Below are 57,671 nucleotides of genomic sequence, written 5' to 3' on the forward strand. Positions count from 1 at the left end.
TAATAATCTTTATAACAGCGCTTGACTATCCCTTCAACTTGTTTGTATACGTCCTCAAACTTCATTGACTAGTCCTTTCTTTTGGTTTTAGAGGATTTCTCCTCACCTATTAATCTATCAAAGATCCTGGTTTTCTTGCACATTGTTCGGTATTTGTCACTAATTTATTTTTATAATGAATTTAAAATTGCTTTTCACATACTCTTTGGTGAATTTTTTTGCAAAAAAACAAATCATCCTCAAGAATGATTTGTTTTTTAGATATTAGAGTTCTTTTTTATAGTTCTCTACTTCAGTTTTGTTAGCCCAAACAAAGTGGCCAGGTTTAATTTCAACCATTTCAGGTTTTTCAACTGAATAGTCATGTTGATCCGGATCGTAGACTTTAAGTACTTTTTTACGTTCTAAGATTGGATCTGGAATTGGAACAGCTGATAATAACGATTTGGTATAAGGATGAATTGGATTGTTAAAGAGCTCTTCTGTTTCAGCAACTTCAACAATAACACCTTTATAGATAACTGCGATACGATCCGAAATGAAGCGTACCACTGACAAATCGTGAGCGATGAATAGATAGGTTAACCCCAACTCTTTTTGGAATTTCTTTAGAAGGTTTAGGACTTGAGCACGAACGGATACATCCAAAGCAGAAATTGGTTCATCAGCAATAACGAAATCTGGTTGCATGACTAAAGCGCGCGCTATCCCAATACGTTGACGTTGTCCTCCTGAGAATTCATGCGGATAACGCGTCAAATGTTCGGAAAGCAATCCAACTTCATGAATAATATTTTTAACCTTTTGTATTCTTTCTTCTTCATTTTCAAACAAGTGATAGTTGTACAAGCCCTCAGAAATGATATAGTCAACTGTTGCACGCTCGTTTAAGCTCGCAGCAGGATCCTGGAATATCATTTGAATCTTACGAATAATTTCCGAAGATTCTTTTCTAGACTTCTTCCCATTAATCTGCTTTCCATCAAAGAAGATTTCACCTTTACTCGTCTCATTCAAACCAATGATTGCGCGACCGATTGTAGTTTTCCCTGAGCCGGATTCACCTACGAGTGAGAAAGTTTCTCCTCTATTAATAAAGAAATTTGCATTTTTAACAGCTACAAATTTCTTCTTCCCTTCACCAAAGGAAATCTCCAAATCTTTAACTTCTACTAATTTTTCAGACATTTCCTTCCTCCTAGCCTTCTAAATGAGCAAAGCCCATATTCAAGCGAATTTTATCATGTAAATTTTCAATAATTTCAGGCTTGTGAACCTTTGGTGCATCTTCATGAAGCAACCAAGTTTTAGCCCAATGAGTTTCTGTAACTTGGAATTGTGGTGCTTTTTCTTCGAAATCAATTTGCATAGCGTAATCCGAACGAAGAGCAAAGGCATCACCTTTCAACTCGGTATAAAGAGACGGAGGAGTTCCTGGGATAGAGAAGAGTTCACCATGATCATTGGCCAACTGTGGCAAGCTAGATAACAAGCTCCATGTATAAGGATGGCGTGGATCGTAAAAAATTTCTTCAACCGTCCCGTATTCAACAATCTCACCAGCATACATAACCGCTACTTTATCGGCAATACTAGCAACAACACCCAAGTCATGAGTGATAAATATAGTTGTAAAGCGGTATTCGTTCTGCAATGATTTCAAAAGTTCGATAATTTGTGCTTGAATTGTCACATCCAAAGCTGTTGTTGGCTCATCACAAATTAGAATATCTGGACGACAGGCAAGAGCAATCGCGATAACAATACGTTGGCGCATTCCTCCAGAATATTGGAAAGGATACTCTTCAAACCGACGTTCTGCATCAGGTATTCCAACTTTTTTCATATAGTCGATTGCCATTTCTTTGGCTTCTTTTGCATCTTTGCCTTGGTGTTTGATAATAACTTCAGTAATTTGGCTTCCTATTGTATTGATTGGATCCAAACTAGTCATAGGATCTTGGAAAATCGTAGCGATCTTAGCACCACGAATTTTTTCCCAATCTTTATTTGATTTTAAAGTTGTCAAATCTTGACCACGATAGTTAATAACACCTTGCGCAACGCGCCCATTATCTTCCAACATCCCAGTGAATGTTTTAGTCAACACAGACTTACCTGATCCAGATTCTCCTACCAAAGCTAATACTTCCCCTTCAACCAAATCAAGGGAAACACCACGAATAGCTGTCAGGACTTTATCACGAACGTCAAATTCCACGACAATATCGCGAGCAGTCAATATTACATTTTTATTTTGTATCATATTTACTCCTATCTATGTGTACGTGGATCACTAGCATCCGCTAAATTTTGTCCGACGATGAAAAGGGACAAGGATACCAAAATCAAGGTTGTCAATGGAATCCAGAAAAGGTAAGCATTAGTTGTAACGTTTTGTGAATAGTCAGAAATCAAACGCCCTAAACTTGGCACAGTGACTGGAAGCCCCAAACCAAAGAAAGAAAGGAAGGCTTCATAAGAGATAAAGCTTGGCAGCATTTGAGAGCTAGTCGTCATGATAACAGATACCAATTGTGGCATAATGTTTCGAGCAACAATTTTAAAAGTAGACGTTCCCAAAGTACGGCTGGCAAGGTTGTACTCTAAATCACGGTACCGCATGATTTGTACACGAATTAAGTAAGCAATCGAAATCCATGAAGTAATTGTCATGGCAAAGATTAGATTCCAGAATCCGGCCCCGATTGAATAAGTCAAAACAATAACGATCAACAATTGCGGAATATTTGAGATAACGTTATAGACTTCCATCATAACACGGTCAACTGATTTGGAAATCCCCCAAATACCACCAACAACAATCCCAATGATCAAGTTAATGGCTGTCGCAATAACGGAAATCAAGATAGAATTACGAGCACCAAACCACACTCCATCAAAGAGAGATTTACCATTGCTATCTGTACCAAACCAATATTTTCCATTTGGCGCAATATAACGAGCACTAAAATCATTAACTTTACTTACATCGTTATAATCAAAATCAGACAACATCGGGTAAATAAAACTCATTAAAATAATGGTTAGCAAAATCGCCAACATAATAATGGTAGATTTCTTCTTCAGAAATTGGCGAATAACAGATCTCCAATACGAATAAGCTGGAGCATCAATTGCTTCAGAGGCAAAATCATCGCGTTTGACAAATTGGAATTTATTTTTATCAATAGAAGCCATTATTTACCTCCTTTTGTTGTTAATTTAATACGTGGGTCAAGCATTGTCATCAAAATATCACCTAAGAGTAAGGCAAAGACTGATAAACCAGTGAAAATGAAGACCAAGCCGACTACCATAGAATTATTTGAAGCTTTAACTGAGTCGATCAACATTTTACCCATACCAGGGAAAGCGAAGACAGTCTCTGTCAAGGTTGCCCCTTGAATAACTCCAATAACAGCCCCTGGAATTCCTGATACCAATGGAACCATGGCATTTTTAAAAATGTGTTTATTTGAAATTTCTTTTTCAGATAATCCTTTAGCACGAGCAAAACGTACAAAGTCTTGGGATTGCAAGTCAATCATATAACGGCGAATCCAGATAGCTGTGCTTGGCGCACCCAAAAGTCCCAGAATTACTGCCGGAAGAACATATGAACGCCAGTCTCCTGCACCAAGAACTGGGAAAGAATCTGGAAGACCAACCGAAGAACCACCTAAGCGAATAATATAAACCAAGGCAATTGTTGGCAGGGCCAAAAGGAAGGTCAAGAGACCCGTTAATGAACTATCAATCCAAGTGTTTTTGAAGCGAGCCATGTAAGACCCTAATGGGACAGCAATCAGATAAGAGATCGCAATACCAATCAAACCAATAATCGCTGAGCTAACAAGCATGGATGGATATTGATAGTTGCTCTCTGTAGCTGTATATGGATCGTCTTTTCCATAGTTTGCAATATCTCGCGAATCAGCTTTACTTGGTGACTTGTAAGTTCGTGAATAGATATTAACTGATGAAATTTTCTTTCCTGTAGGGAATTGAACTTCAGATGATTTAGTTTGTCCTTGTCCTTGTGAAATAACCTGTAACACAGGAATATTTGCATAAGTTGGGTAAGAATTTCCTAAGTTCAAGGTCACAAAATTTTGATGAACAAACGGGAATTGAGCATTAAAGTATAGTAAATATTTATGCTTAGTCCCTGATCCAACTACAGACCAACCAATAGCAGGGTCGTTTTCAATACGAATATAACGTTTAAGTTTTGGATTTGTTTCATCTTTGACAAAACCAGTATGGTCAAATTGAATCAAATTCCCGTAGAAGCCAAGAACACGTTCTAGAACTGGCACCTCACGAACAGCATAAAATTGCTTGCTTTCTTCAAATTGGTGAAGCTTCCAGCCATTACCTAATTTTTTGATATAAGCTTCGTAGATTTTTTTGTTTGCATCAGTTCCTTCAACAGTTACAGAGCTATCTTCCTTGCTAGCTTTCTCCTGTAACTCTTTCGTATCATAATAATCCACATAGCCCATACGTTCATAGATTGTGTTCTCGTAATTAGCTTTTTTATCTTTTGTGGTTGCTATCTTGTTATAGTTAGGATCCTGTTTAAAAATCAATTTTCTTGGCACCATTGTATAAATAATGGTATAGGTCAAAGCCGTTACTAAGAAAATCGACACCAGGGAGCGTAAGATACGCATAAATATATATTTCTTCATTTATCGTTTCCTTTAAAATCCCAAAAGAACTTTCTCTCCTTTTAGAGAAAGTTCTAATGATTGGTTATTTCACGTGTTTTTCTAACTCTTCTTGTGCTTTTTTATTAGATTCTGCACGTTCTTTATTCCATTTTTCTTGAGCTTTCTGATATTCTTTGGCTGTGACAGCTTTATCTTGTAATTTCAGATATTTGTAACTTGCCATGTCACGACCTTTAGCACCAGACCAAGCAAAAGGAGCTGTAAATGGTACAATCTTAGTTAAAACTGGACGTCCAGTTCTACTTGTTGTTGGTATCAACAAGGCGCTATCTGTTAGCCATGCTTGAGCAGCTGCATATTTTTCATAGCGTTTATTTACATCTGTCTTTTCAGCGGCAGCTTCATCAACTAGCTTAGCATACTCCTTCAAACCAACTTGGTCTGCAGCTGCATTTTCTTTACCATCAAAGCCTAAGAATGTCTTGGTATTTTCACCGCCAGGCTTGATAATTTCAAGATAAGTTGATGGATCTTGATAGTCAGGAGACCAACCAACATTATCAGAAATATCCCAGTCTTCTTCAGCAGCTGAAGCAGCATAATATGTGATGTTCAAAACATCATCAGTCTTCATTTGATGAATGTCAACAACCACATTGTCTGTCCCAAGCGAGCTCTCAATTGATTGTTTCAAAGATTGAACACGCTGAACTTTAGCACTAGCAGTTTGGTCTACTGGCATATCCAAATGAATAGGGAATTCTACACCTTCTTCTTGGAGAGCTTTTTTAGCTTTCGCAAATTCAGCTTTAGCTTTTTCTTTATTGTAAAGACCATCTTGAGCATCGTCGAAGTTTACATCTTTCCACTCATCTCCATAGCTAGCCACTTTTTCTTTCACAAGTTCACCGAAGCTCTTACCATCTGCCTGAACAAAAGTAGGTGGAATGTAGAGATTGCGGAGCATTTTCGTAGCCCCTTCTTTACCATTAACTTGTGAAGCATAAGCAGTTCTGTCGAATGCAAAACTCAAGGCTTGACGGAAATCTTTGTTCATCAAAGCTTTCTTTGTTGATGCTTTTTGTGCATCACTTGACTTAGCTGTGTGATTGTATGTTTGACGATCAATGTTCACCCCAACTAAAAAGCTTGAAGAATCTTGAGGAGTATAAACGATATTATCTTTGAATTCTTTTTCTACTTTGGAGAAGGTAGCACTTGTAGGAGCCAGTCTAGCCGCACTGAGAGCACCTTTAGCAAATTGCTCAGCTGGTTTACCTTGATCTTGCCCGTCAAAGTACGTTAATTTAACATCGCTCACATGGACATTATCTTTATCCCAATAATTTGGATTTTTAGCAAATTCAATAGATGATTTAGATGTGATAGATTTAAGTAGGAATGGCCCGTTGTATAGAAGACTAGTTGGGTCAGCAGCTTGAGCAAACTTGTCACCTTTAGACTTCAAGAACTCTTCATTGACTGGATAAAGGATACCCATCGTTGTTTTAGAGTTCCAAAAACTTTCTGGCTCATTTAAAGTATATTGAACTGTGCGGTCATCAACTGCTTTAACACCAACTGATGAGAAATCCTTTGTTTTACCATTAACGTAGTCATCCAAGCCCTTGATAGAACTTTGAACAAGATAAAGAGTTTCAGACTTGTTGTCAGCAGCGTACTTTAGACCTGCCACAAAGTCTTGGGCCTTGACATCAGCATATTCTTCACCATCAGAAGTATACCATTTAGCATCCTTACGAAGTTTATAAGTATAAGTCAAGCCATCCTTAGACACTGTCCAATCTTCAGCCATCGATGGAACCAAGTTTCCATAGTTGTCATTTTCCAAAAGACCATCAATCAAGTTAGCTGTAAGGTCAGTTGTTGCTGCTTTACTAGAGATCAAATAATTCAAGTTTTCTGGATCAACTTCGTAGATATAGTTAAAAGCTTGATCTGCGCCAGAGCTTGATGAGTTTGATGTAGAATTTGAGCACGCTGCAAGAACGCCAGTAGCCAAGAGAGCAACTCCCGCAAGTGTAAGGATTTTACCTTTCTTCATCTATGTTCTCCATTTCAATTTCAAATTTAGTTTTGTCTAAGATTATATCACATAATAATTTAAATGTAAACCAGAATTGTCAGAATATTTTGTGATATTGACCTAGACAGCCCACAAATACAATGGCTCCTATAGGATATTCAACTTGTGAAATATTGGCGATTTCAAAAAAACGGGTCTTATTATCCTTTTTTCGTTCTTAAAAAACAACTATCCTTCTTCTAACTTAATTACTAAAACACCCCTATCTCTCATTGAGATAGGGGGAATTATGAATTATTTTATATGCTTCTCAAGTTCTTCTTGAGCTTTTTTGTTAGATTCTTCTTTTTCTTTAATCCATTTCTTCTCAGCTTCTTGATACTCTTTCTTCGTTACTGGTTTATCTTGAAGCTTAATGTATTTGTAGAGGAAGGCACCATCTGATTTGTTACCTGTCCAACCAAAAGCAGCAGTGAATGGCACAACCCTAGTTACACCAGCTCCTCCACCATTTGAAGTGCTTGGAATCAAGATCGAACTATCTGTCAACCAAGCTTGAGCAGCTGCATATTTTTCATAGCGTTTTGTTGTATCTGTCTTTTCAGCAGCAGCTTCATCCAACAATTTTCCAAATTCATCCATGCCGATTTGTTTAGCAGCAGCATTTCCACTACCAGCTTCAAATCCAAGGAAAGACTTCGTGTTATCACCTGTTTCTGGGTGTAGAATCTCTAAGTAGGATGACGGATCTTGGAAGTCAGGAGTCCAGCCAAGTTGGTCTGTGATATCCCAATCCAAAGCAGCTGCATTTGGAGCGTAGTAAGTTATATTATTAACATCTTCTTGGGATAACATTTGAATATCAACCACAACATTGTCTGTTCCTAAACTCTTTTCAATAGACTGTTTCAAAGATTGAGCCCGTTTTACAATAAGAGTATTGGTCTGGATTGTTGGTATGTCCAGATGAATTGGGAATTCCACGCCTTCTGCTTGAAGGGCTTCTTTTGCTTTGGCGAATTCCGCTTTGGCTTTCTCTGGATTGTAGAGACCGTTAGTCGCATCTGAGAAATCAACATCTTTCCACTCATCGCCGTATTTGACAACATCTTCTTTTACGACATCTCCAAAATTCTTGTCACCAACTTGAACAAATGTTGGTGGGACATAGAGGTTACGAATAGATTTAAGGGCTCCTTCTTCACCGTTCACTTGGTCAGAATAGGCCTTACGGTCATAAGCAAAGTTCAAAGCCTGACGGAAGTCTTTGTTTAAGATAGCTTTTTTGGTAGATGTTTTTTGTGCATCTGTCGTTTTAGAAGTATGATTATAACTTTGGCGATCAATGTTTGTGAAAACAGTGAAAGTAGATGAACCTTGAGGACTAAAGATGATATTGTCTTTATATTCTTTCTCTACAGACGCATAGTTTGAACTACGAGGATAAACACGTGCCTTACTATAAGAGCCGTCTTTAAAGCCACGAATTAAGGATTCTTGGTCTTGCCCATCATAGAAAGCTAATTTAACATTGTCTACATGAACATTGTCTTTATCCCAATAGTTCTGATTTTTCGCAAACTCGATAGAGGACTTCGAAGTTATACCTTTCAACAAGAAAGGACCATTATAAAGGATACTTGTCGGGTCAGTAGCTTGACCGAATTTGTCTCCTTTAGATTTCAAGAACTCTTCATTAACAGGGAATAGGACACCCATTGTTAATTTAGAATTCCAGAAGCTTTCTGGGTGTTCCAAAGTGAACTGCAAGGTATGATCATCGACAGCTTTAATCCCTACTGTTGAGAAGTCCTTTGTTTCCCCTTTGATATAGGCATCCAATCCTTTGATGGAATTTTCCACCATATAAAGAGCTTCTGATTTTTTATCTACAGCATGTTTCAAACCTGTCACAAAATCCTTAGCAGTTACATCTGCATATTCTTCGCCATCGGATGTATACCATTTAACTCCCTTACGCAATTTGTAAGTGTAAGTCAGGCCGTCCTTAGATACACTCCAGTCTTCTGCAAGTGATGGAACAAGATTACCATATTGGTCATTTTCAAGCAAACCATCAATGACATTAGATGTGATTTCATGGGTAGAGGTCTTACTTGATAAGGTATAGTCCAAAGTTTCTGGGTCTGTTTGATAAACATAAGTAAAATTAGTATTTGTGTTTGATGATCCAGACTTAGAACTAGAGCAGGCAGCTAAGACACCAGCAGCAAGTATGGTTACACCAGCCATGGCTAAAACATTGCGTTTCTTCATAATTTTCTCCTATTTAGGTTAGATTTATCTTAGATTATAACACTTCTCAAATAGAAATGAAAACCTTTTTATCAAAAAAAAATCTATATTGTTATAATTATTTTTTATAGATGGTTATAGCATATTGGAGGTTGTCTGTAAAATCAGCCAAAAGAGCTGATCAAACTAAGCAAAGCCAACACTTAAGACCTGATAATCTCAAGCTTACAAAAAACGAGAAAGCTATTTCGCCTCCTCGTTAGAGTTGTTTTTATTTTACATGTTTTTCTAACTCTTTTTGAGCTTTTTCATTAGATGATTCTTTTTCTTTCATCCAAGTTTTAAATGCCTTCTCATAATCCTTAGAAGTCAAGACATCGTCTTGAAGTTGCATGTATTTATAATTTGTAGCTGTCCCCTTACTTCCAATCCAAGAGTAGGCTCTAGTAAATGGAACTGATTTTTGAACCAGCGGATTAGCACCGTTTGAGATACTTGGAAGGGTCAAACCACTATCTGTCAACCATGCTTGAGAATTTGCATATTTTTCATAACGCACACTCGTATCAGACGTTTCCTTATTTGCATCATCATTCAGAGCTTTATAATCATTTAATCCTAGAGCTGACACAACATCTTGATTTTGACCCGGTTCAATTCCAATCGCTTGCAATAATCCACCATTTGTAGGATCAAAAACATCTAAATATGTAGAAGGATCTTGATAATCAGGAGTCCAACCACTGGTTGAAAGATCATAATCTTTTTGAGCAGCCGAGTTGGCGAAATAACCCGTATTATTAAAGTCATCTTCAGACATTTGCTGAAGATCAACTACTACATTATCTTTTCCTAGAGCTGACTCAACAGACTGTTTAAAGGAACTAGCTTGTTGAATTCCAGCCTTATCAGACTGACTCACTGGCAAATCTAGATGAATTGGGAAATTCACACCTTGAGCCTGCAGCGCTTCTTTAGCTTTTGCAAACTCTGTTTTAGCTTTTTCAGCATTATATAGACCGTCTTGGGCATCCTCTAACTTGACATCAGACCACTCTTGGCCGTAGCTCGCTAGTTTTTCTTTCACGACATCTCCAAAATTCCGATCCTTGATCTGTACAAATGTCGGCGGCACTGCAAGATTGCGCAAGATCATTGATGCTCCGTCTTCGCCATTCGTTTGAGCTGCGTAAGCTTTTCTATCAAAGGCAAAACCGATTGCCTGACGGAAGTCTTTGTTTAAAATAGCAGCCTTGGTATCTGATTTTTGCTTGTCATCTTTCTTAGAAGTATGATTATAAGACTGACGATTTACATTAAAGACATAGAAAAATGAAGTTCCACCTTGTTGAGAATAAGTAATATTATCCGCATATTTCTTTTTAACAGAAGCATAGTTCGAACTATTTGGGAATACACGAGCCAGGGTATAGGCACCATCGCTAAAATTACGAACTAAGGATTCTTGATCAGATCCATCATAATAAGATAGTTTTACATCTTCAATCGGAACATTTTCTTTATCCCAATATTTTTCGTTTTTCTTATATTCAATAGAAGATTTTGCCGTTAAAGACTTCAAAATATAAGGACCATTGTACAAAATACTAGACGGTTTAGCTGAGCCAAAACTATTTCCTTGGGAAGCTAAGAAATCAGCATTTATCGGGAATAAGATACCACTAGTCGTCTTCGAATTCCAGTAACTTTCTGGCTTATTCAAAGTATACTGCACTGTATAATCATCCAGTGCTTTTACACCTACAGTAGAAAAGTCTTTAGTTTCCCCTTTGATATAGGCATCCAATCCTTTGATAGAATTTTGAACAAGGTAAAGAGCTTCAGATTTGCCATCGGCTGCGTGCTTCAATCCTGTCACAAAATCTTGAGCTTTTACCTCAGCATACTCTTCGCCATCTGAGGTATACCACTTAGCATCTTTTCGAAGCTTGTAAGTATAGGTCAAACCATCCTTAGATACGGTCCAATCTTCAGCAAGAGACGGAATCAAATTCCCATACTTATCATTTTCAAGCAAACCATCAATCAGATTTCCAGTCACATCTGAAGTGGTAGCACGATTAGCAACTACATAGTCCAAAGAATCTGGATCATTACTATATACATAAGAATACACCTTTGTATTAGATGCTGTTGAACTACAAGCAGCTAAAATCACAGAAGATAAAACTGCAAGTCCAACTCCAACAAATCTTTTTTTCTTATTCATGAAATACTCCTTTCAAAATAAGAGATATTCAAATCATCCATGAGAGGTTTTCTCTGAAATATCACTCTAGTTTTTTACCATTTTGTCCATTATACCCTATTTCCCTGAAAAAATAAATCGTTTTAAGTAAAAATTGACCATTTTTTCATTTTTTATGTCAGAAAACATTACATATGAGCAAAAAAACTCTACATCACAAAGATGTAGAGCCTTAGGTCTATTTAACATGATCAGCCAATTCTTCTTGAGCTTTGGCATTTGATTTTTCTTTTTCTTTCTTCCATTTTTTCTCAGCGGCTTTGTAGTCTTTCGCCGTTACAATGTCATTTTGAACTTCTCTGTACTTAAAGACGTAAACATCACCTTTGATACCAACCAGAGAGTAAGGTTTTGTGAACGGAACTGCCTTCATAACAAGCGGACTACCACCGTTTGATTGAATCGGAATGACCAAAGAGCTATCTGTTAACCAAGCTTGAGCTGCTGCATATTTTGTATAGCGAGCAGTTGTATCTTGTTTTTCAGAATCTGCATCTTCATTTAATTTCTTAAATTCGTTCAAGCCCAGTTTGTCTGCTAAATCAGCATTTTGTCCTTTTTCCAAACCGATATTTTGGAGCATATCTCCTTTATCTGGATCAAAAATATTCAAATAAGTTGATGGATCTTGGAAGTCAGGACCCCAACCAGCAATGTTGATATCGTAGTCTTTTTGAGCCGCAGTCTCCGCAAAGTACGTTACATTATTTTTATTTTCTGTAGACATTTGCTGTACATCAATAACAACATTATCTTTACCAAGGGCTTCTTCAACTGATTGTTTAAATGAATTAGCCTGCTGTACCAAGAGGTTGTTTGTTTGTTCAACAGGAAGATCTAAGTGAATTGGGAATTCAACACCTTGTGCTTGGAGAGCTTCTTTTGCTTTGGCAAATTCTGCCTTAGCTTTCTCAACATTAAAGAGTCCATCCTGAGCATCGTCCAACTTAACACCCTTCCACTCATCACCATAGCTCACCAAATCTTTTTCAACTATGTCTCCGAAGTTCTTTTCACCAATCTGAACGAATGTTGGCGGTACTAAGCTATTTCTAAGTGAGCTAGTTGCTCCCTCTTGACCGTTTTGCTGTGCTCCATAAACTGTCCGATTGAAAGCAAAGTTGATAGCCTGACGGAAATCTTTATTTAAGAGAGCAGCTGTTGTAGATGTCTTTTGAGCATCTGTTGTCTTGGCTGTAAAATTGTAGGCTTTACGGTTGTAGTTAAAGGCATAGAAGAATGTCGTTGCATCTTGAGGAGAGTATACAATATTATCTTTGTATTGTTTTTGTACTGAAGCATAACTTGAACTATTTGGATACAAACGAGCTTGTGTGTATGTACCATCTTTAAAGTTACGAACAAGCGCTTCTTGATCAGAACCATCAAAGTAAGTCAACTTGACGTCTGAAATCTTCACATTGTTCTTATCCCAATAGTTGTCATTTTTTGTATATTCAATAGATGATTTAGATGTGAAGGACTTCAGGAAATATGGACCGTTATAGAGAATTCCTGAAGGTTTTACAGTACCGAAATCTTTACCAGATGATTTTAAAAATTCTTCGTTAATTGGGAAAAGAATACCCATTGTGGTTTTAGAATTCCAATAACTCTCTGGCTGATTGAGCGTATATTGTACTGTATAATCGTCAATCGCCTTAACTCCAACTGTTGAGAAATCCTTACTTTCACCTTTTACATAAGCATCCAAACCTTTGATAGAGTTTTGAACAATTGGAAGCGCATCTGAATTGCTGTCTGCTGCGTGCTTCAAACCAGTAACAAAGTCTTGCGCTTTGACTTCTGCATATTCTTCACCCTCAGAAGTATACCATTTAGCACCCTTCCGAAGCTTATATGTATAAGTCAAACCATCTTTCGATACTGTCCAATCTTCTGCCAGAGATGGCACAAGATTTCCGTATTTATCATTTTCTAATAGTCCATCCACTAAGTTTGCAATAACATCAGACGTAGTTGAACGATTAGTATTTGTATAATCCAAGGTATCTGGGTCTGTTAAATAGACATAAGAATAAGTCTTTGAAGCCCCTGAGTTAGAATTTCCACATGCTGCTAAGGTAAAAACAGAAGCAAGCGTAAGCCCTAAAACAGCTAATTTTTTCACTGGTTTCATTGTCGCATCTCCTTTTAATGTTATTTGTATTATTATACTCTATTATTTTATAAAAACAAGTATTTTTTAAAAAAATTTTAAGCATTATATTGTTTTTTGTTCTACGAACGCCTACACATTCACTTTTGTTCGTCTTTTTGTTTAAAATAAAAATAATGTAAAATGATCATTAAAAAAACGTTCATATTCACAAAGTATATTTATTCATAATACTTTTTTCAAAGAAGGCAAACCTCTACAACAGCCATTTTTATGGTACAATAAGATTAACCCTACTCAAAGGAAGAGATATGAAAAAATTTATAGTACTTTTATTTACTTGTTTATTTTGCAGCTTCTGTACTCTTGTTTCCGCAGATGACTTTGATGTTGCCGCCAAAAATGCTATCGCTTTTGACGTAAATACTGGAAAAATTCTCTATGAAAAAGAGGCTACTACCCCTGTACCAATAGGGAGTCTGACCAAACTGCTATCAGCCTATCTGGTCTATGATGCCATAAAAGCTGAGAAAATTACTATGGACAGCCAGGTTGAAATTTCCGAATATGCTCTAAAGCTGACAACTAATTACGACATCAGCAACCTCCCTCTAGACAAAGGAAGCTACTCTGTCGAAGAATTATTAGAAGCGTCTCTTATCGCCAATGCTAACAGCGCTACTATCGCCCTAGCTGAAAAAATTGCTGGAAGCGAAAAAAAGTTTGTCGATCTTATGAAAGCCAAACTAAAAGAATGGGGAATTTCTGACGCAAAAATTGTCAATTCAACTGGTTTAAACAACTCTCATCTTGGAGATAATATCTATCCCAATTCCAAAAAAGATGAAGAAAATCAGCTAAGCGCCTATGATATGGCCCTTATATCTTATCATCTCATTAAAGATTATCCGCAAGTTTTAAATATTACCGAAATGACTAGCTTCAACTTTGACGGATTAGAAGTCAATAGTTCGAATTATATGTTAAAAGACATGCCTTCTTATCGTAAGGGAGTGGATGGATTAAAGACAGGAATCTCCGACCAAGGTGGCCTCTCCTTCATCGCTTCTGCCAACGAAAGAGATATGAGACTCATTACAGTCGTCTTAAATGTCGAAAATGCTGAAGAAGATTTAAAAGCTCTTTTCCTAGCCACTGCCAGCATCATGGACTATATCGCTAACAACTTCGTAGTGACTACACTAGCCGAAAAGGGAACCCCTTATGAAGACAGTCACATTTCAATCATTAACGGAAGCGAAGATCAAATCAAGGTTGTTGCATCAAATGATTTGAATATTATCCAGAGAATCGGGAGTGACTCAGAACCAAAAGTCACTTTCAAAAAAAATAAACAGGAGTTCAAAGCTCCTCTCGCTGCTCATACACCAATAGGAACTTTAAGCTACAAAGACACTGATTTAATTGGAAAGGGCTACTTAAAAGAACAACCCAGCATTACAATGGAAACGGAAAAGGAAGTTGCGCAAGGCTTTTTCTTGAAAGTCTGGTGGAATAACTTTGTAGAATATGTTAATAAAAAATTATAGAAACATCAGGAAGGAAAACTTCCTGATGTTTTTTTGAATAAAAAAATCAATTGAAGCGATGTTTTCACTTCTTATTTTATTCTAAACTGCAACTTAAACATCACCAAATCTTAAAGGAAACAAAGTATCTACTAGAACTTCTTCTGGCTCAATCCACCTCAAGACAGAGCCCGCAGAAATACATGAACAACTTCTATTAGCTTAATTGTTCATTCCCACCCTGCTGATTTTTTGAAGCACACACTTCATCCACACTAAAAAAGACTGAGATAGTTTTATCTCAGTCTAGCTTTGTCTTATCTAAAAGATTCTTTTACAAAAGGACCTTAATAGTCTTCTAAACCTAAGTTTGGAAACAAAGGAAATCATCTTTATTTTTAAAATAATTTACTTTTGTTCCACAGCTTTTATCCAACTGATCCTTCCATTTCGTAGCTGATCAAGCGATTCAGCTCAACAGCATATTCCATAGGCAGTTCTTTAGTGAATGGCTCAACAAAGCCCATGACAATCATTTCGGTGGCTTCAGATTCGGACAAGCCACGGCTCATGAGATAGTAGAGCTGCTCTTCTGAAATCTTAGAAACCTTGGCCTCATGCTCCAGAGCCACCTGAGAATTGTGAATTTCATTAAAGGGAATAGTATCTGATGCCGAAAGGTCATCCATGATAATCGTATCACACTCGATATGACTGACAGATTTCTTGGAATTTTTAGCAAAGGTTACTTGACCACGATAATCCACTTTACCTCCGCCTTTAGCAATAGACTTAGACACGATAGAGGAGCTGGTATGCGGAGCATTGTGAATCATCTTAGCCCCTGTATCTTGGTGCTGATTGGTATTGGCAAAGGCAATAGACAACATTGTTCCGCGCGCTCCAGGTCCGTCCAGATAGACAGACGGATATTTCATAGTTGTTTTCGCACCGAGGTTCCCATCAATCCACTCAACCGTCGCATCTTTCATAGCCCGCGCCCGCTTGGTCACGAGGTTGTAGACATTATCCGACCAGTTTTGAATAGTTGTGTAGCGCATGTAGGCACCATCAAGGGCAAAAATTTCAACAATAGCCGCATGGAGACTATTACTAGAGTATGTCGGAGCTGTACACCCTTCAACATAATGAACACTAGCACCCTCATCGACGATGATCAAAGTTCGCTCAAACTGACCAGAATTTTCATTGTTAATTCGGAAGTAGGTTTGTAGCGGAATATCCACTTTGACACCTTTTGGAACATAGATGAAGGTACCACCAGACCAGACAGCAGAATTGAGGGCTGCCAACTTATTGTCTGTCGGAGGGACCAGCTTAGCAAAATATTGCTTGAAGAGTTCTGGATATTCCTTGAGAGCTGAGTCGGTATCTGTAAAGACTATTCCTAACTTTTGGAACTCTTCCTTCATATTATGGTAAACCACTTCAGACTCATACTGGGCTGCCGCACCAGCCAGGTAGGCTCTCTCCGCTTCTGGGATCCCAATCTTCTCAAAGGTTTCCTTGATCTTCTCAGGCACTTCATCCCAGCTTCTAGCTGGCTTATCAGATGCCTTTTGGTAATAAATCAAGTCATCAAAATTAATTTCTGACAAATCCGGACCCCAAGTCTGCATCGGCATCTTCTTGAAAGCCTCGTAGGATTTGAGGCGGAAATCCAGCATCCATTCTGGTTCATCCTTGGCTGCAGAAAGCTCACGAATGACCGCTTCATTCAGCCCTTTTCCTGTTGAGAGGACAGGTTCGACATCATCATGGAAACCAAACTTGTACTCACCAAGATCAATCGGTTTTGGTTCTACTCTTTCTTCTGACATATTTTCCTTTCACATTCTTACTTTTTATCTTCTTCAATTGCTCGCTTGAGGGCATTCCAACCCAAGGTCGCACACTTAATCCGCTGCGGGAATTTGGCAACACCAGCTAAAAAGGCTCCATCACCCAATTCTTTCTGGCGACTGTCTTCCTGGCCCTGAACCATATGCGAGAAAACCTCTGCTAATTCCAGCGCCTGCTCTTTTGTCTTGCCCAGCACCGCATCCGTCATCATGCTGGCCGAAGCCGTTGAGATGGTACAGCCAGAATTCACAAAGGCAATATCTTCAATCTGATTTTCAGCATTAAACTTCACAGACAAGCTGATAACATCACCACAGGTTGGATTATTGAGGACTACCTGCTCTGCATCTTCCAGCTTACCATGATGATGGGGGTGAGCCGAGTGGTCCGTCACAACCGCCTTGTAAAGACTGTCTAACTTAGAAAGCGCCATTGAAAAACTCCTTTGTCTTTTCTAAAGCATCTACCAGCTTGTCACAATCTGCATAGGTATTGTAGATATAAAAGCTAGCCCGCACAGTCGCTGGCACCTGCAGATAGGTGAGTAGGGGCTGGGCACAATGGTGACCCGCCCGAACAGCCACTCCCTCATAGTCCAGAGCCGTTGCGACATCATGCGGATGGAGACCATCCAGGTTAAAGGCAATCACGCCTGAGCGCTGGGCCAAATCTTGAGAACCATAAATGGTCAAACCTTCCACTGCCTGCAGCTTAGGAAATACGTAGGCAATCAGGTCCTGCTCATGCTGGGCAATGGCATCCATACCCAAGTCTTCCAAATAATCAATAGCCGCCGCAAGACCGATTGCTCCTGCCATATTTGGAGTGCCGGCCTCAAACTTCCAAGGAAGCTCCTTCCATGTTGCTTCTTGCTCATAGACGAAATCAATCATTTCGCCGCCGAACTCAACTGGCGACATCTGCTCTAGCAATTCTTCCTTGCCATAGAGAACGCCGATACCCGTCGGACCTGCCATCTTATGCCCTGAAAAGGCGAAAAAGTCCGCATCCAAATCCTGCACATCAATCTTCATGTGCGGAATGGATTGAGCCCCATCTACCACCAAAAGCGCTCCTTGCTGATGAACCAACTGGGCAATCTCCTTGATGGGATTGATAACCCCAAGGACGTTAGAAGCATGAGCCAGAGAGACAAACTTTGTCCGCTCATTGAGCTTGGCACGGAAATCATCCATATCCAGCGCACCATCCTTGAGATAGACATAGACCAACTTGGCTCCGGTCTTCCTACAAGCTTCCTGCCAGGGAATGACATTGGAATGGTGCTCCATGATAGAAATCATCACTTCATCACCAGGCTGCAGCCTTTCAGCCGCAAACTGAGCCACCCAGTTAAGCCCCGTCGTGGTTCCTCTTGTAAAGAGGACTTCTCTGCTAGAAGCTGCATTGATAAAAGAACGAACTCTTTCCCTGGCCGCTTCATAAGCTGCCGTCGCCCGCTCGGCTAGCGTATGCACACCGCGGTGGACGTTGGCATTGTCTCTAAGATAATAGTCTTCGATAGCTGCTAGCACCCGCGTGGGTTTCTGGGTTGTCGCCGCATTGTCCAAATAAACCAAAGGCTCATCATTGACAATTTGGTCCAAAATGGGAAAATCTTGCTTGATTGCTTCTGCATTAAATCCAGACATAAAGACTCCTATCTACTACACGGGCCAAGGCCCAGCTTTTTATCTTTTTGCGAGAATAATATCGATATTTTCAATCATTTCATCACGAACTTCCTTAACAGGGATTTCCACAATCACTGAGCCTAAGAAACCACGTACGACCAAGCGCTCTGCCGTTGCCTTATCAAGACCCCGACTCATGAGATAGTACATATCTTCTGGATCCACCTGGCCGATAGAAGCTGCGTGACCAGCCGTCACATCATTCTCATCAATCAAGAGAATTGGATTAGCATCTGATCGTGCTTGGTCAGACAGCATGAGAACCCGGCTTTCCTGCTGGGCGTCTGCTCCCTTAGCGCCTTTGATAATATGGCCGATACCATTGAAGGTCAAAGTCCCTTTTTCCAGGATAACCCCGTGCTGCAGGATATTTCCGATAGAGTTGCAGCCATAGTTAGTTACGCGGGTATCAATCCCTTGAACCTGCTTACCACTTGAGAGAGCCACCACCTTCATATCCGCATGACTACCCTTGCCATAGAGGTCACTATCAAAGTCCGCTACGACATTGCCTTCGTTCATAACACCGATAGCCCAGTCAATCATAGCGTCGTTGTCCAGCTTACCACGGCGGCTGATATAGGCTGTGACGTTTTGGCCCAAGCGGTCAATCGCTGAAAACTTAATCTGAGCTCCAGCCTGAGCAATGACTTCTACTGTGATATTAGCTGTCGCTGGAACAGCTCCTTCACCATAAGTCTCCAAGCGTTCCAAGTAGTTAACCTTAGAATGCTTGCCTGCGATAATCAAAATATGCTTGTTAAAAGGAACATCGCTTTCGCTGTCCTGATAAAAAATTCCTTCAATCGGCTGGTCAATCTCAACATTGTCAGGTACATAAAGAACTGCGCCGCTGTTGAAATAAGCCGTATGGTAAGCAGCCAATTTATCCTCGTCATACTTAACCGCAGACATAAAATGCTTCTCTACCAGCTCTGGAATCTCTTCTAAGGCCGTGTGAAAATCTGTAAAAACAACCCCTTGCTCTGCCAAGTCAGCTGGCAATTGCTCAAGGACTGTTTGAGTCCCCATTTGGATAAACTTGAGATTGTCCCCAAGAGACGTGAAATCTGGCACACTGGTCAAAGGCTCGCTGTCAGAAATCCGTCCGTCGCCCAGATTCCAACGATGGAATTTAACCCGCTCAATAATGGGCAAATCCAGTTGATCAATCTTGACAAAAGCCTTCTGACGGAGACTAGCCAACCATTCCGGCTCAGCGTGCAACTGTGAAAATTCTTGAATTAATTCTTTAGTCATGTCATTCTCCTATCTTTTATCAAAGTCAAAAGAGTGTTTGACTAAACTTCTTCCTTGTAGTTGAAGCCCAATTCTTCAGCCAACTTAGCATAACCTTCTTTTTCCAAGCGTACTGCCAATTCAGGACCGCCAGAAAGAACAACCTTACCTTCCATCATAACATGAACTTTATCTGGAGTAATGTAGTTAAGCAGACGTTGGTAGTGGGTAATAATCATAGCACCAAATCCTTCACCGCGCATGGCATTAACCCCTTTAGACACAACCTTAAGAGCATCAATATCCAGACCAGAGTCAATCTCATCCAAGAGCGCAAAAGTTGGCTCTAACATAAGTAACTGTAGGATTTCATTGCGTTTCTTTTCTCCACCAGAGAATCCTTCATTGAGATAGCGCTCAGCCATTTCTTCTTTCATGTTAAGCAACTCCATCTTTTCATCCAGCTTCATGATAAAGTCGCGAACAGAGATTTTCTCTTCGTCTTCTTTGCCAGCATTCATAGCTGCACGGAGAAACTCGGCATTAGTAATACCAGGAATTTCACTAGGATACTGCATCGCAAGGAAGAGCCCCATACGAGCACGCTCGTCTACTTCCAATTCTAAAATGTTAACTCCGTCAAAGAGGATTTCTCCTTGGGTAACTTCGTAATTGGGATTACCCATAATAGCAGCAGAAAGAGTGGATTTACCTGTACCATTTGGTCCCATAATAGCAGCCACTTCTCCTGTTTTCAAGGTAAGGTTAACCCCCTTGAGAATTTCTTTTCCTTCAATTTCAACATGAAGATCTTTGATTTCTAATACAGACATTGTGTCCTTTCCTTTCTTTATCGTATTCCACTCATTAGTATAGCAAAAAAAAGCCCAAAAGGCTTTTATTTTGATTAGAATTGTTCTTATTTATGTTCTTTATTCTTCCAACGTCGACGCACTTCTTCTCTATAAGAAGAGTTTCCAATATACCGCATAATTTTTAAAAGCGGTGTACGGTTTGGTCCTAAAATTTCAATCAATTCTGCAAGCAACTCTACTCCAAAAAGCAAACCAATAACCAGAAGTACACCACCAACTCGACTTGAAATATTGAGCAATAGAGAGATTGTAGCAAAAATCAACGAAATCCCATAAATCACCAAAACCGTTCCTCTATGAGTCAAGCCCAAAGAAAGTAAACGGTGATGCAAGTGGTTGCGGTCAGGTTGATAGAATTTTTGACCTGATAAAGTCCGACGTACAATAGCCAAAAATGTATCCGCAATCGGCACACCCAAAATAATCATAGGCGTCACCACAGCAACAGCCGTTGCATTTTTCAAACCTTGTAAGGACAGAACCGAAATCATAAACCCAATAAAGAGGGCTCCAGTATCTCCACCGTATATAATCGCTGGATGATAGTTATAAGGGAAGAAACCTGCAATCGAAGCTACTAAGACAAAAATTGTCAGGGTTAAGAATAAGTTATGGTCAGGCAGGAAGAAATAAGATACAACTCCCATTGTCAGCAAGGAGATTATTGATACACCGCTAACCAAACCATCTAACCCATCCATAAGATTCACCGCATTTGTAATAGATACAATCCAAATCAAGGTTAAAATAAAGGATAACCAAGGAGGGAAAAAGAGATGAGGACCACCGAAAGGAATTTTAAAGTCATTTAAGCGAAAATCCGTCAAGAGCCAAATCAAAGAAGCAGCAACAACAATTCCAAGTAGCTTAGGTAAAGGAGACAACTCTTTTACATCGTCAATCAGACCTGTTAAGGCTACCACTCCACCTCCTAGGGCAACTGGCCAAATATAATCGAAATAAGTTTCTCCACGAAAAGTCACCTGCACAATAGTTGGCATCATGATTAAACTTGTGATCGAAAAAGCTATAACGACCGCTAGGCCACCTGCACTAGGCATAGGCTTTTTATTAATTCGTCGGGCATTAGGATAGTCAACTGCATCAATTTTAAAGGCCAAAATGCGAACCAGAGGCGTTAACAAGATACCAATAAAAAAGGTGCCCAGCAAGACCATAATAAATTTCAAAGGAAATGTAACCATCAGCAGTTTACCTTTTGAAGATGTTGCACAGCATCTGTTACAATCAACAAGTGACCGTGCTCTTGAAGAAGGGCTCTCGTCGTATCTGTATCCTCAGCATGTTCACGCATTGTTGCCAGAAGCCAAGCAGGATAACGACTCGGACGACCTTCAATATCTACTAGAATAGTCAAATAGTAATGCTGATCCATCTTGTATAGCTCTGATGTATCAACTGGATAGTGGATAGTCTTGGTGAAAGCGATCAGATTTTTCAAGTCAGAAAAACGCAAGATATAATAAATATAGCGATCTTGTTCTTGCCCTTCTTCTGGCTCAGATGCATCTTCCTCTTCTGCTTTTTCCAGCATTTGAACAGCATCTATATCATCACGGCTTTTTTCAAAGATGTTTTTTTCAAGCGTCTTTAGAAATTCATCCGGAGTCATTTGAGACAGTTCGTCCATATCAGGCAAGTCAGCCAAATCTTCAAAATTCAAATTTTTATCTACTTTAGATTTTGTGACAAAAACGTCTAATTTGTCTGGTTTTGGAGTCACCCGAAAACTCAGCATTCCACTATCTAAAAAGCTTTCTGGCATTTCGAGTTCATCTAAAATGGTATAGAAAAATTCCTCCGTCTTTTCCTGAGGAACCAGAAAATCTGCCATCTCCATGCCGTGCTCTTCTAGATCTTCTAATTTAATTGTGATCTTAATTGTTGATTCACTAATTTGCTTCACTTCCATTGTTCTACCTCGTACATACTAGTCCTTCCATTATACTAAATTCCCCTATGTTTTTCAAAGGTTAAAGTCAGTCTTCTTCTTGATTTCAAAAGAAAAGAGCTGGCATCCCAACTCTTTCGGTTTATTTTGCAAACAAAGCCTTAAAAACCCAATAAATAAGCAATAAAGTGCCTAGGCCAATCCGATATTTACCAAACACGGTAAAATCATGTTTTTTAACATAATCTGTCAGGAATCGAATGACATACATACTTACCCCAAAGGCCACAATCATAGCCACCAGCAAGAGAGTCAATTGACCCAAATCAAGACTATTTCCTTTTAGGATAAACTTCAGAACCTTAATACCACTAGCCCCAAACATAACTGGGATTCCTAAGAAAAAGGTAAATTCTGTTACAACAGAACGACTGGTTCCATTTAAAAGACCACCTACGATAGTTGCTCCTGATCTACTGGTCCCTGGAAAGAGCGACAAAACTTGGAAGAAACCTATGTAGAGAGCTGTTTTGTAAGGAAGCTTCTCTATATTCGTCACAGTCGGCTCTACTTCCTGATTACGTCGTTCTATAAGAATGAAGGCAATCCCATAAATAATCAACATAATTGCTACAGAAACAAAATTATGGAAATTCTTTTCAAACCAGTTATCAAGTGGAATTCCTATTATAACTGCTGGCAAGGAAGCCACTACTACTTTAGCCCAGAGTTGCCATGTTTTCTGAACTTGGCGGGGTGTTTTATCCGGTTTAAAAGGATTGAGCTTATCAAAATAAATGAAGACAACAGCTAAGATAGCCCCCAGCTGGATAACCACGTTGAACATTTCCATAAAAGCAGCATTTTGCTTTTGGTAATGAATAAACTCTTGAACCAGAATCAGGTGTCCAGTACTAGAAATGGGCAACCATTCTGTAATCCCTTCGATAATTCCAAAAATAACGGACTTTATAATCTCAATGAAGAACATCTTTTCTCCTAAATTTACTTTTATACTTTAAAAATTATAAAAAACATCGATAAAAAATTCAATTAAAAACTGTGTCACTGGGGAATTTCTAGAAGGAGCCTCCGCCCCCTCCGCCTCCTCCACCAGAGAAGCCACCACCATCAAAACCGCCTGAATCACTTCCACTTGATATGGAGAAAGTACTTGCTGAACTGGCGGTTTGAACATAGGAATTTAGCAGGTCAACACCACCCGCAAAATGAAGACTTTGATCCGTCAAAACAAATCTTTCTAGCTCTTCATTTTCTAGATGAATATCTTGGACTTTCATCACCTTGCTGACTCGTTTTGCATAACCAAAAAGAGTAGCGTAGACCAACAGACGATTCCAAAGGATCACACCCTCAACTTCTGTTTTATCAAATTTAGCAATATCGCGAAGCATATTGGCAAAACTCCGCCACTCCACCACTTCATCAATGTAATCCTCATTCAGGAGATTATCGCTACGTTTGGTCACAAAAGCATTCAAAGGAATTCCAATAATCAAGACCAGCAAAAATCCCAAAGAATATTGCCAAAAGAACTCCCTAAATAGGAAACCAAATCCAATTAAAGAAAACATTAGTAGCAGAAAAACCAAGAGATAGAGCAAGCAACCACGATTCCTCATTTTTTCTTCTTCCTTGTTTAGACTACGAAAATGCGGATGCAAGCCCAGTCTTTGTTCTTCTTCTTTTATATCATTTGATAATTTGCGTAAATCTTTGATAAAACGATATCTTTTATCGCTCCCTTCCTTACGAACCTCAGCCTCGTCGTCCTTATCCTTAACTCCTTTGAGAATTTTTTTGTCAATCTGATAGGCAGAAAACATCGTGTCTGGTTCAACGGAGCTCTTATCACCGAATACCATCTCCACAAAAGTCAACTCAAAACCTGCCATCCCTTCATAATCCACAATCTCTAAGCGATGAGATTGTCCCTCTGTCACATATTTGAGATTTCCTCTATCTACCAGATCAAGTAAGGTCGCCTGAATTAAGTTAGAAAATAATAGGCGCCCCTTTTTGCCTTGCACAGGCCCTACCTTTTCGATATCTACATCATAGATATTTAGAGCTACTAGCATGGGTGGAAGATCTTGTGGAACTTCATAAAGTCGAGCCTGATCTGAAAAGCTTGTTTTTTGACGAGTCACCTTAAAATACCGAATCAAATAGTATATAGAAATCACAAAAATAACTAAGAAAACCACCGGAAGTATCTTGTAAACTAGATTCTGATAAAAGACCGTTTTTCGGACAATGTCCTGCTCCTGTTTTTCAAAACTATCCCGTCTATTTGTAATACCACCGTCATTGGTTAATGATTGACTAAAAAGCGACCGATCCCAGATACCATGAAGTTCAAAATGGTGTTTAGCTCCTAAAGAATCCAAAGTTACTTCAAAACCATTTTCAATTCTCTTTACTTCTGGATCTTTTTTGAAAAAACCAGTATGAGCAACCAAGCGAGCACTAGAATCCGGCTGAGAGGTGACCACAAATGAGACATGATCCATCCCAACCTCCCAGTCAGAAATTGGAATCCAATTTAACTCAGCTACATCCGGATACAGAAAAAGAAGGTTTTTTAATTGCCAAGTAATTTTGATTTTAACTCGGTCCCCACTATTTCCAGAATTATATATCTTGAGCTTTTTCCCGTCTTCAATCGGTACTTCCTCAATACTTTGCGGTTCCTTAGTTTTGCCATTCGTCTCAATTTCTACCACAGGGTTAGATTCTATTTCAAAATTCGAGGGCACCTTTCCCGCCTGCCCTAGGGTAATGTATTGACCGTTGTAGGGATCATCATAGACATAGGTCACTTCTTCGATAAAAGTTGCTGTATTGTCTTGATGGACTTCCAATCTCCCATTGTATTGTTCAATTCGACTGTCAATTTCAGCCGCCTTACCCCTAAAAGGTATCAGTAAAGTCACCAAAAACAAGATGGATATAATGAATAGTAATCTTTTTTTCACGTATATTCTCCATTCTATTCCTTCAACATCATCACTAGCACTTCCCTCGGAAGCATCTTTATATACTGCCAATTCCACTTATCCTCATGCACATTCAGGAATTATTATCGAAAAGAAGCTAGGAGGTCAGCTATCCTACTATTCAATTAGCATCAATTCCTCGGCTTCATTTTCATCTCATTATATCATTTTTTTCTTATAGAGACTTTCTAAGATTGAAAAGAAGGACATTTTCTTGTACAATAGAAAGAACTTACTTTTTAACATGATAGATAGGAGAACCCATGAAAAAGATATTTTTTAGCATCTTATCTTTGATTCTGCTGACTTTTGGCGCCAGCCAGATTGTTCAGGCGGATGAATACCTTCGAATTGGAATGGAGGCTGCCTATGCCCCCTTTAACTGGACCCAAGACGATGATTCAAACGGCGCTGTCAAAATAGATGGCACCAACCAATATGCCAATGGCTACGATGTTCAAGTGGCAAAAAAAATCGCAAAAGAACTTGGGAAAAAGCCCCTCATTGTTAAAACATCTTGGAATGGATTAATTCCCGCTTTGACCTCCGGAAAGATCGATATGATTATTGCAGGTATGAGCCCAACTGAAGAGAGAAAGAAAGAAATTGCCTTCTCTAACAGTTACTATACCAGCGAACCAGTTGTTCTTGTCCAAAAAAATGGAGCGTATGCCCAAGCCAAAACACTGGATGATTTTAAGGGAGCTAAAATCACCTCCCAACAAGGAGTTTACCTCTACAATCTGATTTCGCAACTCAAGGGAGCTAAACAAGAAACTGCAATGGGGGATTTTGCTCAAATGCGCCAAGCCCTCGAATCTGGAGTGATAGATGGCTACATCTCTGAACGTCCAGAAGCTTTGACAGCAGAAGCAGCCAATTCATCCTTTAAGATGATTCAATTCAAAAAAGGCTTCGAGGTTGGAAAAGAAGATGCTTCCATCGCAATTGGGATGCAAAAAGATGATCAACGAATGGCAAAAGTCAATGAAGCGATCTCTAAAATTAGCTCTCAAGACCAAGTGAAGTTAATGGATGAGATGATCAAGAAACAGCCTGTAGAAAAAACACCTGCCAAAGAAAAACAAAACTTTTTAAAAGAAGTCACAAAGATTTGGCAAGAAAATTGGCCTCAATTTCTTAGAGGCGCGGGCTTAACTTTACTCATCTCTATCACAGGAACCATCACAGGTTTATTGATTGGACTTCTCATTGGAGTTTTCCGTACTGCTCCAACATCAAAAAATAAAGCTCTTGCTATTTTACAAAAACTATTTGGCTGGTTCCTAAATGTCTACATTGAAATCTTCCGCGGTACACCGATGATTGTTCAATCCATGGTCATCTACTACGGTTCTGCCCAAGCATTTGGTATTTCAATCGACAGAACAATTGCTGCTATTTTTATCGTTTCCATTAACACCGGTGCGTATATGAGTGAGATCGTACGTGGAGGAATTTTCGCTGTTGATAAAGGACAATTTGAAGCTGCTACTGCTCTTGGCATGACCCACGGACAAACCATGAGAAAAATCGTGTTACCACAAGTCATTCGCAACATTCTACCAGCTACAGGGAATGAATTTGTCATCAATATTAAAGATACTTCCGTACTGAATGTTATTTCTGTAGTAGAGCTCTACTTCTCTGGAAATACCATAGCGACTCAAACCTACAAGTATTTCCAAACCTTCACCATCATCGCCGTTATCTACTTTGTTCTGACATTTACAGTAACCCGAATCCTTCGTTATGTTGAGCATCGTTTTGATACTGATAGCTACACCACCGGAGCCAATCAAATGCAGACGGGAGAATTGAAACCATGACAGAAACAATTTTAGAAATCAAACACTTGAAAAAGTCCTACGGTGAAAATCAAGTCCTAAAAGATATTTCACTCACCGTTCGCAAGGGAGAAGTTATTTCCATTATCGGAAGCTCTGGAAGTGGGAAATCAACCTTCCTTCGCTCTATTAATTTACTTGAAATACCTAGCGCTGGAGAAATCATTTACAAAGGTCAAAATGTCCTTGAACCAAATTATGATTTAACGCACTATCGTGAAAAACTAGGAATGGTTTTCCAATCTTTCAATCTATTTGAAAATCTAAATGTCTTAGAAAATACAATCGTTGCCCAAACAACTGTCCTCAAACGCGAACGATCTGAAGCAGAGAAGATTGCTAAAGAAAATCTCGAAAAAGTAGGCATGGGCGAACAATACTGGAAAGCCAAGCCTAAACAATTGTCAGGTGGTCAAAAGCAGCGTGTCGCTATCGCTCGCGCCCTATCCATGAATCCAGATGCTATTCTCTTTGATGAGCCGACCTCTGCCTTGGACCCTGAAATGGTTGGCGAAGTCTTAAAGATCATGAAAGAATTGGCTCAAGAAGGCCTAACCATGATCGTCGTTACCCATGAAATGGAATTTGCTCGAGATGTCTCGCATCGAGTCATCTTTATGGACAAGGGAGTCATTGCTGAAGAAGCTAAACCTGAAATTATCTTCACTCAGCCAAAGGAAGAACGTACCAGAGAATTCCTTCAACGCTATCTTAAATAATCTAAAAAAATACCTAATAAGTTCTAACTTAACGACCAACTAAAAAACACAGAATGGTAGATATTCATTCTGTGTTTTTATTCATTTTTAAATCAAACTATTTAACTTTCAAATAACTTGCATTTTGAATGTCTAGTTTAAAGACAAAGCCATTCATTTTTAGACTTATTGGATAATTTCTCCAAACTTTTATCTACAAACGAACACGTAACCTTAAAAACAGTTGAAGAAAAATGTTTGTTATTGTGTAAATAAACAAAGGAGTAGGCTATGCCTACTCCTTATTTATCTTCATACTTATCGTGGTTTTTATCATAAAAGTCAATCAAACTAAGAGCTGTTTCAAATGAGATATTTTTAACTTGAGCACGACCTTGAGCTAGAGCAATAATAGACATTTCGCGGGCTGTTGTCTCTTTACTGATACGGTAACCTGTTAATTTTTTTTCACGAACCCAACCTACGACTGCTTCTACTTTTTCAAAACTTGTTTTTGCCATTTCGTTCTCCTATCTAATTATTATCGATATTTAATTCTAAAGCTTTTTAGTTGATTTGTCAATAAGAACAAGATAGTAAACGGAAATTAAATATTTCAGAATATTCTGATAACTTCTATTTAGCTTTTAAAGCAGATAAAATTTGAGTCCGAATACTCTCAACTCCATCAGGATTTGCTGGCAGGAAGATTGTATTATTTCCCTGTTTATCTGCAAAATTATTCAGTGTATCAAGGTATTGGTTGGTCAACAAAATAGACATAATCTGTTCTTCCGTTAACTCTACATTGGCACCCTTCAACTCTTTAATAGAATCTGCTAAACCATCAACAATAGCCTTCCGTTGCTCGGCTATACCAACCCCGTGCAGACGATCTTTTTCAGCCTCAGCCTCAGCAGCAGTAACGATTTTGATCTTGTCCGCTTCAGCCAATTCTTGAGCAGCGACACGCTTTCTTTGAGCAGCATTGATTTCATTCATAGACTGCTTAACTTCTGCATCTGGTTCAACTTTTGTAATCAATGTTTTAACGATGATGTATCCATAAGTAGACATTTCTTCAGCCACTTGTTTTTGAACTTCAAGTGCGATTTCATCTTTCTTTTCAAAGAGCTCATCGAGGGTCAATTTAGGAACAGAAGAACGCAAGGCATCTTCAATATATGACTTAATTTGTGACTCAGGACGCATCAGCTTGTAATAGGCATCTGTAACGTTATTTTCATTTACTCGATACTGTGTCGCAACATTCATCGTAACAAATACATTATCTTGCGTTTTTGTTTCAACGACGATATCACTTTGTAACAAACGTAATTGAACACGCGCTGCAATTTTATCAATTCCAAAAGGAATACGGAAGTTCATACCACTTGAACTTGTCTTTTGGTAGCGACCAAACCGTTCAATAATGGCAACGGATTGTTGTCTAACAACATAAATGGAACTTATTAGCAATAAAATAGCTAAAAAGATGACAACCAATAGAATAACAATTCCCATAATGTGTTTCTCCTTTTTTGATTCAAAGGGTTTTAAACTGTCTTGAAACGGCTTAAACTCTACCTTTTAAATCATGTTTTTATAGAATGTATTATAGCATAAGGCAAAAATGAGAGCAAAGAAAAATCAACAAAAAAGAAAAATATTTTCAAAGTGATTTGGAAACTCTCTTCCTTTTTATAACTAAAGGAAATGGGCATTTTTTCTTCAACAAAAAATCCTGTCAGCTATTCTCTGAACTTACAGGATTAGAGGATTCAACCTATTTACTTTTAGATATATGCCTATGACAAGGTTCAATATCAAAAGGCTATTCATCTGACACCTTCTTTTTTAACCGAGATCTTATAACCAACCTTTCTCTTGCCCGATTCGGACTGCTTCTGTTCGATTTTCAGCATCTAGCTTGGTCAAAATAGCCGACATATAGTTACGAACCGTTCCATTTGACAGGTAGAGTTTTTCAGCAATTTCTTTATTGGACAGGCCAGTCGCCGCAGCTTGCAGGACTAGCCTCTCCTGCTGAGAGAGAGGATTCCTACTGGTCATTAGCACCTCCATCAATTCCGGCGAATATTCCTTTTGCCCATCTAGAACGGTATGGATGGTCTTCATCAAATCCGCAATGCTGCGCTCTTTGAGCACATAGGCATCTACATCCGCCTTAACAGCTCGCTCAAAGTAGCCCGGTCGCTTGAAGGTTGTGACGATGATGACCTTGATGTTGGGTCGATTAGCCTTGACCCATTCGAGAACATCTAGTCCAGTTTTGTTGGGCATTTCCACATCCAAAACTGCTACATCAAGATTTTCTGACTTGAGACAATCGATAGCTTTCTGCCCATCCTCTGCCTGATAGACTTCTTCAACATCTAGCTGCAACTGCAAGAGCTGAGCTAGAGCATCTCTCAGCATACTTTGATCTTCTGCTAACAAAAGTTTCATGCTTCCTTCCCTCCGTATGGTAATTCTATTCGAACTTGTGTCGGGTTCTTACTGCTAAGAATCTCGACCCTTCCTGACATAGTAACTAATCGCTCTCGAATGCTATGCAACTCCTGACCAGTTAGTTTTTGAAAACCACAACCATCATCTCGAATGTCCAAAACAAGTTTGTCGTCTTTCTTCACTAAAGAAAACCAGCTCTTTTTAGCTTGGGCATGCTTAATGATATTGGTCGCCGCCTCCAGTAAGATCATACTAATCGTTGACTGCTGACTCGGTGGGATACTGGCAACATTGAGTTGATTATCTATTTCTACCTGAATACCGCTCATCTCAAGCATAGCTCGAATGGTCACTAGTTCTTCATCCAGAGTTCGCTCCTTTAGATTATTTATAATCCGTCGAACATCAGCCATAGACTTCTTACTAATCTCTTGCACTTCCTGCAGTTCTTTTGCTGCCTTATCGTAAGCTTCCATCTGCAAAAACTGCTGAGCTAGCTCCGCCTTAACACTGAGCATAGCAAAGGTATGTCCTAGACTATCATGTAAGTCACGACCAATCCGATTGCGCTCATTTTCTGCCATAAAAAGATTCAGCTGGGCATTTTGCTTGACCTTTTCTTCCTTGATTCGCTCTGTAGTTTGAATTCGATAGAGACCAAAAGTCAAACCATCCGAAAAGAGAAAGGTTACAATAAAGAAGAGTAGCTCTGCTGGGCCAAAATTCCCCATCAAATAATTAGTTATCACAATAGCAGGCTGCAAGGCGACAAAGGTCAAAAAACGCCAGGATTTAAAGGAAATATCATCTAATTCATAAATGAGCAGATTGGATAGATAAAAAATGTACCAAGTAAACCCTCCATTTAACCAGACAGAACCATAATAGATGTAAGCCACCAAGAACCACCAAGAAAGAAACTGGATAAGGCGATGGTTACTTAACAAGACTGCATAATAAGCCGTAACAAAAATAGCTGTCCACATCAAGAGGAAAAGCGGGTATTCCCCGCTAATCGCTCCCGCCACTGGAAAGATGATAAAAACCAGCGCAATATGAAACATATAGTGGACTCGTTTAAGTTTTTCCCACATGGTTTTATTTTACCTCAATTCGCTTTTTGAGTTGTAGCACAAGAATGCTAACCAAAACCGTATAAATCAGAACAATCAAAGCTGCCTTGCCATTAAACTGATGGTGTTCTAGATAAGAAGACACGACCTGCATCAGTTGATAACTTGGTGTCAACTTACCAATTGGCTGGAGCCATTTTGGAAACATAGTCAGAGGGAACCATAGACCTCCTAGAACAGCCAGTGCCATATAGACGATATTGCCCACTACAGACATGAGCTGAGCACTTGGCAAGAGACTGACCAATACCCCCATGGCAATAAAGACCACACTTCCTACCAGAAGGATCAAGGCAATAAGAAGCCAGTCCACCATTGGCAGATTAACCCCGCGAACAAAATGCCCAATCGAGAAGACTACGATGATAGAAAGCATAAAAGTCAACAGCGTACTACAGAGCTTTGATATATAATATTTTACCATAGAAATTGGCGAGTGCTGAATCATTTTTTGCCAGTTATTATTTTTATCAGACTGCAAAGTGCTTGGAATGCTAAAGAAGGCACTAGACATGATACTAAAAAGAGTCATAGAGAAGAGGTAACCTCGAAGCACAGGTTCAGGCGTATCACTTCCAGACATCATTCCTGAGAAAATCAGGTAAAAGACGCTGGGCAGACCAATAGACAAGAGATAATAAGCAGCCTGCCGTTTCATCAAAATCAACTCAATCTTCATAAGACTTGCCATATTTTTCATGATTACTCTCCTATTCTTGTGTCGTTTCAAAAATACTATCCAAGAGGGTACGGTTACGTACTTCAATCTCTTCGATTGTACAGCCGTTTTCCTGAAGAACCTGCCAGACCTGTCCAGCATCCCTAGTAGCAAAAGATAAAGCCTTTTGCTTGATTTCTAAATCAGTCACATTATCCAGCTTTTCCAGCACAGACTGATAAGTCAGTGGCAAGGTAAAGTGTTTTTCCTGCTCCTCACTGCGCATAGCATAAGGCGTTGTATCCCGAATCAACTCACCCTTGTGCAACACCAAGATCCTGTCTGCTGTATGCTCAACTTCTTCGATATAGTGAGAGGAGTAGACGATGGTCACTCCCTGCTTCTTGAGCTGATCAATAATTTCCCAGAAATGCTGACGAGTGGAGGTGTCCATAGCTGAAGTCGGTTCGTCCAAGAACAGAATCTTAGGACGGCCAATCAGACTCAGAACAAAAGAGAAGAGACGTTTTTGTCCACCAGATAGCTTGCTGGCCAACTGATTCTTTTGCTTGTCTGTAAATTGCAACAAATCATCAATTTCTTGATTGGATAAACTATTTGGATAAATTGCTTGGAAGAAAGTCAAAAGTTCCTTGACCTTCAAATCCTCCACCACTGTATTTTCTTGTGGTAAAATCGCTACCGACTGCTTGAGATGATTATCAGTTGGTTTGAGTCCCTGAATCCTTGCTTCACCCGCTGTCAGAAACTTATCGCCCAGCAAACAATCCATGAGAGTCGTTTTCCCTGCTCCGTTGGGACCAATCAAGGCCACACAGTCACCTTGGGAGATTTCAAACGAAATATCCTTTAAAATCTCCTTACCGTGAATGCTTTTTGAAAGCTTCTTTACTTCAATCAGTTCCATTTTGCTCCTCCTTTGATTCGATAAAGCGTCTGTGCATCTTTCCTTTATTTTTCCAAAGCCGGAATAAGAATAAAGACCAAATGCTTTTTGAATTTTTACAGCAACCTTTTATCATGTTGTTAACTATATTATAAGGCAAAGAAATTTTTCCTACTAGTTGATTTTGTCACTAGCTGATATGACAAATGTCATGACATAAAAAAAGACCGGAAATTTTCCGATCTCTACTTATTAAATAAATAATAGATTATTCTACACTAAAGAGGTATGGATAAACCGGTTGATTTCCTTGATGGATTTCAACTTCTACATCTTCATATTTTTCCATCAGATCTTGAGCCAGGTTATTGGCCAAGTCTTCATCCCCTTCTTCACCAATGTAGATTGTAACAATTTCACTGTCCTCATCTAGCATCTTTTCAAAGGTTTGAGTCAAGGTCGCAAACATATCTGGATTAGATACAACAATTTTTCCATCAACCATTCCTAGATTGTCATTTTCATGAATCTCAAGTCCATCAATCGTTGTGTCACGGACAGCAGTCGTCACGCTACCACTAACAACATCTGACAGAGAAGCTGTCATGCGATCATGGTTTTCTTCAATTGATTTACTTTCGTCAAAGGCAAGTAAGCTTGTCAAACCTTGTGGAATTGTACGTGTTTCGATGACAGCTGCTGGTTGTTCCAAGACTTCTGCAGCTGACTGGGCAGCCATGAAAATATTCTTATTATTTGGCAAGATAATGATATTGCGAGCATTGACCTGCTCAACGGCCTTGATGAAATCTTCTGTTGACGGATTCATCGTTTGACCACCAGAGATAATGTAGTCAACACCTTGCGCCTTAAAGATTTCTGCTAGTCCATCACCCGCTACGACGGCAATGATGGCATATTCTTTTTCTTGAGCTGGTTTTGCTGCATTTTCTTCTTTTTCAACTTGCGCTTCATGCTGGTTCCGCATATTATCCACTTTCACCTTGACTAGGCTACCATACTTAAGTCCTTCTTGCATAACAAGGCCTGGATCTTCTGTATGGACATGGACTTTTACAATTTCATCATCATTAACGACCAACAAAGAATCCCCAAGCTCGTTTAGGTAGTTGCGGAATTCATCATAGTCAAAGTCTTTTACATAAGTTGGACCTTGCTTCAAAGCAACCATAATTTCTGTACAATAGCCAAACTTAATATCTTCTGTCGCAACATGACCTGCAACAGACTTATGGTGTTCAGCATTGATCATTTCACTCATAGTAGCAGGGGTTGCTTGGAAGTCCTCAGAGGCAATGTACTCACCTGTCAAAGCAGATAAGAAACCTTCATAAATGAAGACCAAGCCTTGACCACCTGAATCAACGACACCAACTTCTTTTAAAACTGGTAACATATCTGGTGTTTTAGCCAAAGCAGTTTTAGCACCTTCAAGCGCTGCCTTCATAACCTCAACAGCATCATCTGATTCTTCTGCTTTTTTCTTGGCTCCGATTGCTGCACCACGAGAAACTGTCAAAATAGTTCCTTCAACTGGCTTCATGACAGCCTTATATGCAACTTCTACACCTGACTGAAAAGCATGCGCCAAATCATGTCCGTCTAATTCCTCTTTTTCTTTCACACTTTGTGAAAAACCACGGAAGAGCTGAGAAGTAATAACCCCAGAGTTACCACGAGCACCCATCAAGAGGCCTTTGGCAAAAATACTAGCTACTTCACCCACTGTAGAAGCTGACTTGCTAGAAACTTCCTTTGCACCATTTTCAATAGTCATTCCCATATTGGTCCCTGTGTCACCGTCTGGAACAGGAAAGACATTTAAAGAATTCACATATTCGGCTTGTTTATTCAGACGAGTTGATGCTGCCTGCACCATTTCTTGAAATAAACTAGTTGTAATATTTGTCACGATTATTCTCCTACGACCTTGATATTTTGAATATAGACATTTACTGTTTGTGCTGTGATGCCTAGTTGATTTTCTAAGCTAAATTTCACGCGCTCTTGAATGTTTTTTGAAACTTCACTAATCTTTGTTCCGTAACTAAGTACTGCAAAAACATCAACTGCAATGCTTCCTTCTTCTGTGGTTCTCACAACAACACCTTTTGCGTAATTCTCTTTACCTAAAAGAGCTTGGAAGTTGTCTTTAATTGCATTCTTGCTAGCCATACCTACTACGCCAAAAATCTCAGTCGCTGCTCCGCCAACAATTGTTGCAATGACGTCATCAGTCAGCTCGATTTGGCCATCTTTTGTATTGATTTTTACAGTCATGACATGTACCTCGATAGTTTTTATAGTTTATTTTACCATATTTTAGACAGGCTGTAAAAGAGAAGGGCGGGAATAACTTAGAAAATCAACAATTAGCATAGCAAAACACATCCAAACTTTTCTCTTTTACAATTCCAAAGAAAAAGAGCCTGATAGGCTCCTTTACCTTATTAATTAAACGCGTTCAACTTTACCTGATTTAAGGGCACGAGCTGAAGCCCAAACTTTTTTAGGTTTACCGTCGATCAAAACAGTAACTTTTTGAAGATTTGGTTTAACAGCGCGTTTTGTTTGGTTCATCGCGTGAGAGCGGTTGTTTCCTGATACAGTCTTACGACCAGTAAAGTAACATACTTTAGCCATTTTCGTGTTTCCTCCTATTAGATCTAATATTACGGATGTGCTAGCACCACATACCTTCCTATATTACCAAAAAACTTGACGTTTGACAAGTACATTTCTCCAAACTTTCGAAATTAATCCGTTTTCTTAAATATATATAATCTTTAAAGAACCAAAAGCAACGTCACCTCTAACATACAAAGTCTTTTCTTTCTCGTTGACATTGCGAGGATTAGTAACAGAACCAAAGGCATTATCTACTTCAATTTCTACTCGCCACTTACTTGGAACATACAGAGTCACGTTACCAAAAGATAAGTCTACCTCGAAGGTTGCAGACTCTCCCAAAATAGTCGCATTATCAAAATATACAGAAGCACTGCCAAAAGAACAATCTATTTTTTCATATGTGAAATTCTCTGAATGAATATAGCGTGTCCCAGTTCCAAATGCTATTTCGCCTTCTTTAGTAGACAAGGCTTTTTCCTTCCAAAAACGACTAGATGGCCAAATCGTCTTAGGTTTTAGAATCAAGCTTAAACCAATACAAGCTAAAACACTAGCAGCAAACAAGGTACCACTCGAAATTTGCAAGAAGTGGTAGTGACTATTTGCGATAACTAAAGCAATGTAACCAAATATAAAACCAGCAGCCATATTTCGCTTCAAAAAGTTCTCAATTGAAAAATAAGCAAAGCCGGCAATCACTGCAAGAGTCCAAATATTAATATTCAAATAAGGAAATCCAAACTGCCCTTGGAATAAAACCAATGCTGCTAGTCCAAGGAAGAGAATTCCAATCAATGTTTTTTTCATGAAAATTACCTCGTTTCGTTTAACTTTTCTTTTAAAATTTGATAATAGTGTCGGGAAACGTGCACTTGTTTATGTGTATCATAAAATTGAATAGTACTGGTTCCCGAAAATGATTTATCCAAAGCGTAAATAGCCTTGGTATTGGCAATAGTAGACTTTGAAATGCGACAGAAATATACCGGAAGTCTCTCTTCTAATTCGTATAGCTTCAATTTGACTTCATAAGCATCATCCCTGCTATGAGCATAAATTTTGGTAGCATCCGTTTCAAAAAATAAAATATTCTTCAAATCGACAAAATATTCACTTGTATCCTTATAGAAAGCTATCGGTTGACGGTTGGCTTGTTCAAGAGCTGCTTGAATCCGAGCCACCTCTTCACCATATTGAGCCGTTCGGATAACGACTTCAGTTTCTGCCATATCTGTATCAAGCTCAATCCTAATCTTCATAGCCACTCCTTTCCTTGCTTCTGACTTCATTATAACAATTTTCAAAAAAGAAACAAGGCATTTTCAGTAAGTGGTTATTTTTGATAACTAAGTGGTTGCTTACCCTTCTCAAAAGATGTTAAGCAAATTTGATTTCTCATCCTAGACTCTCCAATAGATTCGTTTAGTATAAAAGCACGACTTACACATATTGAATATCTGTCTTATTTTATGATCAAACGAATTTGAAAACTTTTTTCCTTCTGATATAATAGTACTTCAGGAGGTACTATATGTCTAAACAAAAAATTAATCGCTTTGTCGGATCTATTGGAGCTTTTATTGGGATTCTTGTCTTTATTGCATATATTCCACAAATTATCGCTAACTTGCAAGGAGAAAAAGCTCAACCATTCCAACCACTATTCGCAGCAGTTTCTTGTTTAATTTGGGTAATCTATGGTTGGACCAAAGAACCTAAAAAAGACTGGATCCTTATCATTCCCAATGCGGCGGGAGTGATATTAGGCGGTCTAACTTTTCTTACTTCTTTATAAAAATTATATAAACAAAACCAGCAACCCATGAAAAAGTTGCTGGTTTTCTTTTGATAGTTTACATTGACAACTATTAAAAAATTAAGGATACTATAGAAATTTCATACTCAATAAATTTTGACGAATTAACCCAGAATATAAAATAAATTTGAAGTTCAAATAAGGCTTTTATTATTTAAAATTCAGTAAACTTCTCAATTTAATTCAGTAAAAATCAATCTGGCTTCATCGCTAGATATATCATGATCAGTATTATCAAAGCTTGTCGAAATAATTTCTCCCTCTTCAAGCTTCACAGCAACATCGAGATTCCCAGGAGCCAACCTTTGTTCCTTAGTCGATCTAGTTAAATCATTATAAATTCTGACTTCCCAACCTAAATTATCAAATTGAGGGTCCATATTCATATTTGTACTTAACTTATATGTACCAGGTTTAATATCACGACCTACTATATATTCACCAATCCCTAACTCATTGCTCGTCTGCACTTTAGTAGGTACCGCATTAAATTTGATTTTTGAAATATTACTAAAATGTAGTATATCTCCGTCAAATAAAATCAATCTAATTTTTGAAGGAAAATCAGAAGAAGATCCTGGGGCTCCTGCTACCCAATTAATGAAAAGCAAGTCGACTTTCTTCCTGTCTCCAGTTATATTACCTGAGCCTCCCGTGATTTCCAAATCATAAATCCCAGCTTTAACATCCCCTTTCTCACCTACAGTAACATCGCCTGTAACGTAAATTTCATCTGTGGATTTTGAATTCTCAGCAACTCTATTCATAATATCTACAACACTATCCTTTTTACTTGATGAGTCTGAATTTCCTTCTTCAGTTTCTGATGTAGATTTTGTTTCTACTTTTGGATTATTTTTAGATGAATCAGAAGTATCTGACGTAATATTTGAACTGCAAGCGACCAACATCGAACTAGCTATCACAAGAATTAACAATAATTTAGTGTTTTTCATATTCACACTACCTCCTATAGAATTAAACTTTTCTTTACTCTATTCTACTACAAATTCACAGCAAATACAATCTGTTATTATATTAACCATATGTGAATTGAAAACTATTATAATTTTTTGTACAAAAAAGTAATATAACATCAAAAAAAGCCCGTCACAACAGGCTTTTCAATGTATCATTTGATGCCGATTGCAGGGATCGAACCTGTGACCTACGCGTTACGAGTGCGTTGCTCTACCAACTGAGCTAAATCGGCGATTACCTCTTTAGTATAGCACTCTGAAAATAGATGTCAAGAAATTTTCATCACCATTAGAAAAAGCCTGTCCTGAGACAAGGCTTTGAGTCTCTTAAACTTACGAACCTGCACTTTCGTAGGCATCTAAGCCCCTGTCCCATAGTTTCAAAGAAATGACAAAGAAGATAAGGGAAATTAGAATCAAACCACCGATATTAAAGAGCACATCCTTGTCCTGCAAGAAATAGCTGGCAGGATAGTAGGCCGTAAAGGCGAAAGGGATGATAAAGCTAATCAACCAACGAAGAAGCGAATTGTAAATGGAAATTGGGTACTTAGCAAAATCATTAAACATATAGAAAATGTAAATCATGGCGCCTGACTGTTTGGTCCAAAAAGCGATACTGGCTGTCGCGATTTTCAAGGAAGTATAAATCAAGGTCGCAAAGGGGATACAGACTAGAAAAAGCAGGAATTTTGGAAGAGTCCAAGCAATGCTTGATACTGTTGTCGCTAGTAAAATTCCACCGACCAATAGTTCGCCCAAGGCATCAATCTGAAAGGTCTCGACTAGGATATGAAAGAGAGGATTGATAGGACGAGTTAGATACTTATCAAATTCCCCTTTTCGGACTAAGCGTTGACCTAGTGCCCAGAGATTGTCAAAAAAGAGATGGTCCAGTCCCTTGGGAATCAAGGAAAAACCATAGATAAAGGCAATTTCTTGAAAAGTCCAGCCTTCTAGCGAGGGGATGTGTTGAAAGATGACATTGAGAAACAAGAGGTTCAAGCCTTGGGTCAGAAAAACTCCTAGCACACCAACCACAAAATCGACCTTGTATTCCATGATTTGCTTGATATATTGTCTGATAAAAATCAGATGCATGCGTTGATATTTTTTCATACTAACCTCCCTGAATGGTAATGAAGGACTGGACTCGTTTCCAAATCAACTGAGACAAGCCCACCATCACTAAGAGCCAGAAGAACTGAAGCAAAAGCGCTTGAAGAATCTGACTGGTATCGTATTTCCCAACAATGATCATGACTGGAGTGTAGATCAAAGATGAGAAAGGCAAGAAGGATAAAATATCTGAAACAACCTTAGGAAAGAATGCCAAGGGAATCAAACTCCCAGACATAAAGGCCACTATGGAAGTCTTGAGTAAATTGGAACCCCATAGATTTTTAAACACAAAAGCTGAAAAACCAAAGCAGATATTAAAGAAAAAGTTGATCAGGTAGGCTAGGGTTAAGCTAAAGAGATAAAGGATGGTTAATCCCAGTACTTCTACACCCCCTTGCCCAGATAAGATTTTCATCAATACAATAACACTTAAAAATGGCAGTCCAACAGAGATAAAAATCAACCACTTGGATCCAAGCTCCGTAAAGAGATAAGATGCCGCAAAATGCACTGGTCGCAACAAGCGCATGATAATGGAACCATCCTTGACCTCATCACCAATCATAAAGGAAGAATCCGACCTAGTCAAAAGATTAGTCACAAAACTCATGATAATGTAGAGGGTGATATCCGCCATACTGAAGCCCTGAATCAAAGACTCTTGCGAGGAATCAAAGACAGCCTTCCAGAGATAGAAAGCTACAAAAGCTCCCATAACATCGCCAATCCGATAAAGAAGAAAGTTGACTCGATAGGTAATCAACTCCTGAACCCCTGCATTGATAAAGGGTTTGTAACGTCTCCACAATTTGACCATCTTAGAGCTCCTTTCGATAGAAGCGACGGATAATATCCTCAATATCCGTATCTAGCATCTTCAAATCACGAATTTCAAAATCAGACAGGGTTTGCTTGATAATATCAGCCGACTGGTAGCGGGAACTATCGAATTCAATATTGAGACTGTTTCCTTGTCTATCAATGGTCATATCCGAAAAATCTTCATAGTGAGAAACGAGGTGACTTTGACCTGGTAGTAGTTCAAAGGAGAGAGTCTTCATCTTGCCAAAGGTTTCCTTGAGCTGGTTAACCGTTCCATCAAAAATCTCCTGCCCCTTGTCAATCATAAAAATCCGATCACAGAGTTGCTCAATGTCGCTCAGGTCATGAGTGGTCAAGAGAATGGTTGTTTCTTCCTCCTGATTAATCTGGGTGATAGCCCGACGAATATTGTCCTTGACCGAAACGTCCAACCCAATGGTTGGTTCATCTAAAAAGAGAACCTTGGGATTATGAAGTAAGGAAGCCGCAATGTCCGCCCGCATCCGTTGTCCAAGTGAAAGAGTCCGCACGGGATCCTTGATAAATTCCTTCAAATCCAAGACTTCATTCAAAAAATCCATGCGCTTATGGAAGAGCGAGTCTGGCACATCGTAAATCTCTTTTAAGACCGTGTAGGTCTCTTGCAGGGCCAAATCCCACCATAGCTGGGTTCTTTGCCCAAAGACAACTCCAATATCCTTGACATAATCTTGACGATTGTCCTGAGGAATCTTGCCGTTAATCCGACAAAAACCAGATGTCGGTTTTAAAATTCCTGTCAGCATTTTGATGGTTGTCGACTTCCCAGCACCATTTGCCCCAATAAAACCTAAAATCTGCCCTTTGGGAACTTCAAAAGTCAAATCTTTGACCGCTTCAAAGGTCTGCTTTTCAGGATGAATAAAGGAGCGTAAAGCTCCCTTCAAACCAGGTTCCTTGACTGTCTTCACAAAATTTTTCTGAAGATGTTCCACTTCTATCATTGCCATATACTTCTCCCTATCGCAAGGAATAGCAACGTTGTATTTTTGACTACAAATATTCTAAATCCTTACTTTCTACACCTTCTCAAGGTTATTATTACTGAAGGCTTTATACCAGCCTATTATAGTCCAATAAAAAACGGAATGCAAGCGTTTGCCTACAAATTGTAAAATTAGAGATTTCTCACTTAAAATAATACTTTTAATCAAAAATTCTGGTTTAATCGTTTCCTTAAAACACCAAAAAAACCTGCCCTCATAGGCAGGTTTCATCTGTATTGTTCAGCTAGATTAAGCTTTACCTTCTGAACCGAATACGTCGATACGTTCTTCAACAGCTGCAGTAATTGCTTCGAAACCTGGTTTCAAGAATTTACGTGGGTCGAAGAGTTTTTTCTTGTCGTATTCTGCTTCGTTCGCATCGTATTCACGTACAAATTGACGTGTTGCGTTTGCAAATGCGATTTGGCACTCAGTGTTTACGTTAACTTTTGCAACACCAAGTTTGATAGCTGCTTGGATTTGGTCGTCAGGAATACCTGAACCACCGTGCAATACGATTGGGAATCCTGGAAGAGCTTCTGTCAATTTCTTCAAGTGGTCAAGGTCAAGACCTTCCCAGTTTGCTGGGTATGGTCCGTGGATGTTACCGATACCAGCCGCCAAGAAGTCAATTCCAGTTTCAACCATTGCTTTAGCATCTTCGATTGGAGCCAATTCACCTTTACCGATGATACCGTCTTCTTCACCACCGATAGTACCAACTTCAGCTTCCACTGAGATACCTTTAGCGTGTGCTTTTTCAACAACTTCCTTAGCCAACTTAAGGTTTTCTTCTACTGGAAGGTGTGAACCGTCAAACATGATAGAAGTATAGCCAACTTCAATACATTCAAGCGCATCTTCGTAGTGACCGTGGTCCAAGTGAATTGCAACTGGTACAGTAATACCCATTGATTCTACAAGGTTTTCAATGAGAGATTTACATACCTTGTATCCACCCATGTACTTAGCAGCACCCATAGAAGTTTGGATCAAAACTGGAGCTTTTTTAGCTTCTGCCGCGCGCAGGATAGCTTGAGTCCATTCAAGGTTGTTTGTATTAAATCCACCAACTGCATAACCATTGTCACGAGCTGCTTGGACAAATTTTTCTGCTGAAACGATTGCCATTATATCAGGCCTCCTCTTATTTTTTGTGGTTAAACCACTTACATTGTTTATTTTATCACTTTTTCATTAAAATTGCTAGTTTTTCCTGAAATTTTAAAGAATTACAGGGAGACTCTTAACCTTTTTAAGCGTATCTATTGCAAAAAGAAAAAGCTGACCGAAGCCAGCTTACTTGATGCGGAGAGAGGGACTTGAACCCTCACGACCTAAAGCGGTCACAGGATCCTTAGTCCTGCGCGTCTGCCAATTCCGCCATCCCCGCGATTGAGTACCTTACTAGTATAACAGGACAGCTAAGGCTTGTCAAGAAAATTTTTGACTTTATTTCAAAAAATCAACTTTCTACTCAATCAACAAGGCTAGGAAATCTAAGCGAAAATGAAGCTAATGCAGGAACACAGAAAACTTAGTGCTGCTGAGTCGCAACAAAGACAGCCACAGTTTGGTCGGGATCGTATTTTTCAAAGTCAATAGTGTAATCTCGATGAAGATCACCTGTTTCTTCTGCCTGCCAAATCCTCTGCCAAGCATGAAGAATCGCTTGCGGATCCTCCTTATCAGCCTCAAATACTTGATAGGTCTGCTCGGATGTATCAAAATCATAGATGTCCCCATCTGTCAAACGACAGATAGAGAGACTGTAGTCTCCTTTGTAATCACTAGCATAGTCATGATAGACGGCATATACCGGTTCCCCTTTGGCAAAAGCTTCTTTCACAGCTCCCTCTTGTTCCTGCCAGAGAGCTTGGATTTTTTCTACACAATGCTCATCTTGAAAATTATTAGTACGAATACTGGCCAAAATTTTCAAAAACATCTTCTTCCCTCCTTTTGCTTTTCATTATAACATTTCTCTAGAAAAGTCGCTTAGGTCAGATAAAGCAAGTCTATCTCTCCTGACTCTTTTCTACCGCTGCAGTGACAAAAGCCGTATAAAGACCTTCAGGTCGGTTCGGTCGGCTGGAGAGCTCTGGGTGGTATTGACAGGCCACGAAGAATTTATTTTCTGGGATTTCCACTATTTCTACCAAGCGATTGTCTGGTGAGACTCCAGAAAATACAAATCCAGCTGCCTCAAACTTCTCGCGAAAAGCATTGTTAAACTCATAGCGATGACGGTGACGGCGCTGTACGACTTCTTGATGGTCGTAAGCTGCTGCAGCCTTAGAGCCACGCTTAAGCTTAGAAGGATAGAGCCCCAACCTCAGCGTTCCACCCAAGTCTTCGACATCAATCTGATCACGCATGAGGTCAATAATTGGAAATGGTGTGTCTGGATTGAGCTCCGCTGAGTTGGCATCTGCCAGACCTAGGACGTGACGGGCGAATTCGACACAGGTCAGCTGCATACCCAAGCAAATCCCTAACATAGGTACATCCTGCTCACGCGCATAGCGGATTGCCTCAATCTTACCCTCGGTTCCCCTCTGGCCAAAGCCGCCCGGAACGATAATCCCATCCGCATTTCCAAGAAGCTCAGCTGCGTTTTCGGCTGTTACCTGATTCGCATCAATCCAGTCAATCTTAACCTCCGCATCATTGGCATAACCTGCATGCTTGAGCGCTTCGACAACTGAAATATAAGCATCTGGTAACTCAACATACTTACCAACCAGAGCAATATGAACCTGCTTTTTCAAGTTCATCACTTTTTCTACCATAGCTGACCACTCCGTCATATCCGCTGCCGGCACATCCAGCTTCAGATGGTCGCAAACGATTTGGTCCATTTTTTGGGCCTGCAAATTGAGAGGAATTTGGTAAAGATGCTCCACATCTAGTGACTCAATGACCGCCTCAGGCGCTACATCACAGAATTGAGCTAGTTTATTTTTGATGTTTTGTCCAACTGGTTGTTCTGTCCGAATAACCAGCATATTTGGCTGAATTCCCAGACCGCGCAATTCTTTTACAGAATGCTGAGTTGGCTTGGTCTTCATTTCGCCGGCTGCCTTGAGATAGGGCAGGAGGGTTGTATGGATATACATGACATTGTCTGCTCCAACATCCGCCTTCATCTGGCGCAAAGCTTCTAAGAAAGGAAGAGACTCGATGTCTCCAACTGTGCCTCCGACCTCTGTGATAATCACATCCGAGTCCGTCGTCCGTGCTGCCCGCTTAATCTTGTCCTTGAGTGCATCTGTAATATGCGGAATGACTTGGACCGTCGCTCCCAGATACTCGCCTTTACGCTCCTTGCGCAGGACTTCGCTATAGATTTTACCAGTAGTGACATTGGAGTATTTATTGAGATTGATGTCGATAAAACGCTCATAATGTCCCAAATCCAGATCCGTCTCAGCTCCATCATCTGTGACAAACACTTCCCCATGCTGGTAAGGGCTCATGGTACCAGGATCAATATTGATATAAGGATCAAACTTCTGAATCGTAACCTTGAGACCCCGATTCTTCAAAAGCCGGCCCAAGCTAGCTGCCACAATCCCTTTCCCGATAGAAGAAACTACACCGCCGGTGACAAAAATGTATTTAGTTGACATACATGCTCCTTTTCATAAAACAATTCGTTCCAGCAACCTCAAGGTTACTGGAATCTTATCTAGGGGAGGATTTCCCATAATCTGTCTGGAAAAGAAAAATAGCTCCCTGAAAACAGGAAGCTCTGACCTCTAAAAGAGGTGCCCGAACAGTATGATATCGCAAACCTGAAAAATTGTCAAATATTTTCAGTCAGTTTTCATCTCTTTTTTATCGACATGAGGACATGTAGTTTAAGTTCTACATAGGGTATAGACTCCGCTAAATAGGACTAGATCGTTCTAATTTTTAAAAATAATTTCGTAGCACTGATTAACGAGATCATTGGGTCACATCCACAGCTACTTCTTGTTCCAGCCAGAGTGCAATGATTGACTTGAAATTATTAGTTCGCGTACTGCTTAGACTTTTCAAAAAGTGAACGTCCCCTCTTGGCTTGATTTATGGATGGCTAACAATCATTTCTAGATCGTGACCTTCTAACTTCCAGCTAGCCACATCGCTCGGTAGGATAAAATGGTCTCCCTTATGAATTGGATAGACTTGACCATCTACTGTTAACTGACCTTGTCCATTTAATACGCTGTTGAGCGTATAGTCAGCTGTTTTAGTGAAATCAGCCTGGCCAGTCAGTTCCCACTTGTAGACAGCAAAGAAATCATTAGCAACCAGTAAAGTTGAAGACAGATTATCCACTTGTAAATTGACTGGGCGGCTATTTGCGGGTTCTCCAATATTTAAAACATCGATAGATTTTTCTAGGTGCAATTCACGGAGATTTCCTGCATCATCCTTGCGGTCAAAGTCGTACACACGGTAAGTTGTATCACTAGACTGTTGAGTTTCTAAAATCAAGATACCTGAACCAATAGCATGCATGGTTCCACTTGGTACATAGAAGAAGTCACCTGCTTTAACCTTTACCTTCGTCAAGAGCTGATCCCAGTTCTTGGATTCGATTTGTTCGCGAAGTTCTTCTTTACTCTTGGCATTGTGGCCATAGATAATCTCTGCACCTTCGTCTGCAGCAATAATATACCAACATTCAGTTTTTCCTAACTCACCCTCGTGTTTCAAGCCGTATGCATCATCTGGATGGACCTGAACACTAAGCCAGTCATTAGCATCCAAAATCTTGGTCAAGAGAGGAAAGACCGGCTCAGAACGGTCCCCGAAAAGTTCCCTGTGTTCAGCATAAAGCGTGTCTAACTTTTGACCAGCAAAACGGCCATTTTTCACAGTGGATACACCATTTGGATGGGCTGAAATCGCCCAATATTCACCGACTTTATCACTAGGAATCTCATAGCCAAACTCGTCTCTCAGCTTGGTTCCACCCCAAATTTTTTCGTGCATGACTGATTGTAGAAATAATGGTTCTGACATGTCTTACCCCCAAAATGTACTTTTCTCTATTATATCAAAAAATAGATAAGCTAAAATAATCTCCCTTCACCTTTCTATATCAAAAATTACAGTAAATTTAGTAATTACTCTTATTTCTAGGACAAATTCAAAAGCACCGCAATTGCAGTGCTTTCTTCTTTACTCTTGCTCTTCTTCAACAAACTGACTGTTGTAAAGATCGGCGTAGAAACCTCCCTGCTCCATGAGCTGGTCATGGTTTCCTTGCTCGATAATATTCCCATCACGCATGACTAGGATCAAATCAGCATTGCGAATAGTAGACAGGCGGTGAGCAATGACAAAGGACGTTCTGCCTTCCATCAGCTTGTCCATCGCTTTTTGAATCAATTCTTCCGTCCGTGTATCGACAGATGAAGTCGCCTCATCTAAGATAAGGAGTGGCGCATCTTTGAGCAGAGCCCTTGCAATAGTCAGGAGCTGCTTTTGACCAACAGAAAGGCTGACTGTGTCATCCAGAACTGTATCATAGCCGTCCGGCAAGGTCATGATAAAGTGGTGGACACCAACCGCTTTTGCAGCTTCAACAACTGCTTGGTCCGTGATATCTTTCTGATTATAGATCAAGTTTTCTTTAATAGTCCCTTCAAAAAGCCATGTATCTTGTAGAACCATAGAGAAAGCATCGTGAACTTCTGAGCGTTGCATATTCTTGATATCTACACCGTCAATCATGATTTGCCCACGTTCAATATCATAGAACTTCATGAGTAGGTTGACAATTGTTGTCTTACCCGCACCAGTAGGGCCAACAATTGCAATTTTTTGTCCAGCCTTTGCTTCTGCTGAGAAATCGTGAATAATAGTCTTATCAGGATTATAACCAAAGAAGATATCTTTAAACTGGACATGTCCTTTTACACTTGTTAATTGTTGAAGTTTATGAGAATCATCTTCCATATCTGCTTCTGCTAGAAACTCAAAGACACGTCCCATAGCTGCACTAGCAGATTGGAGTGTTGTAATTCCCTGGGCGATTTGGGAAAGAGGTTGAGAAAAAATTCGTACATAGACCATGAAAGCTACAATCGTACCCATGCTGATGGAGCCATTAATAGCCATTGTAGCACCCACAATCACGACCATCACATATCCAAAATTGCCAACAAAGTTCATCAGAGGAAACATAATTCCTGAAATAAATTGTGACTTCCACATACTAGTATACAGATTTTGATTGAGGGCATTGAAGGCCAAGCGTGTCTTTTCTGCACCATTGTAACTAGTGATAACATTGTGCCCGGAGTACATTTCTTCCACATAACCATTGATAGCTGCTAGGTTACTTTGCTGTTCTTGGAAATATCTCTGAGATTTCGCCATCAGAACTGCTGAGAAAACGAAACCCAATAAGACCGAACCAATCGTCACAAATGAAAGTACAACATTAGTATAAAACATCATAAAGAGCACAGCAATTAAAAGTAAGACCGAAGAAATCAGAGTCCCCAAGCTCTGTGTCAACGATTGTCCAACTGTATCTACATCATTTGTCACACGTGATAGGGTATCCCCTTGGGAATGACTATCAAAGTAGCTTAATGGCAGGCGGTTGATTTTCTCTGCAATCGCAGTTCTCAAACGTTTTGAAAAGTGCTGAATCATATCCGAAATAGCGTAACCCTGCGCATAATTGATAAGAGAACCCACAACATAAAGGAAAGCCAGGAAGAAACCTATATTTGAGATAGCTCCCAAGTCCATCTCACCTACTAGACCTTCTGTAATTAAGTTTGTGATTTCACGCAACTTATAGGGACCAAACACTGTAATAATACTAGAAATGATAGCACCGGCTACTGCAATGACAAAAGGAAGCTGGAAGCCTTTAATATAGGGCTTCATCTGGGTAAATAAAGATGTTTTTTTATTTTCCATTTTCTAGTTCCTCCTTTGATAATTGAGAATAAGCAATTTCTTGGTACACTTCATTCGTAGCCAACAACTCTTTATGGGTACCTTGTCCAACGACTTTACCATTGTCTAGAACTAGGATTTGATCGGCATCCATAATAGTAGAAATTCGTTGGGCGACAATCAGTTTTGTCATATGTTGGGTCTGTTCTGCCAATTCTTTTCGTAAAATACGATCTGTCTTATAGTCCAAAGCAGAGAAAGAATCATCAAATATCAAAATTTCCGGCTTACGGGCCAATGCACGCGCAATAGCCAGGCGTTGGCGTTGACCGCCAGAGTAGTTCGTGCCTCCTTGGGCTACTTCAGATTCAAGTCCTGCCTCTTTTTCTTCTACAAATAATTTGGCTTGTGCTAGTTCAAGGGCTTCCCACATTTTCTCTTCATCTAGTGGAGTTTCCATGCTTTCTCCAAAGTCCAAATTTGAAGCAATTGTCCCTGAGAAAAGTACAGCTTTCTGCGGAATATATCCTACCTTATTCCGTAGTGCTTTAAGCTCATAGTCACGGACGTCTACGCCGTCGATCAAAATCCTACCTTCTGTCACATCATAGAAACGAGGTATCAAATTGACAAGGGTTGATTTACCTGAACCAGTAGATCCAATAAAGGCAACTGTTTCACCAGCTTTAGCAGTGAAACTAACATGCTCAATTACTGCTTCAGAATTTTTTGCATAACGGAAAGAAACATCTTCAAAAGTTACTTGTCCTTTGCTTTGGCCCTCAGTCTGTGCTTGATCTTTTTCTTTGATACTGCTATCCAGTGCTAACACTTTGTTAATCCGGCCAGCCGAAACAAGGGTACGTGGTAAAACAATAAACAAAGCCCCCATCAGCAAGAAGCCAATTACAACCTGCATACCATAAGACATGAAAACAACCATATCACTGAATAGACCAAGCTTATCAGCAGATGCTGCGCTATGAATCAAATAAGCTCCAATCCAATAAATAGCCAGCGTTAAACCACTTGAAATTCCGCTCATAATCGGATTGAACAAAGACATGAAGCGGTTAATAAAAATATTAAGGCTAGTTACCTCGTCGTTTGCTGCACCAAATTTTGCATCCTGGTAATCTTCTGCATTATAGGCCCGAACAACCCGAATCCCTGTCAAACTCTCACGTGTCACACTATTTAATTTATCTGTCAAGGTTTGTACAATAGATTGCTTTGGAAAAGCCAAAGTCACTAAGACAATCGTCATTAATATAATGGCTGCAACCGCGACTAAAACAGCGATCAACCAAGCATCTGATTTGCCAACAACCTTCGTCATAGCCCAAATAGCCATGATGCTTCCTCGAATAACAACTTGTAATCCCATAGCGATAAACACCTGAATTTGGGTAATATCGTTGGTTGTTCTGGTCAGAAGGCTAGGGATAGAGAATTTTTTAATCTCTGAATCAGAATAATCCAAGACACGATTAAAAATATCCTCACGCAAGCGGGTAGTATAGCTAGAAGCCATCCGAGAGGACACAAAACCAGCTATTACCAAGGAGAACAAGCTGGCAAAGGATAGGCCCAGCATTTTCAAACCTGGTACCCATAGATCTCCTGTCGTTGTCCCCGGTGTCTGTAGTAAAGTTGTAATTTCTGACATATAAGTCGGAACTTCTAACTCTAGATAAACGGTCAGACAGATAAAAACAACTGTCATCAAAATCAGGCCGATTTCTTTTGACGTCAAGCGTTTAAATAATTTAAACATCGGCATCCTCGCTTTCTAATTTCTCAATATTTTGGTGAAATTTCGCCATAACCAGAGTGAAGGTTGCCAATTCTTCTTCTGAAACACCCTGGAGGAGACAGCGATCGATTTCATTAAAAAAATCATGTAACTCTTTCAATTGTTGTTTAGACTGGGCTGTTAAATGAATCATCTTGGCCCTTTTATCTGTCTCGCTTACCTCAAGAAAGATAGATCCATTTTTTTCCATCCGTTTGATTAGATTGCTGGCCACCGACTTAGAAATATCTAACTCATGCTCGATATCCCTAATAAAGGTCGAAAGTCCTCTCTTCGCTCGGTGAGATACGATGTGAAGAACTTGACCTTGTGGACCTCCCATAAATTCCATCCCACAAACCTTGGCGCGTTTCTCAATGATCCGTTGAGTTTTTCTGCCAAAGCGTTTGAATTCTAATAAAGGCTTTTCCAATACATGCTCCTTTCCATTTAGTTCTCTTGAGAACAAATAAGTTTCCGTGAGAACTATTCTACCACTTCAAAAGCGAAAGTCAAGAAAAAAGTTTCCGTGAGAACTATATTTTTTAAAAAAGAAACCGGGAACCAAAGTCCCAGTTCTATCTATTCAAAAAATCTCGCCATTCAGCTATTCTACGCCTCATCAACTCTTCTTTTAATGCTCTAAAAACGTCTATTAAATAGAAAAATGAGGTTCCCTCGTCTCATCTTTACTTTCTTCTTTTCTATGGAAATAGCCACTTAATATGAGGAGCCAATTCGGAAATCTGTTGATGGAGTTCGTTGAAACTAACATCTTTCACATGGTCCAAATTTAAAGAAATGGCACTTGCGTCTTGATCCTTAGGATAAAAATATAGAATTCGAATGTCCGGATCTGCAGACGTCCTATGAGACCGGTAAAGATCATATTCAATCATCTCAATCTCCTGCCATAAGAAGAACTTCTCGCTTTTATCTGATAGCCCTCTTAATCTCATTCCCGATTGATCTATCTCTAGAATCGGAGGTCTATGATTGGAAATATAGCCTAAAACAAACATCAAAATAGCAATGATCCCCACCCCCCAATGGACCATACTTAACATAACATCACTTTCTTCAGTAGTCCGACCATTTCTCTCATCCTCTTTGCTGGTTGGATTACGATAAATTATTTGATTCGCATTATTCTGACTTTCTAATGCAGTAGTCTGCTTATCTAAAGAGGCAAAGCCCATAGTAAAAAAGATTCCCAAGAGCAAGAGAAAGCCTATGAAATAAAAAGTTGAGCCATCGCGCTTATATACTTTCATTCTATCCCCCTATATGAGAATCCCTTCCAAATGATCCAGCTCGTGCTGACAGATTTGAGCTGGAAAGTCTTTCAGAGTTATGGTTTGTGGTTGCCAATTTCGATCTAGGTAATCGACAGTAATTTCTTGATAACGGGTTATAGATCTGCTACCAACAAGAGACAGGCAAGCTTCCTCTGTCTGATAAGGGCCTGACTTAGCGCGCAAGACTGGGTTAAACATAATGATTGGAACCAGCCCGTACATAAAAATGATCACGCGCTTCTTAACCCCAATCATATTGGCCGCAAGACCGACACAGTTTTCTTGATTGGCTAGCAGAGTATCCTGCAAATCTTGAGCAAGGTAGAGATCGGATTTTACAGCTACTTCTGATTTTTGCTGTAAAAAGAGAATATCTTTTACAATAGATTGTTGCATGTTACACCTCATATAATAAAGGCCTGATCAAGTCAGACCTTTACTCCTTTATTTTGCATGTCGTTCACTGATTTCTTTAGCCAGTACAAAGTTACCCAACGTTGCTGAACCATTACCAGCTACAGCTGGTGTCACAATATAATCACGAACATCTGGAACAGGAAGATAACCATTGAGTAGCACTGTGAATTTCTCGCGAACACGGTCCAACATGTGCTGTTGCGCCATTACTCCACCACCAAAGACAATCACATCTGGGCGGAAAGTTACAGTAGCTTGAATCGCAGCTTGAGCAATGTAGTAAGCTTGAATATCCCAGACAGAGCTGTTAAGCTCAATATTTTCACCACGGATTCCGGTACGAGCTTCCAAGCTTGGACCAGCTGCCAGACCTTCCAAACAGCCATTGTGGAAAGGACAGACACCATTAAATTCTTTTTCTACATCCATCGGATGCTTAGCTACATAGTAGTGACCCATTTCTGGGTGACCAGCACCACCGATAAATTCTCCACGTTGAATCGCTCCAGCTCCAATTCCTGTCCCAATTGTATAATAGACTAAGTTTTCAATACGGCCACCAGCATTGTTGCGAGCTACCACTTCTCCAAAAGCGGAACTATTAACATCAGTAGTGAAGTAAATTGGTACATTAAGAGCACGACGAAGGACACCAACGATATCCACATTCGCCCAATGTGGCTTTGGAGTTGTCGTAATGAAACCGTATGTTTTTGAATTTTGATCAATATCAATTGGTCCGAAAGAGCCAACAGCTAAACCAGCTAAATTATCAAAACGAGAGAAAAATTCAATCGTTTTATCTAAAGTTTCAATCGGTGTTGTAGTAGGAAACTGTGTTTTTTCAACAATTTCAAACTTCTCATCACCAACCGCACAGACGAACTTAGTCCCGCCAGCTTCCAAACTTCCATATAATTTTGTCATAAAATTCCTCTTCTTTTATGCTATCAGAATTAAGTTAATCAGACTTCCCTGACACCTTTAATCTGATTTGCAAGTTTTTCTTTTTTGCATTCAATTTATTATAGCATATCTCACGGCAACTATTTCACCAAACTAAATTTTTTTCATGCTTTTTTCAAGACATTTAACCAATATCCTGCTCCTAAAAAATATCCCCCAAGTTTTCTCGGGGGAGTTGTCAATTCACTTCTTACTCATAAATCAGTGGAAGCTGACTGTATTATTTTTTATGATCATTTTTGATTCTGGTGAGATATCCGTTTGTTCTAGTGTTATAATCGTTTCACCTTTTTCATCCAATATATGCCAAGCACCATCTTTATGTCCTAACAAAGCAACACCATTCTCTCCGCTATCTTCATCTTTATATGTTGTAGAAAATGCCTGATCCACACCCTCTAGTAAGCGCTCCTCTTTCGTACTAAGGGTTACCAAATAGTAAGCTCCCGCTCGAACACCTAGCGCATACTGATTATCAATCTGAGTGTACTTTTCATAAGCTGAGTGGGAAGATAAGGCGCTACTGAGAGTTTTACTCAATTGTTTCTTCACCTCTTCACTTCTTTTCTCATCTATAGATTGAATTGTTTTCTGTACATCTTTGACCTTAGCAACTTCCTGTCTTTTGGCTTCTCTAGCCTGATAAATCAAGAAGGTTCTCACCAAAAATGAACTCCCAAAAACCAAGCCGACAATCAGAGAAATGACATTAACTTTTTTCTTCATCCGATCCCCCATGTATCTATAAGTAGTATATAAGAAATGTTTCCTTATAACCTATAGCATAACAGAATATTTTTGAGAAAACAAATAAAACCTAGCAGAACTAGGTTTTATGATCTTATTCAACGGTTACTGACTTGGCCAAGTTACGTGGCTTATCAACATCCAGACCACGATGCAGGGTTGCATAATAAGCAACGAGCTGGGTTGGAACGACCATAGAAATCGGTGACAGATAAGGATGTACTTGACTGAGTACAATATCATCATTGTCTTTGGCTACATTTTCTTCAGCAATGGTCAATACATTGGCACCACGAGCTGCTACTTCTTGGATATTTCCCCGCGTGTGGTTGGCAAGGACAGGATCTGATAAGAGGGCCAGAACTGGTGTTCCTTCTTCAATCAAGGCAATCGTACCATGTTTTAATTCACCAGCTGCAAATCCTTCACACTGAATATAAGAAATTTCTTTAAGCTTGAGGCTGGCTTCCATAGCTACATAGTAATCTTGACCACGACCAATATAGAAGGCATTGCGAGTTGTTCCCAAGAGATTGTCAACCTTGCTCTCAATTAGCTCTTTCTCAGAAAGGGTCGATTCAATAGACTGGGCTACCAAGGATAGTTCATGAACAAGGTCAAAGGCTGCAGCTTTTTCCGAAGCATTGGCGTCTCCTACTGCTTTAGCTAAGAATGCCAAGGCAGCAATTTGTGCAGTATAGGCCTTGGTTGAAGCAACCGCGATTTCAGGACCTGCATGAAGAAGCATGGTATGATTGGCTTCACGAGACAAGGTTGATCCTGGCACATTTGTAACTGTTAGGCTTGGAATCCCCATTTCATTGGCCTTGACCAAGACCTGACGACTATCAGCTGTTTCGCCTGACTGACTAATAAAGATAAAGAGTGGTTTTTTACTGAGAAGTGGCATACCGTAGCCCCATTCAGATGAAATTCCCAGCTCAACTGGCGTATCTGTTAATTCTTCAAGCATTTTCTTAGAAGCAAAGCCAGCATGGTAAGAAGTCCCTGCTGCAAGAATGTAAATACGGTCAGCTTCTTGTACAGCCTTGACGATAGCTGGATCTACAACTACTTGCCCGTTTTCATCCGTATAAGCTTGGATGAGTTTACGCATGACAGTTGGCTGCTCATCGATTTCCTTGAGCATATAGTAAGGATAGGTTCCTTTACCAATATCAGACAAGTCTAACTCAGCAGTATAACTTTCGCGTTTCTGAAGGTTACCGTCATAGTCCTGAACCTCTATACTGTCTTTACGAACAATAACCAACTCTTGGTCATGGATTTCCATAAATTGATTGGTTTCCCGAATCATGGCCATGGCATCTGAGCAGACCATATTATAGCCTTCTCCCAGACCGACTAGAAGCGGAGATTTATTTTTTGCAACGTAAATGACCTCTGAATCCTCTGAATCAACCAAGGCAAAGGCGTAAGATCCACGGATAATATGAAGGGCTTTTTTAAAGGCCTCTAGGACTGATAAACCGTCTTCTTCAACAAATTTCCCAATCAAATGCACTGCAATTTCAGTATCTGTCTGACCTTTGAAATGGTGACCTGAAAGGTATTCTTCTTTGATCTCCAAATAGTTTTCAATGACTCCGTTGTGCACCAAGACAAAACGTCCTGTCTCAGAGCGATGAGGATGGGCGTTGCTCTCGCTTGGTTTCCCGTGAGTAGCCCAGCGGGTATGACCAATACCAGTCGAACCTGCCACGTCGATTCCAATTTTAGAACGCAGGTCTGCAATACGGCCGACAGATTTGACCAGGCTAGAATTTTTTCCTGTTGTTACAAAAATTCCAGCTGAGTCATAACCACGGTATTCCAATTTTTCCAAACCCTGCATTAAAATATCTGTTGCGTTGCGATTTCCGACAACTCCGACAATTCCACACATACTTACTAATTGAGTGATGCACCACGGACATCACTACTCTCCTTTAAAATTGGTATAGTCTGATACATTAGGTATCAAACAAGCAAGAACAGTATATAGTTTTCTTTTTCCCTTGTCAAGCTTTAAAATTGGTATAGCTAAAAAATATAAGATATACTCTCCATCTTAGCCAAGCAAAAACCCTGTTACCAAAGATAACAGAGTACTCACTCACTCAAAACCATTGTTTTGACTTAATTCTTTAAACCAATAACCTGATTTCTTAATAATCCGTTCTTGAGTTTCCAAATTCAATTCAATCAGGCCATAACGGTTTTTATAGCTATTGAGCCAAGACCAGCAATCGATAAAGGTCCACATGAGGTAGCCTGTACAGTTGGCCTCGTCTTGAATGGCACGGTGGAGCTGGCGCAGATGGCCTTTGACAAAGTCAATACGATAATCATCTTGGATAAAGCCATCTTTACGGAATCTTTCTTCATCTTCAACTCCCATTCCATTTTCCGTCAGCATCCATTCGATATTGCCATAATTTTCTTTGATATTTTGAGCGATATCATAAATCCCTTGCTCGTATATTTCCCAGCCACGGTGGGGATTGATTTTACGACCAGGCATGACATATGGCTCATAGAAATGCTCTGGCAGGAGTGGACTGTCCGGATGCTTTGCAAAACGCGGTGCCATAACCCGCAAAGGCTGGTAGTAATTGACTCCAAGGAAGTCCACGGTGTGCTCGCGAATGAGTTCCAACTCCTCCGCTGTATAATCTGGCAGCAAATCATGCTCAGACAAAATCTCCACTAACTCCTCTGGATAAGTCCCTAAAACAGATGGATCTAAGAAAGATTGGGCTTGGAAGAGGTCTGCAATACGCGCAGCCTTCACATCAGCAGGATGTTGGCTTCGGGGATAAGCCGGTGTCAAGTTTAGGACAATCCCAATCTTAGAGTCAGGCAAGATTTCATGACAAGCCTTGACTGCAAGACTACTAGCTAGTTGTGTGTGATAGGCTACCTGAACCGCTGCTTTTGCATCTACCTTGTGAGGATAATGGGCATCATAAAAATAGCCAAACTCCACCGGAACGATAGGTTCATTAAAGGTAATCCATTGATCTACCAAGTCCCCATAGGTCTCAAAACAGAAACGAGCATAGTCAACATAGGCCTTGATGGGTGCCTTATTTTCCCAACCATCCCCATCTTCTTGAAGTGCAAAAGGCAGGTCAAAGTGGTAGAGATTGACTAAAAGGCGGATTCCCTTAGCCTTAATGGCTTCAAAGACCTGTCTGTAGAAAGCCACTCCTTGAGGATTAACTTCGCCTCGGCCTTGTGGGAAAACCCGTGACCACTGGATAGAAGTTCGAAAGGCTGTATGACCTGTCTCGGCTAGAAGATCAATATCTTGCTCCCAATGTTCATAAAAAGTAGATGTTTGTTCTGGGCCGATTTCATTGTAGTAGCGATTAGGCTCCACTTTGTACCAGTAATCCCAAAGATTGTCACCCTTGCCGTCACCAGGCACGCGGCCTTCAGTTTGCGGACCAGATGTGGAAGAACCCCAAACAAAGTCTTTTGGAAATGTAAGCATATGGTTACCTCACTTTATAAAGTCACCTTCATTATACTCTTTCTGATGGTATAAAAACAGGACCTATTTATTCCAATTTTTCTGCTTTTTAAAGAGAAAAATTCTAAATAGATCCTTAGCTTTATCTGATTCATTAGTCTACTTGCTGGCGGTAGGCCTTTGGCGACTTGCCACAGAGTTTTCTAAATACTTTGTAGAAATATCCAACATTGCTGTAACCCACTGCATAACAGACATCTTCAATACTGTCATTGGTTGACAAAAGCAACTGTTGGGCCGCCTTAATTCTCTGCTTATTCAGAAGCTCAGCAAAGGTCGAATTGGTCTCACGCTTAATCAACTGTCCTAGGTAGACCGGATTAATAAAGAGGTCTTTACTGATATCCTTTAAAGACAGATCCTT

The 57,671-nt window shown here is 39.6% G+C and carries 50 protein-coding genes and 2 tRNA genes (1 of these 52 running past the window's edge); 4 read left to right on the plus strand and 48 right to left on the minus strand.

All coding sequences use genetic code 11. The features are described from left to right. Positions 1 to 264: 264 nt before the first annotated feature. The 8 genes from PCY06_RS07655 to PCY06_RS07690 form a co-directional block, all read right to left on the minus strand. The gene (locus PCY06_RS07655; protein WP_012130756.1) at positions 265 to 1,188 is read right to left on the minus strand and encodes an ATP-binding cassette domain-containing protein; all 924 of its coding nucleotides are present in this window, start codon (positions 1,186 to 1,188) and stop codon (positions 265 to 267) included. A 10-nt stretch (positions 1,189 to 1,198) separates the two neighbouring features. Then, on the minus strand, positions 1,199 to 2,266 hold the full coding sequence (locus tag PCY06_RS07660; RefSeq protein ID WP_008809622.1) for an ABC transporter ATP-binding protein: 1,068 nt from the start codon (positions 2,264 to 2,266) through the stop codon (positions 1,199 to 1,201). Positions 2,267 to 2,274: 8 nt separating this feature from the next. Next, entirely contained in the window at positions 2,275 to 3,201 is a 927-nt protein-coding gene (gene oppC, locus PCY06_RS07665) for an oligopeptide ABC transporter permease OppC (protein ID WP_008809623.1), read from the minus strand. After that, positions 3,201 to 4,697: an ABC transporter permease gene (locus PCY06_RS07670; protein ID WP_048777855.1), complete on the minus strand. Its 1,497-nt coding sequence runs from the start codon at positions 4,695 to 4,697 to the stop codon at positions 3,201 to 3,203. Before PCY06_RS07670 ends, oppC begins: the two co-directional genes overlap by 1 nt. Positions 4,698 to 4,761: 64 nt before the next feature. Continuing rightward, the gene (locus tag PCY06_RS07675) at positions 4,762 to 6,744 is read right to left on the minus strand and encodes a peptide ABC transporter substrate-binding protein (RefSeq protein WP_082307409.1); all 1,983 of its coding nucleotides are present in this window, start codon (positions 6,742 to 6,744) and stop codon (positions 4,762 to 4,764) included. Between the two features lie 276 nt (positions 6,745 to 7,020). Continuing rightward, positions 7,021 to 9,003 (minus strand): peptide ABC transporter substrate-binding protein, encoded by a 1,983-nt coding sequence (locus PCY06_RS07680; RefSeq protein WP_053794410.1) that lies wholly within the window; start codon positions 9,001 to 9,003, stop codon positions 7,021 to 7,023. Positions 9,004 to 9,253: 250 nt separating this feature from the next. Continuing rightward, positions 9,254 to 11,212, minus strand: coding sequence for a peptide ABC transporter substrate-binding protein (locus tag PCY06_RS07685; protein WP_082307408.1), 1,959 nt, complete (start codon positions 11,210 to 11,212; stop codon positions 9,254 to 9,256). Between the two features lie 217 nt (positions 11,213 to 11,429). Next, positions 11,430 to 13,391, minus strand: a complete 1,962-nt coding sequence (locus PCY06_RS07690; protein WP_082307407.1) for a peptide ABC transporter substrate-binding protein — start codon at positions 13,389 to 13,391, stop codon at positions 11,430 to 11,432. 290 nt (positions 13,392 to 13,681) lie between these two features. On the opposite strand from PCY06_RS07690, the gene pbp3 reads away from it, so the two are divergent. Beyond that, the gene (pbp3, locus tag PCY06_RS07695) at positions 13,682 to 14,920 is read left to right on the plus strand and encodes a D-alanyl-D-alanine carboxypeptidase PBP3 (RefSeq protein ID WP_082307406.1); all 1,239 of its coding nucleotides are present in this window, start codon (positions 13,682 to 13,684) and stop codon (positions 14,918 to 14,920) included. A 407-nt stretch (positions 14,921 to 15,327) separates the two neighbouring features. Here the strand turns inward: pbp3 and sufB are convergent, their stop codons facing one another. The 9 genes from sufB to PCY06_RS07740 all read right to left on the minus strand — a co-directional run bounded on the left by sufB (position 15,328) and on the right by PCY06_RS07740 (position 25,553). Continuing rightward, positions 15,328 to 16,740, minus strand: coding sequence for a Fe-S cluster assembly protein SufB (gene sufB, locus PCY06_RS07700; protein WP_008809630.1), 1,413 nt, complete (start codon positions 16,738 to 16,740; stop codon positions 15,328 to 15,330). 17 nt (positions 16,741 to 16,757) lie between these two features. After that, positions 16,758 to 17,195: a Fe-S cluster assembly sulfur transfer protein SufU gene (sufU, locus tag PCY06_RS07705; RefSeq protein ID WP_008809631.1), complete on the minus strand. Its 438-nt coding sequence runs from the start codon at positions 17,193 to 17,195 to the stop codon at positions 16,758 to 16,760. Then, entirely contained in the window at positions 17,182 to 18,414 is a 1,233-nt protein-coding gene (locus PCY06_RS07710; RefSeq protein WP_008809632.1) for a cysteine desulfurase, read from the minus strand. The genes sufU and PCY06_RS07710 overlap by 14 nt, the downstream gene beginning before the upstream one ends. A gap of 39 nt (positions 18,415 to 18,453) precedes the next feature. After that, complete coding sequence (sufD, locus tag PCY06_RS07715; RefSeq protein WP_020992753.1) at positions 18,454 to 19,716, minus strand: Fe-S cluster assembly protein SufD; 1,263 nt, start codon at positions 19,714 to 19,716, stop codon at positions 18,454 to 18,456. 41 nt (positions 19,717 to 19,757) lie between these two features. After that, a complete protein-coding gene (gene sufC / locus PCY06_RS07720) occupies positions 19,758 to 20,528 on the minus strand; it encodes a Fe-S cluster assembly ATPase SufC (RefSeq protein WP_008809634.1) in 771 nt (256 codons plus the stop codon). Between the two features lie 86 nt (positions 20,529 to 20,614). Further along, positions 20,615 to 21,781 carry a glycosyltransferase family 4 protein gene (locus PCY06_RS07725; RefSeq protein ID WP_082307405.1) on the minus strand — a complete coding sequence of 389 codons (1,167 nt, stop codon included), beginning with the start codon at positions 21,779 to 21,781 and terminating at the stop codon, positions 20,615 to 20,617. Beyond that, complete coding sequence (mecA, locus tag PCY06_RS07730) at positions 21,775 to 22,503, minus strand: adaptor protein MecA (RefSeq protein WP_082307404.1); 729 nt, start codon at positions 22,501 to 22,503, stop codon at positions 21,775 to 21,777. The genes PCY06_RS07725 and mecA overlap by 7 nt, the downstream gene beginning before the upstream one ends. 121 nt (positions 22,504 to 22,624) lie before the next feature. Next, entirely contained in the window at positions 22,625 to 23,473 is an 849-nt protein-coding gene (locus PCY06_RS07735) for an undecaprenyl-diphosphate phosphatase (RefSeq protein ID WP_082307403.1), read from the minus strand. 88 nt (positions 23,474 to 23,561) lie between these two features. Beyond that, complete coding sequence (locus tag PCY06_RS07740; protein ID WP_260468548.1) at positions 23,562 to 25,553, minus strand: DUF2207 domain-containing protein; 1,992 nt, start codon at positions 25,551 to 25,553, stop codon at positions 23,562 to 23,564. A gap of 212 nt (positions 25,554 to 25,765) precedes the next feature. On the opposite strand from PCY06_RS07740, the gene PCY06_RS07745 reads away from it, so the two are divergent. Together PCY06_RS07745 and PCY06_RS07750 are read left to right on the plus strand one after the other, a co-directional pair. Continuing rightward, positions 25,766 to 27,331, plus strand: coding sequence for an ABC transporter substrate-binding protein/permease (locus PCY06_RS07745; RefSeq protein ID WP_060553909.1), 1,566 nt, complete (start codon positions 25,766 to 25,768; stop codon positions 27,329 to 27,331). Continuing rightward, positions 27,328 to 28,068: an amino acid ABC transporter ATP-binding protein gene (locus tag PCY06_RS07750; RefSeq protein WP_060553908.1), complete on the plus strand. Its 741-nt coding sequence runs from the start codon at positions 27,328 to 27,330 to the stop codon at positions 28,066 to 28,068. The genes PCY06_RS07745 and PCY06_RS07750 overlap by 4 nt, the downstream gene beginning before the upstream one ends. Before the next feature lie 281 nt (positions 28,069 to 28,349). Here PCY06_RS07750 and PCY06_RS07755 read toward each other — a convergent pair whose 3' ends face one another. The 11 genes from PCY06_RS07755 to PCY06_RS07805 form a co-directional block, all read right to left on the minus strand. Continuing rightward, positions 28,350 to 28,568: a hypothetical protein gene (locus tag PCY06_RS07755; RefSeq protein WP_008809641.1), complete on the minus strand. Its 219-nt coding sequence runs from the start codon at positions 28,566 to 28,568 to the stop codon at positions 28,350 to 28,352. A 115-nt stretch (positions 28,569 to 28,683) separates the two neighbouring features. Continuing rightward, on the minus strand, positions 28,684 to 29,571 hold the full coding sequence (locus tag PCY06_RS07760; RefSeq protein ID WP_008809642.1) for an SPFH domain-containing protein: 888 nt from the start codon (positions 29,569 to 29,571) through the stop codon (positions 28,684 to 28,686). A 345-nt stretch (positions 29,572 to 29,916) separates the two neighbouring features. Then, the gene (locus tag PCY06_RS07765) at positions 29,917 to 30,516 is read right to left on the minus strand and encodes a DNA-binding response regulator (protein WP_125397160.1); all 600 of its coding nucleotides are present in this window, start codon (positions 30,514 to 30,516) and stop codon (positions 29,917 to 29,919) included. Then, on the minus strand, positions 30,513 to 31,613 hold the full coding sequence (locus PCY06_RS07770; protein WP_060553906.1) for a sensor histidine kinase: 1,101 nt from the start codon (positions 31,611 to 31,613) through the stop codon (positions 30,513 to 30,515). The genes PCY06_RS07765 and PCY06_RS07770 overlap by 4 nt, the downstream gene beginning before the upstream one ends. A gap of 4 nt (positions 31,614 to 31,617) precedes the next feature. After that, positions 31,618 to 32,352 carry an ABC transporter permease gene (locus PCY06_RS07775; RefSeq protein WP_008809645.1) on the minus strand — a complete coding sequence of 245 codons (735 nt, stop codon included), beginning with the start codon at positions 32,350 to 32,352 and terminating at the stop codon, positions 31,618 to 31,620. Positions 32,353 to 32,362: 10 nt separating this feature from the next. Further along, positions 32,363 to 33,238 carry an ABC transporter ATP-binding protein gene (locus PCY06_RS07780; RefSeq protein ID WP_060553905.1) on the minus strand — a complete coding sequence of 292 codons (876 nt, stop codon included), beginning with the start codon at positions 33,236 to 33,238 and terminating at the stop codon, positions 32,363 to 32,365. Between the two features lie 247 nt (positions 33,239 to 33,485). Further along, positions 33,486 to 35,150 carry a DAK2 domain-containing protein gene (locus tag PCY06_RS07785; protein WP_012130777.1) on the minus strand — a complete coding sequence of 555 codons (1,665 nt, stop codon included), beginning with the start codon at positions 35,148 to 35,150 and terminating at the stop codon, positions 33,486 to 33,488. A 2-nt stretch (positions 35,151 to 35,152) separates the two neighbouring features. Next, positions 35,153 to 35,518: an Asp23/Gls24 family envelope stress response protein gene (locus PCY06_RS07790; RefSeq protein ID WP_012130778.1), complete on the minus strand. Its 366-nt coding sequence runs from the start codon at positions 35,516 to 35,518 to the stop codon at positions 35,153 to 35,155. A gap of 174 nt (positions 35,519 to 35,692) precedes the next feature. Further along, a complete protein-coding gene (gene rpmB, locus PCY06_RS07795; protein WP_001140948.1) occupies positions 35,693 to 35,881 on the minus strand; it encodes a 50S ribosomal protein L28 in 189 nt (62 codons plus the stop codon). A gap of 126 nt (positions 35,882 to 36,007) precedes the next feature. Further along, complete coding sequence (locus tag PCY06_RS07800) at positions 36,008 to 36,676, minus strand: membrane protein (RefSeq protein ID WP_045634056.1); 669 nt, start codon at positions 36,674 to 36,676, stop codon at positions 36,008 to 36,010. A gap of 5 nt (positions 36,677 to 36,681) precedes the next feature. Further along, the gene (locus PCY06_RS07805) at positions 36,682 to 37,128 is read right to left on the minus strand and encodes a LytTR family DNA-binding domain-containing protein (RefSeq protein WP_060970823.1); all 447 of its coding nucleotides are present in this window, start codon (positions 37,126 to 37,128) and stop codon (positions 36,682 to 36,684) included. Between the two features lie 272 nt (positions 37,129 to 37,400). Between PCY06_RS07805 and PCY06_RS07810 the strand changes: the two genes are divergently transcribed. Further along, positions 37,401 to 37,664 (plus strand): SemiSWEET family transporter, encoded by a 264-nt coding sequence (locus PCY06_RS07810; protein WP_002902394.1) that lies wholly within the window; start codon positions 37,401 to 37,403, stop codon positions 37,662 to 37,664. Positions 37,665 to 37,858: 194 nt separating this feature from the next. Here the strand turns inward: PCY06_RS07810 and PCY06_RS07815 are convergent, their stop codons facing one another. The 20 genes from PCY06_RS07815 to PCY06_RS07910 form a co-directional block, all read right to left on the minus strand. Further along, on the minus strand, positions 37,859 to 38,641 hold the full coding sequence (locus tag PCY06_RS07815; RefSeq protein ID WP_225791185.1) for a hypothetical protein: 783 nt from the start codon (positions 38,639 to 38,641) through the stop codon (positions 37,859 to 37,861). Between the two features lie 184 nt (positions 38,642 to 38,825). Next, positions 38,826 to 38,898 (minus strand) — tRNA-Thr (locus PCY06_RS07820). Positions 38,899 to 38,998: 100 nt separating this feature from the next. Next, on the minus strand, positions 38,999 to 39,784 hold the full coding sequence (locus PCY06_RS07825; protein WP_061593373.1) for an ABC transporter permease: 786 nt from the start codon (positions 39,782 to 39,784) through the stop codon (positions 38,999 to 39,001). 1 nt (position 39,785) lies between these two features. Next, positions 39,786 to 40,604, minus strand: coding sequence for an ABC-2 family transporter protein (locus tag PCY06_RS07830; RefSeq protein ID WP_061586320.1), 819 nt, complete (start codon positions 40,602 to 40,604; stop codon positions 39,786 to 39,788). A 1-nt stretch (position 40,605) separates the two neighbouring features. After that, positions 40,606 to 41,598, minus strand: a complete 993-nt coding sequence (locus PCY06_RS07835; RefSeq protein WP_061586319.1) for an ATP-binding cassette domain-containing protein — start codon at positions 41,596 to 41,598, stop codon at positions 40,606 to 40,608. Positions 41,599 to 41,883: 285 nt separating this feature from the next. Continuing rightward, entirely contained in the window at positions 41,884 to 42,765 is an 882-nt protein-coding gene (locus PCY06_RS07840) for a class II fructose-bisphosphate aldolase (RefSeq protein ID WP_045634061.1), read from the minus strand. 176 nt (positions 42,766 to 42,941) lie between these two features. After that, a tRNA-Leu gene (locus PCY06_RS07845) sits at positions 42,942 to 43,027 on the minus strand. A gap of 144 nt (positions 43,028 to 43,171) precedes the next feature. After that, positions 43,172 to 43,582, minus strand: a complete 411-nt coding sequence (locus tag PCY06_RS07850) for a GyrI-like domain-containing protein (protein WP_045634062.1) — start codon at positions 43,580 to 43,582, stop codon at positions 43,172 to 43,174. Between the two features lie 70 nt (positions 43,583 to 43,652). Beyond that, on the minus strand, positions 43,653 to 45,266 hold the full coding sequence (locus PCY06_RS07855) for a CTP synthase (RefSeq protein WP_061594157.1): 1,614 nt from the start codon (positions 45,264 to 45,266) through the stop codon (positions 43,653 to 43,655). Positions 45,267 to 45,705: 439 nt separating this feature from the next. Next, positions 45,706 to 46,650 carry a mannose-6-phosphate isomerase, class I gene (gene manA, locus PCY06_RS07860; protein ID WP_012130786.1) on the minus strand — a complete coding sequence of 315 codons (945 nt, stop codon included), beginning with the start codon at positions 46,648 to 46,650 and terminating at the stop codon, positions 45,706 to 45,708. Between the two features lie 159 nt (positions 46,651 to 46,809). Beyond that, on the minus strand, positions 46,810 to 48,567 hold the full coding sequence (locus tag PCY06_RS07865; RefSeq protein WP_061594156.1) for an ABC transporter ATP-binding protein: 1,758 nt from the start codon (positions 48,565 to 48,567) through the stop codon (positions 46,810 to 46,812). Further along, the gene (locus PCY06_RS07870) at positions 48,557 to 50,323 is read right to left on the minus strand and encodes an ABC transporter ATP-binding protein (protein ID WP_061594155.1); all 1,767 of its coding nucleotides are present in this window, start codon (positions 50,321 to 50,323) and stop codon (positions 48,557 to 48,559) included. The genes PCY06_RS07865 and PCY06_RS07870 overlap by 11 nt, the downstream gene beginning before the upstream one ends. Then, a complete protein-coding gene (locus PCY06_RS07875; RefSeq protein ID WP_061594154.1) occupies positions 50,316 to 50,774 on the minus strand; it encodes a MarR family winged helix-turn-helix transcriptional regulator in 459 nt (152 codons plus the stop codon). Before PCY06_RS07875 ends, PCY06_RS07870 begins: the two co-directional genes overlap by 8 nt. Before the next feature lie 271 nt (positions 50,775 to 51,045). Continuing rightward, positions 51,046 to 51,615, minus strand: a complete 570-nt coding sequence (locus tag PCY06_RS07880) for a hypothetical protein (RefSeq protein ID WP_061596786.1) — start codon at positions 51,613 to 51,615, stop codon at positions 51,046 to 51,048. A gap of 9 nt (positions 51,616 to 51,624) precedes the next feature. After that, positions 51,625 to 52,035 carry a peptide deformylase gene (locus tag PCY06_RS07885; RefSeq protein ID WP_061596784.1) on the minus strand — a complete coding sequence of 137 codons (411 nt, stop codon included), beginning with the start codon at positions 52,033 to 52,035 and terminating at the stop codon, positions 51,625 to 51,627. A 48-nt stretch (positions 52,036 to 52,083) separates the two neighbouring features. Next, a complete protein-coding gene (gene scrK, locus PCY06_RS07890) occupies positions 52,084 to 52,983 on the minus strand; it encodes a fructokinase ScrK (protein ID WP_045773521.1) in 900 nt (299 codons plus the stop codon). A 240-nt stretch (positions 52,984 to 53,223) separates the two neighbouring features. After that, entirely contained in the window at positions 53,224 to 53,748 is a 525-nt protein-coding gene (locus PCY06_RS07895; protein WP_082307787.1) for a hypothetical protein, read from the minus strand. A 115-nt stretch (positions 53,749 to 53,863) separates the two neighbouring features. Beyond that, positions 53,864 to 55,675 (minus strand): glutamine--fructose-6-phosphate transaminase (isomerizing), encoded by a 1,812-nt coding sequence (gene glmS / locus PCY06_RS07900; RefSeq protein ID WP_061594151.1) that lies wholly within the window; start codon positions 55,673 to 55,675, stop codon positions 53,864 to 53,866. Positions 55,676 to 55,885: 210 nt separating this feature from the next. After that, positions 55,886 to 57,268 (minus strand): glycoside hydrolase family 1 protein, encoded by a 1,383-nt coding sequence (locus PCY06_RS07905; RefSeq protein ID WP_301390409.1) that lies wholly within the window; start codon positions 57,266 to 57,268, stop codon positions 55,886 to 55,888. Positions 57,269 to 57,401: 133 nt separating this feature from the next. Continuing rightward, positions 57,402 to 57,671, minus strand: the 3' portion of a protein-coding gene (locus tag PCY06_RS07910) for a response regulator transcription factor (RefSeq protein ID WP_048777784.1). 1,014 nt of this gene lie beyond the right edge of the window; 270 of the gene's 1,284 nt are visible here — the last part of the coding sequence; the start codon falls outside the window, past its right edge; it ends in the stop codon at positions 57,402 to 57,404.

The sequence above is a fragment of the Streptococcus sp. SG1 genome, from assembly GCF_030439935.1.
Classification (GTDB): Bacteria; Bacillota; Bacilli; order Lactobacillales; family Streptococcaceae; genus Streptococcus; species Streptococcus gordonii.

Excerpts from the sequence above, each read along its gene's own strand:
- PCY06_RS07750 (WP_060553908.1), top strand. The coding sequence starts at position 27,328 with ATGACAGAAACAATTTTAGAAATCAAACACTTGAAAAAGTCCTACGGT.
- mecA (WP_082307404.1), bottom strand. The coding sequence starts at position 22,503 with ATGGAAGTGAAGCAAATTAGTGAATCAACAATTAAGATCACAATTAAA.
- PCY06_RS07810 (WP_002902394.1), top strand. The coding sequence starts at position 37,401 with ATGTCTAAACAAAAAATTAATCGCTTTGTCGGATCTATTGGAGCTTTT.
- scrK (WP_045773521.1), bottom strand. The coding sequence starts at position 52,983 with ATGACAAAATTATATGGAAGTTTGGAAGCTGGCGGGACTAAGTTCGTC.
- PCY06_RS07790 (WP_012130778.1), bottom strand. The coding sequence starts at position 35,518 with ATGACTGTAAAAATCAATACAAAAGATGGCCAAATCGAGCTGACTGAT.
- PCY06_RS07760 (WP_008809642.1), bottom strand. The coding sequence starts at position 29,571 with ATGGGAATTGTTATTCTATTGGTTGTCATCTTTTTAGCTATTTTATTG.
- PCY06_RS07735 (WP_082307403.1), bottom strand. The coding sequence starts at position 23,473 with ATGTTCTTCATTGAGATTATAAAGTCCGTTATTTTTGGAATTATCGAA.
- manA (WP_012130786.1), bottom strand. The coding sequence starts at position 46,650 with ATGTCAGAACCATTATTTCTACAATCAGTCATGCACGAAAAAATTTGG.
- PCY06_RS07805 (WP_060970823.1), bottom strand. The coding sequence starts at position 37,128 with ATGAAGATTAGGATTGAGCTTGATACAGATATGGCAGAAACTGAAGTC.
- PCY06_RS07905 (WP_301390409.1), bottom strand. The coding sequence starts at position 57,268 with ATGCTTACATTTCCAAAAGACTTTGTTTGGGGTTCTTCCACATCTGGT.
- PCY06_RS07895 (WP_082307787.1), bottom strand. The coding sequence starts at position 53,748 with ATGAAGAAAAAAGTTAATGTCATTTCTCTGATTGTCGGCTTGGTTTTT.
- PCY06_RS07880 (WP_061596786.1), bottom strand. The coding sequence starts at position 51,615 with ATGAAAGTATATAAGCGCGATGGCTCAACTTTTTATTTCATAGGCTTT.
- PCY06_RS07745 (WP_060553909.1), top strand. The coding sequence starts at position 25,766 with ATGAAAAAGATATTTTTTAGCATCTTATCTTTGATTCTGCTGACTTTT.
- pbp3 (WP_082307406.1), top strand. The coding sequence starts at position 13,682 with ATGAAAAAATTTATAGTACTTTTATTTACTTGTTTATTTTGCAGCTTC.
- PCY06_RS07840 (WP_045634061.1), bottom strand. The coding sequence starts at position 42,765 with ATGGCAATCGTTTCAGCAGAAAAATTTGTCCAAGCAGCTCGTGACAAT.
- PCY06_RS07815 (WP_225791185.1), bottom strand. The coding sequence starts at position 38,641 with ATGAAAAACACTAAATTATTGTTAATTCTTGTGATAGCTAGTTCGATG.
- PCY06_RS07885 (WP_061596784.1), bottom strand. The coding sequence starts at position 52,035 with ATGCAACAATCTATTGTAAAAGATATTCTCTTTTTACAGCAAAAATCA.
- PCY06_RS07765 (WP_125397160.1), bottom strand. The coding sequence starts at position 30,516 with ATGAAACTTTTGTTAGCAGAAGATCAAAGTATGCTGAGAGATGCTCTA.
- PCY06_RS07770 (WP_060553906.1), bottom strand. The coding sequence starts at position 31,613 with ATGTGGGAAAAACTTAAACGAGTCCACTATATGTTTCATATTGCGCTG.
- PCY06_RS07675 (WP_082307409.1), bottom strand. The coding sequence starts at position 6,744 with ATGAAGAAAGGTAAAATCCTTACACTTGCGGGAGTTGCTCTCTTGGCT.
- PCY06_RS07865 (WP_061594156.1), bottom strand. The coding sequence starts at position 48,567 with ATGGAAAATAAAAAAACATCTTTATTTACCCAGATGAAGCCCTATATT.
- PCY06_RS07655 (WP_012130756.1), bottom strand. The coding sequence starts at position 1,188 with ATGTCTGAAAAATTAGTAGAAGTTAAAGATTTGGAGATTTCCTTTGGT.
- sufU (WP_008809631.1), bottom strand. The coding sequence starts at position 17,195 with ATGGCGCTTTCTAAGTTAGACAGTCTTTACAAGGCGGTTGTGACGGAC.
- oppC (WP_008809623.1), bottom strand. The coding sequence starts at position 3,201 with ATGGCTTCTATTGATAAAAATAAATTCCAATTTGTCAAACGCGATGAT.
- rpmB (WP_001140948.1), bottom strand. The coding sequence starts at position 35,881 with ATGGCTAAAGTATGTTACTTTACTGGTCGTAAGACTGTATCAGGAAAC.
- PCY06_RS07690 (WP_082307407.1), bottom strand. The coding sequence starts at position 13,391 with ATGAAACCAGTGAAAAAATTAGCTGTTTTAGGGCTTACGCTTGCTTCT.
- PCY06_RS07825 (WP_061593373.1), bottom strand. The coding sequence starts at position 39,784 with ATGAAAAAATATCAACGCATGCATCTGATTTTTATCAGACAATATATC.
- PCY06_RS07755 (WP_008809641.1), bottom strand. The coding sequence starts at position 28,568 with ATGGCAAAAACAAGTTTTGAAAAAGTAGAAGCAGTCGTAGGTTGGGTT.
- PCY06_RS07855 (WP_061594157.1), bottom strand. The coding sequence starts at position 45,266 with ATGTCAACTAAATACATTTTTGTCACCGGCGGTGTAGTTTCTTCTATC.
- PCY06_RS07780 (WP_060553905.1), bottom strand. The coding sequence starts at position 33,238 with ATGGAACTGATTGAAGTAAAGAAGCTTTCAAAAAGCATTCACGGTAAG.
- PCY06_RS07850 (WP_045634062.1), bottom strand. The coding sequence starts at position 43,582 with ATGTTTTTGAAAATTTTGGCCAGTATTCGTACTAATAATTTTCAAGAT.
- PCY06_RS07830 (WP_061586320.1), bottom strand. The coding sequence starts at position 40,604 with ATGGTCAAATTGTGGAGACGTTACAAACCCTTTATCAATGCAGGGGTT.
- PCY06_RS07680 (WP_053794410.1), bottom strand. The coding sequence starts at position 9,003 with ATGAAGAAACGCAATGTTTTAGCCATGGCTGGTGTAACCATACTTGCT.
- sufB (WP_008809630.1), bottom strand. The coding sequence starts at position 16,740 with ATGTCAGAAGAAAGAGTAGAACCAAAACCGATTGATCTTGGTGAGTAC.
- PCY06_RS07685 (WP_082307408.1), bottom strand. The coding sequence starts at position 11,212 with ATGAATAAGAAAAAAAGATTTGTTGGAGTTGGACTTGCAGTTTTATCT.
- PCY06_RS07870 (WP_061594155.1), bottom strand. The coding sequence starts at position 50,323 with ATGTTTAAATTATTTAAACGCTTGACGTCAAAAGAAATCGGCCTGATT.
- PCY06_RS07660 (WP_008809622.1), bottom strand. The coding sequence starts at position 2,266 with ATGATACAAAATAAAAATGTAATATTGACTGCTCGCGATATTGTCGTG.
- PCY06_RS07800 (WP_045634056.1), bottom strand. The coding sequence starts at position 36,676 with ATGAAAAAAACATTGATTGGAATTCTCTTCCTTGGACTAGCAGCATTG.
- sufD (WP_020992753.1), bottom strand. The coding sequence starts at position 19,716 with ATGACTAAAGAATTAATTCAAGAATTTTCACAGTTGCACGCTGAGCCG.
- PCY06_RS07670 (WP_048777855.1), bottom strand. The coding sequence starts at position 4,697 with ATGAAGAAATATATATTTATGCGTATCTTACGCTCCCTGGTGTCGATT.
- glmS (WP_061594151.1), bottom strand. The coding sequence starts at position 55,675 with ATGTGTGGAATTGTCGGAGTTGTCGGAAATCGCAACGCAACAGATATT.
- PCY06_RS07835 (WP_061586319.1), bottom strand. The coding sequence starts at position 41,598 with ATGGCAATGATAGAAGTGGAACATCTTCAGAAAAATTTTGTGAAGACA.
- PCY06_RS07775 (WP_008809645.1), bottom strand. The coding sequence starts at position 32,352 with ATGAAAAATATGGCAAGTCTTATGAAGATTGAGTTGATTTTGATGAAA.
- sufC (WP_008809634.1), bottom strand. The coding sequence starts at position 20,528 with ATGTCTGTATTAGAAATCAAAGATCTTCATGTTGAAATTGAAGGAAAA.
- PCY06_RS07710 (WP_008809632.1), bottom strand. The coding sequence starts at position 18,414 with ATGTCTGGATTTAATGCAGAAGCAATCAAGCAAGATTTTCCCATTTTG.